At 56.5% G+C, this 57,671-nt stretch carries 48 protein-coding genes and 1 pseudogene (1 of these 49 only partly in view); 28 read left to right on the top strand and 21 right to left on the bottom strand.

What is annotated here, in order from left to right:
• Nucleotides 1-361: 361 nt before the first annotated feature.
• The 3 genes from BSG20_RS17635 to BSG20_RS17645 form a co-directional block, all read right to left on the bottom strand.
• Nucleotides 362-1,264 carry a hypothetical protein gene (locus BSG20_RS17635; protein WP_093041240.1) on the bottom strand — a complete coding sequence of 301 codons (903 nt, stop codon included), beginning with the start codon at nt 1,262-1,264 and terminating at the stop codon, nt 362-364.
• 346 nt (nt 1,265-1,610) lie between these two features.
• Nucleotides 1,611-2,699: a glycosyltransferase family 4 protein gene (locus BSG20_RS17640; protein WP_072377437.1), complete on the bottom strand. Its 1,089-nt coding sequence runs from the start codon at nt 2,697-2,699 to the stop codon at nt 1,611-1,613.
• Nucleotides 2,700-2,774: 75 nt separating this feature from the next.
• Nucleotides 2,775-4,121, bottom strand: a complete 1,347-nt coding sequence (locus BSG20_RS17645) for an NAD(P)-binding protein (RefSeq protein ID WP_072377435.1) — start codon at nt 4,119-4,121, stop codon at nt 2,775-2,777.
• 293 nt (nt 4,122-4,414) lie between these two features.
• On the opposite strand from BSG20_RS17645, the gene BSG20_RS17650 reads away from it, so the two are divergent.
• Together BSG20_RS17650 and BSG20_RS17655 are read left to right on the top strand one after the other, a co-directional pair.
• On the top strand, nt 4,415-6,382 hold the full coding sequence (locus BSG20_RS17650) for a hydrolase (RefSeq protein ID WP_072377543.1): 1,968 nt from the start codon (nt 4,415-4,417) through the stop codon (nt 6,380-6,382).
• 133 nt (nt 6,383-6,515) lie between these two features.
• Nucleotides 6,516-7,955 (top strand): lipopolysaccharide biosynthesis protein, encoded by a 1,440-nt coding sequence (locus BSG20_RS17655; RefSeq protein WP_072377433.1) that lies wholly within the window; start codon nt 6,516-6,518, stop codon nt 7,953-7,955.
• 21 nt (nt 7,956-7,976) lie between these two features.
• Here the strand turns inward: BSG20_RS17655 and BSG20_RS17660 are convergent, their stop codons facing one another.
• Genes BSG20_RS17660 through BSG20_RS17670 form a run of 3 tightly spaced genes read right to left on the bottom strand, consistent with a single transcriptional unit; the run spans nt 7,977 to nt 12,693 of the window.
• The gene (locus BSG20_RS17660; RefSeq protein WP_072377431.1) at nt 7,977-9,011 is read right to left on the bottom strand and encodes a glycosyltransferase family 2 protein; all 1,035 of its coding nucleotides are present in this window, start codon (nt 9,009-9,011) and stop codon (nt 7,977-7,979) included.
• Nucleotides 9,008-10,669: a Wzz/FepE/Etk N-terminal domain-containing protein gene (locus BSG20_RS17665; RefSeq protein ID WP_072377429.1), complete on the bottom strand. Its 1,662-nt coding sequence runs from the start codon at nt 10,667-10,669 to the stop codon at nt 9,008-9,010. The genes BSG20_RS17660 and BSG20_RS17665 overlap by 4 nt, the downstream gene beginning before the upstream one ends.
• A 5-nt stretch (nt 10,670-10,674) precedes the next feature.
• Nucleotides 10,675-12,693 (bottom strand): glycosyltransferase, encoded by a 2,019-nt coding sequence (locus BSG20_RS17670; protein WP_072377541.1) that lies wholly within the window; start codon nt 12,691-12,693, stop codon nt 10,675-10,677.
• On the opposite strand from BSG20_RS17670, the gene BSG20_RS36505 reads away from it, so the two are divergent.
• Complete coding sequence (locus tag BSG20_RS36505; RefSeq protein WP_167371577.1) at nt 12,668-12,844, top strand: hypothetical protein; 177 nt, start codon at nt 12,668-12,670, stop codon at nt 12,842-12,844. The genes BSG20_RS17670 and BSG20_RS36505 overlap by 26 nt on opposite strands.
• Nucleotides 12,845-12,882: 38 nt before the next feature.
• On the opposite strand, the gene BSG20_RS17675 is transcribed toward BSG20_RS36505, so the two are convergent.
• On the bottom strand, nt 12,883-13,596 hold the full coding sequence (locus BSG20_RS17675; RefSeq protein ID WP_072377427.1) for a sugar transferase: 714 nt from the start codon (nt 13,594-13,596) through the stop codon (nt 12,883-12,885).
• 312 nt (nt 13,597-13,908) lie between these two features.
• Here BSG20_RS17675 and BSG20_RS17680 point away from each other — a divergent pair, with 312 nt between their 5' ends.
• From BSG20_RS17680 to BSG20_RS17690, 3 genes are all read left to right on the top strand, one after another.
• Complete coding sequence (locus tag BSG20_RS17680) at nt 13,909-14,979, top strand: glycosyltransferase (protein WP_072377425.1); 1,071 nt, start codon at nt 13,909-13,911, stop codon at nt 14,977-14,979.
• Nucleotides 14,980-15,132: 153 nt separating this feature from the next.
• Nucleotides 15,133-16,383 carry a polysaccharide biosynthesis/export family protein gene (locus BSG20_RS17685; RefSeq protein ID WP_244541357.1) on the top strand — a complete coding sequence of 417 codons (1,251 nt, stop codon included), beginning with the start codon at nt 15,133-15,135 and terminating at the stop codon, nt 16,381-16,383.
• Between the two features lie 84 nt (nt 16,384-16,467).
• Nucleotides 16,468-16,755 carry a hypothetical protein gene (locus BSG20_RS17690; RefSeq protein ID WP_072377423.1) on the top strand — a complete coding sequence of 96 codons (288 nt, stop codon included), beginning with the start codon at nt 16,468-16,470 and terminating at the stop codon, nt 16,753-16,755.
• On the opposite strand, the gene BSG20_RS17695 is transcribed toward BSG20_RS17690, so the two are convergent.
• Entirely contained in the window at nt 16,752-17,765 is a 1,014-nt protein-coding gene (locus tag BSG20_RS17695) for an NAD-dependent epimerase/dehydratase family protein (RefSeq protein WP_072377421.1), read from the bottom strand. The genes BSG20_RS17690 and BSG20_RS17695 overlap by 4 nt on opposite strands.
• Entirely contained in the window at nt 17,755-19,296 is a 1,542-nt protein-coding gene (locus BSG20_RS17700; RefSeq protein ID WP_244541356.1) for a GMC oxidoreductase, read from the bottom strand. The genes BSG20_RS17695 and BSG20_RS17700 overlap by 11 nt, the downstream gene beginning before the upstream one ends.
• A gap of 286 nt (nt 19,297-19,582) precedes the next feature.
• On the opposite strand from BSG20_RS17700, the gene BSG20_RS17705 reads away from it, so the two are divergent.
• From BSG20_RS17705 to BSG20_RS17715, 3 genes are read left to right on the top strand one after another with little or no spacing between them, the layout of a single operon-like run.
• On the top strand, nt 19,583-20,728 hold the full coding sequence (locus BSG20_RS17705; RefSeq protein WP_072377417.1) for a glycosyltransferase: 1,146 nt from the start codon (nt 19,583-19,585) through the stop codon (nt 20,726-20,728).
• Between the two features lie 35 nt (nt 20,729-20,763).
• Complete coding sequence (locus BSG20_RS17710) at nt 20,764-21,693, top strand: glycoside hydrolase family 16 protein (RefSeq protein ID WP_072377415.1); 930 nt, start codon at nt 20,764-20,766, stop codon at nt 21,691-21,693.
• A gap of 46 nt (nt 21,694-21,739) precedes the next feature.
• The gene (locus BSG20_RS17715) at nt 21,740-23,128 is read left to right on the top strand and encodes a UDP-glucose dehydrogenase family protein (protein WP_244551812.1); all 1,389 of its coding nucleotides are present in this window, start codon (nt 21,740-21,742) and stop codon (nt 23,126-23,128) included.
• On the opposite strand, the gene BSG20_RS17720 is transcribed toward BSG20_RS17715, so the two are convergent.
• From BSG20_RS17720 to BSG20_RS17735, 4 genes are all read right to left on the bottom strand, one after another.
• Entirely contained in the window at nt 23,125-24,636 is a 1,512-nt protein-coding gene (locus BSG20_RS17720) for a hypothetical protein (protein ID WP_072377411.1), read from the bottom strand. The two genes, BSG20_RS17715 and BSG20_RS17720, sit on opposite strands and share 4 nt — an antisense overlap.
• 290 nt (nt 24,637-24,926) lie before the next feature.
• Nucleotides 24,927-25,382, bottom strand: coding sequence for a hypothetical protein (locus tag BSG20_RS38845; RefSeq protein ID WP_167371576.1), 456 nt, complete (start codon nt 25,380-25,382; stop codon nt 24,927-24,929).
• Between the two features lie 608 nt (nt 25,383-25,990).
• A complete protein-coding gene (locus BSG20_RS17730; RefSeq protein WP_072377409.1) occupies nt 25,991-27,976 on the bottom strand; it encodes a CHASE2 domain-containing protein in 1,986 nt (661 codons plus the stop codon).
• Complete coding sequence (locus BSG20_RS17735) at nt 27,976-31,746, bottom strand: FecR domain-containing protein (protein WP_072377407.1); 3,771 nt, start codon at nt 31,744-31,746, stop codon at nt 27,976-27,978. The genes BSG20_RS17730 and BSG20_RS17735 overlap by 1 nt, the downstream gene beginning before the upstream one ends.
• Nucleotides 31,747-31,860: 114 nt before the next feature.
• Between BSG20_RS17735 and BSG20_RS17740 the strand changes: the two genes are divergently transcribed.
• The gene (locus BSG20_RS17740; RefSeq protein ID WP_072377405.1) at nt 31,861-32,400 is read left to right on the top strand and encodes a Pycsar system effector family protein; all 540 of its coding nucleotides are present in this window, start codon (nt 31,861-31,863) and stop codon (nt 32,398-32,400) included.
• A 79-nt stretch (nt 32,401-32,479) separates the two neighbouring features.
• On the opposite strand, the pseudogene BSG20_RS37515 reads toward BSG20_RS17740, so the two are convergent.
• Nucleotides 32,480-32,947 (bottom strand): annotated as a pseudogene (locus BSG20_RS37515) (LysR family transcriptional regulator); the annotation flags it as partial.
• A gap of 352 nt (nt 32,948-33,299) precedes the next feature.
• Between BSG20_RS37515 and BSG20_RS17750 the strand changes: the two are divergent.
• The 11 genes from BSG20_RS17750 to BSG20_RS17800 all read left to right on the top strand — a co-directional run bounded on the left by BSG20_RS17750 (nt 33,300) and on the right by BSG20_RS17800 (nt 46,016).
• Complete coding sequence (locus tag BSG20_RS17750; protein ID WP_072377402.1) at nt 33,300-34,085, top strand: ABC transporter permease; 786 nt, start codon at nt 33,300-33,302, stop codon at nt 34,083-34,085.
• Between the two features lie 5 nt (nt 34,086-34,090).
• Entirely contained in the window at nt 34,091-35,365 is a 1,275-nt protein-coding gene (locus BSG20_RS17755; protein ID WP_072377535.1) for an ABC transporter ATP-binding protein, read from the top strand.
• 20 nt (nt 35,366-35,385) lie between these two features.
• Nucleotides 35,386-36,189, top strand: a complete 804-nt coding sequence (locus BSG20_RS17760; RefSeq protein ID WP_167371575.1) for an FkbM family methyltransferase — start codon at nt 35,386-35,388, stop codon at nt 36,187-36,189.
• Nucleotides 36,177-37,886, top strand: coding sequence for a glycosyltransferase family 2 protein (locus BSG20_RS37525; protein WP_072377398.1), 1,710 nt, complete (start codon nt 36,177-36,179; stop codon nt 37,884-37,886). Before BSG20_RS17760 ends, BSG20_RS37525 begins: the two co-directional genes overlap by 13 nt.
• A gap of 126 nt (nt 37,887-38,012) precedes the next feature.
• Nucleotides 38,013-38,765 carry a glycosyltransferase gene (locus BSG20_RS17770; protein ID WP_072377396.1) on the top strand — a complete coding sequence of 251 codons (753 nt, stop codon included), beginning with the start codon at nt 38,013-38,015 and terminating at the stop codon, nt 38,763-38,765.
• Entirely contained in the window at nt 38,762-39,883 is a 1,122-nt protein-coding gene (gene wecB / locus BSG20_RS17775) for a non-hydrolyzing UDP-N-acetylglucosamine 2-epimerase (RefSeq protein WP_072377394.1), read from the top strand. The genes BSG20_RS17770 and wecB overlap by 4 nt, the downstream gene beginning before the upstream one ends.
• The gene (locus BSG20_RS17780; protein ID WP_072377392.1) at nt 39,880-42,219 is read left to right on the top strand and encodes a hypothetical protein; all 2,340 of its coding nucleotides are present in this window, start codon (nt 39,880-39,882) and stop codon (nt 42,217-42,219) included. The genes wecB and BSG20_RS17780 overlap by 4 nt, the downstream gene beginning before the upstream one ends.
• Before the next feature lie 11 nt (nt 42,220-42,230).
• The gene (locus tag BSG20_RS17785) at nt 42,231-43,208 is read left to right on the top strand and encodes a lysylphosphatidylglycerol synthase transmembrane domain-containing protein (protein ID WP_072377390.1); all 978 of its coding nucleotides are present in this window, start codon (nt 42,231-42,233) and stop codon (nt 43,206-43,208) included.
• Between the two features lie 29 nt (nt 43,209-43,237).
• On the top strand, nt 43,238-44,332 hold the full coding sequence (gmd, locus tag BSG20_RS17790) for a GDP-mannose 4,6-dehydratase (protein WP_072377388.1): 1,095 nt from the start codon (nt 43,238-43,240) through the stop codon (nt 44,330-44,332).
• A 4-nt stretch (nt 44,333-44,336) separates the two neighbouring features.
• A complete protein-coding gene (fcl, locus tag BSG20_RS17795) occupies nt 44,337-45,269 on the top strand; it encodes a GDP-L-fucose synthase (protein WP_072377386.1) in 933 nt (310 codons plus the stop codon).
• Nucleotides 45,270-45,272: 3 nt separating this feature from the next.
• Complete coding sequence (locus BSG20_RS17800; RefSeq protein ID WP_072377384.1) at nt 45,273-46,016, top strand: glycosyltransferase family 2 protein; 744 nt, start codon at nt 45,273-45,275, stop codon at nt 46,014-46,016.
• Here BSG20_RS17800 and BSG20_RS17805 read toward each other — a convergent pair.
• On the bottom strand, nt 46,013-47,137 hold the full coding sequence (locus BSG20_RS17805; RefSeq protein ID WP_072377382.1) for a glycosyltransferase family 4 protein: 1,125 nt from the start codon (nt 47,135-47,137) through the stop codon (nt 46,013-46,015). The two genes, BSG20_RS17800 and BSG20_RS17805, sit on opposite strands and share 4 nt — an antisense overlap.
• A 1,289-nt stretch (nt 47,138-48,426) precedes the next feature.
• Here BSG20_RS17805 and BSG20_RS17815 point away from each other — a divergent pair.
• Complete coding sequence (locus BSG20_RS17815) at nt 48,427-49,206, top strand: DUF899 domain-containing protein (RefSeq protein WP_072377378.1); 780 nt, start codon at nt 48,427-48,429, stop codon at nt 49,204-49,206.
• Between the two features lie 144 nt (nt 49,207-49,350).
• Nucleotides 49,351-49,584 (top strand): DUF6429 family protein, encoded by a 234-nt coding sequence (locus BSG20_RS37530; protein ID WP_072377376.1) that lies wholly within the window; start codon nt 49,351-49,353, stop codon nt 49,582-49,584.
• On the opposite strand, the gene tnpC is transcribed toward BSG20_RS37530, so the two are convergent.
• Both tnpC and tnpB (BSG20_RS17830) read right to left on the bottom strand, forming a co-directional pair.
• Nucleotides 49,565-51,202 (bottom strand): IS66 family transposase, encoded by a 1,638-nt coding sequence (gene tnpC / locus BSG20_RS17825; RefSeq protein WP_072377374.1) that lies wholly within the window; start codon nt 51,200-51,202, stop codon nt 49,565-49,567. The two genes, BSG20_RS37530 and tnpC, sit on opposite strands and share 20 nt — an antisense overlap.
• Nucleotides 51,203-51,247: 45 nt before the next feature.
• Nucleotides 51,248-51,451 (bottom strand): IS66 family insertion sequence element accessory protein TnpB, encoded by a 204-nt coding sequence (gene tnpB, locus BSG20_RS17830; protein ID WP_072377372.1) that lies wholly within the window; start codon nt 51,449-51,451, stop codon nt 51,248-51,250.
• Here tnpB (BSG20_RS17830) and BSG20_RS38850 point away from each other — a divergent pair.
• The 3 genes from BSG20_RS38850 to BSG20_RS17840 all read left to right on the top strand — a co-directional run bounded on the left by BSG20_RS38850 (nt 51,439) and on the right by BSG20_RS17840 (nt 54,521).
• Entirely contained in the window at nt 51,439-51,699 is a 261-nt protein-coding gene (locus BSG20_RS38850) for a DUF5372 family protein (protein WP_177309855.1), read from the top strand. The genes tnpB (BSG20_RS17830) and BSG20_RS38850 overlap by 13 nt on opposite strands.
• A 193-nt stretch (nt 51,700-51,892) precedes the next feature.
• Nucleotides 51,893-52,354, top strand: coding sequence for a helix-turn-helix domain-containing protein (locus tag BSG20_RS17835; protein WP_062369699.1), 462 nt, complete (start codon nt 51,893-51,895; stop codon nt 52,352-52,354).
• Nucleotides 52,355-52,646: 292 nt separating this feature from the next.
• Nucleotides 52,647-54,521: a recombinase family protein gene (locus BSG20_RS17840; RefSeq protein WP_244541355.1), complete on the top strand. Its 1,875-nt coding sequence runs from the start codon at nt 52,647-52,649 to the stop codon at nt 54,519-54,521.
• Nucleotides 54,522-54,733: 212 nt separating this feature from the next.
• On the opposite strand, the gene tnpB (BSG20_RS17845) is transcribed toward BSG20_RS17840, so the two are convergent.
• From tnpB (BSG20_RS17845) to BSG20_RS17860, 4 genes are all read right to left on the bottom strand, one after another.
• The gene (gene tnpB / locus BSG20_RS17845) at nt 54,734-54,970 is read right to left on the bottom strand and encodes an IS66 family insertion sequence element accessory protein TnpB (protein ID WP_072377366.1); all 237 of its coding nucleotides are present in this window, start codon (nt 54,968-54,970) and stop codon (nt 54,734-54,736) included.
• On the bottom strand, nt 54,967-55,317 hold the full coding sequence (locus BSG20_RS17850) for a transposase (protein ID WP_072377364.1): 351 nt from the start codon (nt 55,315-55,317) through the stop codon (nt 54,967-54,969). The genes tnpB (BSG20_RS17845) and BSG20_RS17850 overlap by 4 nt, the downstream gene beginning before the upstream one ends.
• 79 nt (nt 55,318-55,396) lie before the next feature.
• The gene (locus tag BSG20_RS38855) at nt 55,397-55,642 is read right to left on the bottom strand and encodes a transposase (RefSeq protein WP_093041243.1); all 246 of its coding nucleotides are present in this window, start codon (nt 55,640-55,642) and stop codon (nt 55,397-55,399) included.
• A 190-nt stretch (nt 55,643-55,832) separates the two neighbouring features.
• Nucleotides 55,833-56,768: a HEPN domain-containing protein gene (locus BSG20_RS17860; protein ID WP_072377362.1), complete on the bottom strand. Its 936-nt coding sequence runs from the start codon at nt 56,766-56,768 to the stop codon at nt 55,833-55,835.
• Between the two features lie 244 nt (nt 56,769-57,012).
• Between BSG20_RS17860 and BSG20_RS36520 the strand changes: the two genes are divergently transcribed.
• Complete coding sequence (locus BSG20_RS36520; RefSeq protein ID WP_093041246.1) at nt 57,013-57,162, top strand: hypothetical protein; 150 nt, start codon at nt 57,013-57,015, stop codon at nt 57,160-57,162.
• A gap of 389 nt (nt 57,163-57,551) precedes the next feature.
• A protein-coding gene (locus BSG20_RS17870; protein ID WP_093041248.1) for a Thivi_2564 family membrane protein crosses the window boundary here: on the top strand, nt 57,552-57,671 show its 5' portion. It continues 48 nt past the right edge of the window; 120 of the gene's 168 nt are visible here — the first part of the coding sequence; its start codon is at nt 57,552-57,554; its stop codon lies beyond the right edge, outside the window.

Genomic DNA, 57,671 nt, shown 5'->3' on the forward strand with positions numbered 1-57,671 from the left:
TTTTCCTCCAGCTGCGTTGGAGCAGGAAGCATATTGCCGGCCCGTCAGCCCCTTGCGCACCAAGTCCTGGCGCCAACAGGTCCGAGCGAGCCGTCGAAGTGAGCGCGAACGTCAGCTTCCGTTGCATCCGTACGACACCCGCCTTATCTCGATTAGAACGCTTCTCGTGCTTGAAAGCTCCACGGATGTCGCCATCGCCGAGTTAAAAATGCTTGCTGTACGCCCACCGTCTCAATCCATGGTCATGCCTGGCTGATGTTCAATCGCGTTCCCTCTTCGCCCAAGCGCGAAGACGCTCGCAAAAACCCGACGGCCGTCCGCGACCCGACGCCAGGGACGAGACGACGGCGTACCGTCGCCATCAACTGTTCTGCGCAGGATGATAGTGATGCCAAGTCCTGCCGATGCTGGGTATCAACTGCCTCATGACCGCTTTGATGCCGAGAGCTTGTCCGGACAACCGCATACGGTAGTTTTCGGTCATGTGAATCATTACATTCTCCGGGTAGACATCTCGAAAGAATGAAAGACCTCCAGTCTCTTCGAGCTTCTCGTGGAAGAAACTGCCGGCTGGCGGCGCGATATCCTTCCAGTATCCCATCTTCGAAAGGATGTTGTTGAACAGATGGATCGTAGCGGCCCCGCGGCACTTTTCCCTGCATTCGTCAGCAGACCCCTTGAGGAGGATCTTGAACAGGTCATAGTGTTCGATCGGATAGAAGACCGAATGGCTCGTTGTCTCAATTTTCTCGCGAAGTTCGTTTACAACCTGCGTCAGCAAAATCGGCCCGGTCTGGCCCCAAACCAGGTTCCTACCAGCAACAGCCATGGCTTGTTCAATGAGCCTGTCCAAGGTCTGCTTTGATCTGATGTGAAGGACGGCGTTGTTCAGGCCGCCTTGCTCTTCTCGCACGACGATGTCACCGGGCAGTTCGTCCGGAAGCCTTTTGATCATAAGGACGTCGAGGTCGGTCCAGACCAGATCGCAGTCCCTAATCATCTTGTAGCGAAAGAGATCGGAAAATGGCGCCAGATGCGGTTTGCCGTCCAACAGAAAGCTTTTCGTCAATTCCTCTGGAAGAACGTCAGCGGCGTTGCGCAACTCCACTCCATCCGGCGCATTTTCGATCGGTTGATATGAAAAGAGTATAAGGCGGTAGCCATGCTTGATAAATGAATGAGCGCACGCCTGCTCAAGCGCATCGAGGCGCCCGCCGTACCAGAACGTTCCGAAGGCCCTTGGGTCAGATGGTTTCTCCAGCATGTGGATTCCTTCCCGAGCGAGATAAAATCGGTGTTTCAGACAGAAAGCGAAGTCGACCCGAAGGGTGCTGTAAGTTCGTTCAGGAGCGCAACGCAGCGCCGAACCACTCTGTATGAGGGGCGTATCTTATTTCGCATGCCAGTTTCATTTGGCTGACACGAGGCATGGCAGTGCTCCTGATTGCCATATCCATGTTGGCCACTCCCTGCGATTTCGCCCCAATGGCAACCAACGGAAGGAATTCATTCCTAATTTTGGACCGACCACACGAGCTCGGTGCAGCATACCAACAGGTTAACCTTACTGATATAATCGCACTGCACGCCATGCCGGCGGCAAATGAAATCTATCTTTCCTCGGCATGCGCCATCTTCACCCGCCGTGGGACCGCTGCCGCCAAGTATACTTGCAATGTCTCGCGGGCTACACGGTCGATGGTCAGGTTCTCGATGCGCAATTGGCTCTTGACCTTCCATGTTGCGATCCGTTCAGGCATCCGCAACAGGTCCAAGATCGCATTTGCAAGCGATGACGGGTCGCGCGGCGGGACAAGAATTCCCGCTTTTCCCTGCTCCAGCAGTTGCGGTATGCCATCCACTTCAGTGCCTATTATCGCGCAACCTGCCTCGCGTGCCTCCGACAGTACGAGCGGTCCGGGGTCGGCATGGGAGGGCAGGACGAAAATGTCGGCCGCCAGCATATACGGATAGGGGTCCCTCGCAGACCCGACAAAGGTGACTGAAGGTGCGCAGGCGAGAGACGAAACCATCTCCTCGTAGGATGCTCGAAACGGACCGTCGCCGACGACATAGAGATGCGCGGCAGGAAAGCTCTCGTGGACAATATCGAAGGCATGAAACAAGTCCGGCAGGCCCTTGCGAGGGTGGAGCCCGCCGACAAAAAGAATGCTTGGCGACCGCAGCGCCGCCGGCTCCTCCATTCGCGCTTCCAGCCGGCACGAACCGATTGTACCATTAAGGACAACGTGCACCTTCGAAGCGGAAACGCCTCTCCTTTGCATTGCGGACCCCACAGCGTCGCTCACAGCAATCACACGTGATCCTAGTCCCATTAACGTCGCGCTCTTCTCGAATTCGTTATGAACGGTTGTGATCAGAGGTATCCCCGCGATCTTGCAGATCGGGAAAGCCAGAACAGCGCTGGTCATCATATGCGCATGGACAATATCGGCCTTAAATTCGCGAACGTGACCGCGCAGGCAAAACACCGCCTTGGCCAGGCTCGGGATGCTTCGCTTATGATCGACGCGCACGGTCAAAACGCCCTTGCTGTGCAAGAGCTCGTCAAAGTCCCCTCCTCCGCTTGCGATACAAACATCATGGCCGAGCGCGGCCTGAGCGCAGGCGAGATCCACCGCGGCATGAACATGCCCGTTCTGACGCTGGGTATGGTTGAGGATGTGCAGGATCCGCATTGTTGACCTTTCGTCACTTCCTTCGCGCTATGGCAAGCCGGGCTAGCCTTTTTGCATTTCGGGTGTCGACAGTCCTTACCGATTGCCGAGGTGGCCACCACTCGCCCCGATTGCTGCCTCGACATCAATCGTCGATACCCTCGCCGTCGGCTGGTAGTTGAACCCACCTTGGCGCCCGATGGACTCGATCCCGAACATGCGCAGCTTGGCAATCGCGTTCGCGGCGTTCTCGGCGGCCCCTTTGCTGTAGATCGGATAGGCATTGTCGAGGACTTGACTACCCTCGAGCTTAAGGTCTCCGGCAAACATCCCGTTGCTACATGCGTGTTCCCGAAAATCGCCCTCGGCCTCGTCAACATCCCCGACGTGACCGGCAATCACCTCGACTGCAAAATACTCCCGCCCGTTCACGCGGCCGTAGAAATCCGAATAGACGGTCAGTCGCTTCCATGCCCCGGAGTGCGAAAAGTTGTAGATGATGGACTGGGTGAAACCGCGCTCGCCCGAGAAGCTAAAGTAGAGCGCAATAAGGGTGATGGTCTTGAGCACTGGCTGCGACACCATCCCGCAAAGCTTTTCGGCAATGGCAATCGGCACGGTAGAGATAATGCGCTGAGCGGACACGACGCCGTGCCCCAACGAGAGCTCAAAACCGTTCGGCGTCTTTTCGACGGCGCGCATTCCCGCCGACAGCTGGAAGACAACGCCGTCACGCTCGAGACGACGGGCAGCTGGCTCGTAAAGCGTGGCAAACCCTTCTTTTGGCCGGGCCATCTGCCGATTTTTCGCCCCTGCCACGCGCCTCCTCTTGAAGGCTCGCCTCGTCAAATTGATGACCGATGCGTATTCGCTTATCCATAGCATCCGTTTCCTGGCCAGATCGAGATCGATGTCTTCGGCGGCAAGGCCATAAAAGCGCTTCATATAGGTCTCCAGGCCCGATCGGTGAAGCAGGTAGCTGCCGATCCAGTAACGCGCAAAATCTCGCGCATTACCCATGCGTCGTTCGAATACCCGGGCAAAGAGCACCGACGCAAAGATCCGCACCAGCCCTATCGGACCGGCTGCAAGAATGTCGTCACGGATGGAGATAGGATAGGTGGTTATCCTGCCCTGGGGATTGAGACGCCCCCAGCTCGGATCAATCGGCACGTAATACGGAAGGAGTTCGGGGAAATGTCGAATCAATGGCGAGTCGTCTTGGAAAATGAGGCTTCCAACGTCGAAAGTATATCCCTCTGGGGATGTCCAATCCATGTGGTTGCCGCCGGTATGGCCATAGTCGTCGACGACGACCACCCGCTCGCCCCCGTTTGCAAGAATGGAAGCTGCAACGAGCCCCGAGATCCCCGCGCCGAGAACGATCACATCGAAATGCTGGACTCCGGATACCTGCATCGCCTGACGGCTCGCGTCATCCATCGATTTCGCTCCATATGCCCTCTTTGCTGCAATGCGATATTATTATCTATTTTCCTGCGAGTCGATGATGCAAAGCAACAAATCTGTAAATTATTCCAAATTTTCAATACTTTCAGCATCATAGACTTACCTGGGAAGAATAATTATCTTTTCTCCTTGCTATAAATCAAACGATGTTGTTACATATCTTTAGGTCCGGCTCGCAGGTGCAGCATTTTGTCTTCCCGAGTGTCACGCTGTATGCGCCTGCTCTTGAAGACGGCACCAGATTGATCGATGGCAAAGGGTATGCAGTGTTACGGCAAAACCTCGATCTTCTTTGCAATCCGTTGAACGGGATTGGCCTGATTTCCACCGACGTGTTCGACACGTTGCTGCTGCGTCATCCGAAATCACAGCGTTCGCGTGTTATGGAGGGAGAGCAACGCTTCGCACGCCTGTTGAAGCAACGAGGATTCCACGCCAGCGCCGAGGAACTTTATCGCGTGAGGTTGCTCGCCGAGAAGTTTGCATATCGAGCGTTGAACGTCGGAGGCAGTGCGGGAGAAGTTCGCTTGACGGACATTATCTCGCGGCAGCTGGCAATGCTCGGTCTGCCGCCAGAGCTATTGCACCGACGCATCGGCCTTGAGCTAGAGGTCGAGAAGACGTCACTCTCGGCCAACGGCCGGCTGGCGATGGCGTTGCGGCAACAGCGCCAGGCCGGCGTCCGGGTAATTGCCGTCTCTGACACCGGCCTTGCCACCGACCAGCTCTCAGAATTAATCGCGTACTTTCATGGTCCCGGTCTTATCGATAAAATCTATTCGAGCGCTGACGTTGGCGCAAGCAAGCGCTCCGGACGACTGTTTTCTGCCGTCCTTGCCGCCGAAAACATGTTCCCCTCGGGCATGCTGCACATCGGGGATGACTATATTGCCGATCACGCGGTGCCGCGCAGCATGGGTATCCATACCGTTCATATACCCAAGAGCCCTATCCGGCGATATGCCGCGCGCGCCGATGGTGCGCGTCGCGAGGCACTCAGAGGCTTGCGTCGTCGGCTTGCGCCTTCCGGTCCCGCATCTTGTGCCATAAGCGACAGGAATTCATTCGGTCGTGAGGTTTTCGGACCAATCGTGGCGCAGTTTTGCCTCTATATTTGGCTCTACGCAACCCAGGCTCAGGCGCAGGGGGACTGCGCGCTGGCCTTCTGCGCCCGAGGGGGCATTGGCATTCGACAAGCATTTGAAGCACTCGTTGCAAGATTGCAGCTGCCTCTCGACATCCGGCGCGAAAACATCCTCGTTTCGAGACTGATTGCGGCACGCACTGCACTGGAGAGGCGCCACGGCGCTGTTCTCGACGAGCTTGGGCGGGAATTTGCAAAAAGCAGCTTTGCGCAGGTAGCGCATGCATTGGGCGGGGCCACATACGAATTGCCGCCCAGCTGGGATGCCACGTTTGCACCGGCGCGCTTCTTCGACATGTTGAGTAGTCCGTCCGGCCAGCCAGTGCTTGAGGACGTTGTTCGACAAAACCACCTGTTCAAACGCCACCTCGATATGGTCTGCGGCCCCGCGAGGCGTATTATTCTTTGCGACACCGGACTCTATGGAAGCACACAGCGCCTGTTGGCTGCGGGGCTCCCAGAACGGCATTTCGAGACCATTCAGTTTGCCCGCTGCAACTACAAGGGGTTAAGCGAGGACCATTTTCCTGATGTGACCGGACTGATGGTTGAGGCGAAACTCTACAATCCCCTCAGGATCGAGACGGTTGTCCTGCGCTACTGGCACATCGTAGAGAGCCTCTTCGAGCCCGCGATTGCTTCGGTGCGCCACCTGACGGAGCGCGAAGATGGCACAGTGTCTGGCAATGCCGGTGCGATCGCTCACGATGTCATCGATGCCACGGCAGGCAACCCGCTGCTTAAAGGTGTCCTGGATTATATCGACCATGTCGAAAGCGGCGCGCAGGTGATGCGGCAAGCCGACGTCGCGTGGATACGACTGAAGCGAGCAATCACCAATCCCAGTGCCTTTGACATGGTGGCTCTCGGAGTTGGACCGCGCTCGATCGATTTCGGCCGAGGCGAAAGCATTCACGTGTTGGCGCACACGGATCGGACAGGCCTTGCGAAGCGGCTGAAATCGACGAAGTCGCAGCTGTGGCGAGAAGGCGCAATTGCGCGCGATTTTCCTCACATGAAGTCCGCGCTGCTTTCTGCACTCGAACTGGCGCATATCGTACGAGGAGTGTCGGCACGTCTTTATCGATGATGACCGTTGAGGAGCGGTTCTAGGTCATCGAACGCCGGTTTCAAGGCAAGATAGACGTCATTAGGGAGGTTGGTCGGGCTTTAACGCGCAGCTGCCTGCTCGCCGCGTCATAGCCGAGGTGTTGGAGTGTGTAATGCTGGCATTTAAGGCCATGCAAGGAGCCGGGTGGCTTGTCTTCTCGCGCTTCGTTGGCCGTATCATCGACTTCTTCACGCTGCTCGTGCTTGCGAGAATACTTTCTCCGGCGGATTTCGGCCTGGCGGCCCTTGCAACCTCTCTCGTCGTGATCATCAATACGGTTTTGGAAATTCCAGTAACCCAGGCGCTTCTACGCCTGCCAGCTATCGACAAGAGCCATCTGGATACTGCGTTCACGGTCGGACTTATCAGAAGCGGTCTCATGGCGGTCATCGTTCTCGCAGCCGCCTGGCCGTTTGCATTCTTTAATCACGAGCCAATGCTCATGCCACTCGTTGCGGTTCTCGGGCTTGGTCCAATCTCCAGAGGGTTTGCAAGCCCTGCCATGGTTAAATTCGCGCGCGAACTCGGCTTCCGGCAGACGTTCATCCTGGAGTTTTCCGGCAAGCTCATCGCGAGCATCATCGCCACGCTCATTGTTCTTTCGGGCGGTGCTTATTGGGCTATCGTTGCCAACTTCGTGATCGCTTCGGCCGCGTCCAGCATCGTCTCCTTCGTGCTCGCCCCCTATCGACCCGCCCTGTCTCTGTCCCGGTTGACGGACTTTGCCGGCTTCATCGGCTGGTTCAGTTCGGCGCAGTTGCTCTCGGCGCTCAACTGGCAATTTGATCGGTTTCTGATTGGATCGCTGGCCGACCGGTCGACGCTCGGACGATACGCCGTTGCCAGCGATATATCGGTTATACCGACGCAAAGCATCATAGGCCCCGCCTTGCAGCCAGTGATGGCAGCATTTTCGCAGATCAGTCATGACCGCGTCCGAACCAAGTTCGCCTTTCTCAAGGCTGCGCGGTTTGCCATGCTGATCTCTGTACCAGTCTGCATCGGCATGTCGTTGACTGCCGATCTCGCGACCGTCCTGCTGCTTGGACAAAAATGGAGCGAGGCGGCTCCTATCCTGAGCCTGCTTGCCCTTTCGGTAGCGCCGATACCCTATTTCCAGACGCTCTATTCCGTAAGTCTCGCGCTCGACCGGCCAAACATCATCTTCCGCATCAACGCCGTCGACCTTGGCATCAGGCTGGTGCTGCTTCCGCTCGGATTTTACCTCGGCTCGATAATGGGCGTGAGCGTTGCCAGGATTGTACTATCGTCTTTGATGTTCGCCTTCTATCTGGGCGAAACCCGAAGCCTTCTTGCGCTTGGCATCGCGGAACAGTTGCGCAATCTTTGGAAAGTCGCATTTGCGTCAGCCGTGATGGCGATTTCGGTCCTGTTTCTTCGCGAGGGTCTGGCCGCACAGCAGTTACATCCCCTCGTGGAACTCGCATGCGTGGGGACGATGGGCGCAGCAGCCTACACCGCGACATTGCTCCTTCTCGGCATCAGGTTGATTGCCGGACGCGGGCAACTTGAACTCGTCGACAGGCGGTGAAATCCCCGCAGCAATCGGACCTTAAAGCAGCGATCGTAGCAGACCGGCCATCGAACGCTGGTTGGTATTCAGCCGGTACGTTAGCCCCTGTTGGGCGCGTCGAACCGGCAGCATCGCCGTCAGAATCAAAAAGCCTACAAGCGCGGCCCTCATTTTGATGGATCCGTCGTTTTCCCAGACGCGTTGGAGGAGGCGAGCCAGGTTTGCGATCGGAACTCGCCGGCCCTCTGCGACAGCCAGGTAAAATGATCGCTCTAGATAAAAATGCGTATCTTCGGCCCGGGCCAGATTCTTCGCCTTTGCCATGGGCTCCAGAATTCGCCGCAGGTGATCCATTCGCGCCATAAACCGGGTCAGCTCGCGTCGCAGCAGTTTAGCGTCAAGGGGGCGGCCGAGGCCGGAATCGTTTCGGTCGTGGACCCTGTAACGGCCGAGTGGTTCTGACAGGCTGACAACGTCGCCAAGGAAAGGCACGGCAAAGAGAATGACGCCATCAACGGCGTTCTCATAATCGGCCTCCTCAAGGAAGCGACAGGCGTCGCGGCGAAAGACATTTCCCGATGTTGGCGGAGTAGTGTAGGTGCCCGTTCTCAAAACGCGTGAAGCGAGTGCGCGACGGTCGCGAAAAGCGGTCAGTTTCGGAACCGGGTGTCCAATGACCGCACCGTCGCGATCGATGCGCACCAGAGGAAATTGCAGCTTTGCGACCCTATCGTCGAGTTTTTCAAGAATGATTGCGAGGGAACCCGGCTGCAGTTCGTCGTCGGCATCAAGAAACAGGACAAACGGTGCCCGCGTCTTACCCAGCCCATAAAGACAGGCCGCCCGTTGACCACCGTTTTTGATCCTGTATGCGCGGATACCGTGTTCTTGAATCACACTCCAGGAAGCGTCGGTCGATCCGTCGTCGACAACAATCAATTCACAGTCGTTACACCGCTGATCAAGGACGCTCCTGATTGCCAGCGATACGTATTCTGCGTAGTTCCAGCAGGTGATTATGACGGCAAGCCGCGGCACCGCCCCGGCCACGTCCGCCATGTCGGGCCCAGTCATGAATGCGCCTTATTAACGACGGTTCCCACCACATTGGCGCCTGCCCGGCGCAGTTGGCGAATGCAGTCCCCTACTTCCTCGATCGTCGTCTCGCCGGCCAACGCCAAGACGATCACGGCGTCAGCAAAGCTTGCCAACGCCAGAGCATCCATTGAACCTTCAATGGGTGGTAGGTCGAGGACGACGTCGCCCTTTTGCCGCGCGGCATCGATGATTTGCTGAACTCTGGCATCACGGAAATCGGCAAAAAGGTTTGCGTTGGTGTCCTTCGAGTGGATCGGCAAGACCGAAACCCCACCGACGTGATCGAAGGAAAGCTGACTGAACAAGAGATTGGCGAATACCGCACCGGCCAACGATGTCGTTGGCGGGACCGACCCGTCCAGCGCTGCTGGAACGTCGCGCGTTGCAGCCTGGAAGAGCGTTACGCCCCGGCCACTCCGGCTCATCAACTGGGCAAGAGCTGAGGAAAGTGTGGTTACACCGGTTCCCGGGGACCAAGACACAACCGCGACCGCAATGCTTCGATCGTTGCGAAGACTTGTACAGGCAATCTCGATCGAGGTGCGAAGGTCGTGGATCGCAGCAACAAAGCGTTGTTGACGCGGGGTGTCGATGCGCCATGGTATCGCATTAGCGCCTGGAACATCGGGAACCGAACCGAGGCAAGGTATACCGGCATCACGCGAGAGATCATTGGCATTTCGCACCTTCCGGTCAAGCGCGAGATTGACCGCTATGAGACCCAGGCCGCCAAGCAGTCCCAGTACGCCGCCAAGCGCGACAATCAGGGATCTGCGCGGACCTGAAGGGCTTAACGGTGGAAGGGCTGCACCAATGACCCGGGCGCCCGCGTCTGGCGTGGGGATCGCTGGCAGGGCTCCTGCTTGCATTCCCTCGCGAGCTGCGTCGACCTGCAAGGCAAGGGCATCCAGACGCCCCTGCAGCGCGTCCGTCCCCGCCCGCTCCGTTTGCTCCTTGAAGGAGACGGCCTGAAACAAGTAGCCTGACACGACTCCATTGGCGACACGCGCCGGCAGAGCCGGGTCCGAGGCAGAGTATTCAATTTCAATGACGAAGGATTGGCCGACGCGGCGCACATCGAGGCGTTGCGCGAAATTCGAGAACGCGGCGCGTTCGGCATCGTTTGCAAGATCTGTGACTGCGGCCGACGCTCGCGGAACCTTGCCATTCTCCAGTCGATCGGTGGGGCGAAACAACGTCCGAACAAACGACAATATCGGGTCGAATAAGCCGGGCTGGCGCGGGCCAAGTTCCGGCGTGTCCCTCAAATTGAGGCTTTCGAATACCGCTGAAAGCAGCCGCTCCGATTTGATGGTCTGCAACTCACTGTCTGCACGAGAGGTATCCAAGCTCTGCTGCGGGCCCCATTCCTGGCCCGAAGCTGCCGATTGCCTCGGCTCAAGCAGAAGGGTTGCCACGGCATTGTATGTCGGCGGCAGCGAGCGCGCATAAAGACCGGCCAACAACAAGCCGGCAAGCGTACAGGCCAGGAGGGCTATCTTGTAGCGATAGCCAAGAACAATCAGATATCGAAGCAGGGCGATTGGGCCATCTTCGGTACGCTCGGGTTGAACCTCGTTAAGCCGCCAGAGCCGAGCTGCAGGATCCAGGGGCCGCGGGTTGTTGAACATCATTGGGCCTAATGCCTCCGTGCGCGCAGTCTGATTGATTTTCTTGGTAAGATAGCTGCCGCCCGTTCCGGTTCCAGTCGCCCCCGCAATATGTCTGCGATCGCCAGAAGATTGCCCCTTACGCGTCCCTTCCTGTCGATGAAGGGCTCCGGCCAGACGGCGCGGCTGAAGTTGCTTGCTGTGTTGCGCAAAATGTGGTCGGCGACATTGACAAGGGTCATCGTGCCCTTGCGCATCATGTAGAGTGGATTGACAACCTGCGAGTAACCAAGCCGCTCGCCACTGACCCTGCCATTCTTGGCGCCCATGTGCGCACCGTATGCAAGCGACCACTTGACGAGACGGCCGCCGTCCTTTGCGACAGTCGCCGCGAAATCGCGATCTTCAAGCCAGCCGTAGAGAACGAGCCGCTCATCGAACCGTATCTGTCTGATGGCCGAAACACGAAATGCCATATTGCAGCCGTAGGGGCTGTAAGGCTCTATCCATCGAGGTGTCTGCCTTCCGGCCGCCGCGACGAGACGGACCGCCTCATCAAAACCGATCCCTGGTCCTTTGATGCCATCGGCAACGACGTGGCCCGTGAACCCGACCACCTGGCTCTCGTCGCGGAAAACCCGTGCAGCCGAAGCCAACCAGTTGGCGTCGGCGACGAAATCGTCGTCAAAGAACGCCACGATCTCAATCCCCGGCTGAAGGCTCGCCAGGCCGGTATTGCGCTGGGCTGCAAGTCCGGGCGGACCGGTAACCACCGTGACACCGCAAAGCGAGCCAAGATCCCCGGCGTCAGCGAGCTCAACGCATGACACAATGACAGCCGCGGGTTTCAGGCTTTGGGTCGCCACGAAATGACGGACCGTGGCCGTGACGATGTCAGGTCGGCCGCGCGTGGCAAATATGACGGCGACCTCAGGCGCCGGTGGCCGCGCCGGCGCGTAAGTTGCCAGATCTGCGCCGGGCGATTTCAAAAGGTCGAGATATCCGCTTGCGGTTTGCCTCCAGGAAAATCCTTTAACCTGCTCAAAGCCGCGGCCCACAAGATCGTCGCGAAGGTCCTTCGATTGTGCAATCGAACCAATCTGACGGACCCACTCGTCGGGCTCAAACGGCGTTGTAAGGAGCGCGGCATCACCGCAGACCTCCGGCATGCTCGCGCAATTGGATGATACGACGGGACATCCTCGTGCCATCGCCTCGACGATCGGAAGGCCAAACCCCTCCGTTAGTGAGGGAAACGCCAGACACATGGCATTGTCGAGGAAAAACGCAAGATCGTCGTCCGATACTCTGCCGGCAAAATAGACACTGGGTCGACCCTGCAGGGCTTCCGGCGCGAAGATGCCGTCGCCACCACCGGCAATGATGATATCGATGCCGAGCTCATCCAGCCGCGGCGCGACATTGACCAGCAAGGCAAGATTTTTGTGGCGGGCCCGGGATCCAAGAGCGAGGATGAATGGCCGTTGGTCGGTGCGAGAGGCAACCAGGGCCGGTGCCGCAGTGGAAAGAGCCGGGTTCCAACGCAGCGCATGCTCGTGGCCGTTGGGCAGGACGGCAATGTCTTTGAGGGCAACCGGCAAATGGCGGGCGATCTGACGGGCCGCCGCATGCGATACTGTTGTGATGCGAGCTGAGCGGCGGGCCAGAACCGGTTGAAGATTATGATAAACGGCCCGAAATGTGGCGCTATAGCTTTCTGGCGTTGCGAAAATGTTAGCATCATGAATGCAGACAATTTGGTCGCGTATGATGGCCGGGGCCGTGTTGCAGAGGTTCAGCAGCCGTCGGCCCCTGACATAATAGGGCAGCTCAAACTGCTCCCACGCGTGCCCGGTCCCGCTGCCTGCCCTGACAACGGCCAACCGCAAAAATTCCGGATCCTTTGCCGCCCTTGGCGCCAGAACGCTCATTTCGCTGGATCCGGCAGACTGGTCGAGAGCATAAAGGACGTTGCGAGCGTAGCGCTGCACGCCGGTCATTGTCTGTGTGAGGAAACGGCCGTTGGTGACTGTGGCGGCATCGCTCATCGCAACACGCCTGGCCATGGATGACGTTGATGAGGGTATTGCACCAGCTACTCCAACATTGAACCTGCATCTGGGCACAGCGCTGCCCAAGGATGCATGGAAAAAGCGCACCATCGCGCTCGGGCAATCGAAGCACGTTGAAAGGAATTGAAAGAAACAAGGGCGCGGCCGCAGCCGCGCCTTGAGGCCTCAGTAACTGCCGCGCGAGCGCAAAATTGCCGGGATCGTCTTCATCATGATCGCCAGATCTCCCGCGATGGTTTTTTCCCGGACGTAGCGGACATCGAGTTGCACCCGTTCACGGTAACTGGTGTCGCTGCGGCCGCTGACCTGCCACAGCCCTGTAAGACCCGGTCGAACCCTCATGTAGTCGGCAAAGTGGGCGCCATAGAGCTCAGCTTCGCTTGCCACGATCGGGCGAGGACCAACGAGGCTCATTCGCCCCTGAACGACATTCAGCAGCTGGGGTATTTCGTCGATGCTACTCTTGCGTAGCAAGGCACCAAAGGGCGTGATGCGCGGATCGTTCCTGAGCTTGCGAGTGGTGTTCCACTCGTCCTCCAGATGCGGATTGGCCGCGAGATGGCGCGCGAGCACTTCATCCGCATCTCTGACCATGGTCCGGAACTTCAGGCAAGGAAACATCACACCGTTCTTGCCGATCCGCCGATGCGCGATGAAAATCGGCCGGCCCTGCAACACGAGCAAGATGGCGATGACCATCAGGATCATTGGCGATAGCACAAGCAATCCGATAGCGGCAAAGCTGGCATCGATCGCATACTTGCATGCGGCGGAAGCCCCGTTCCTCACCGCATCGCTCTTGCGCGAGCCCGTCCCGCGATGATGCTGGGGCGTCTTGCCGAACCTGTCGAAACTTCGAGTGAGATCAATTTGCCGCATCTGCGTACTCCCCATGTAAAGAACAGGTCTCGGACATGCAGAAATGCCGAATTGGCATGCACAAGGAAGTTAACAAGGATTAAACGAATTGACAATAGTCTTATTGCATTGCACTATAAAACGGCGAGAGGGGCGTAAACGATAGCATTTCAGGCAAAAAATACTGTCTTATCCCACAAAATGACCTATTTAAGTGTCCATATAAACACTTAGACGAACTGCCTCCGCCTTTGCGCCCTGCAGTAATACCGGTTGTGTCAAATCGTGGAGTATCGCGTGAGAGTTGCAATCATTCATTACTGGCTCGTCGGAATGCGTGGTGGCGAGAAGGTTCTCGAAGCGCTTTGTGACATCTTCCCAAATGCTGACATATATACGCATGTGTGTGATCTCGCGGCGATTTCGGACAAGCTGAAGAGCCACAAGATCCAGACCACCTTCATTGGCGCCCTGCCGTACGCCAGGAAAATGTACAAGAAATATTTGCCACTGATGCCAATGGCACTCGAGCAAATCGATCTTGGCGCCTACGACCTTGTCATCAGCAGCGAATCGGGACCGGCAAAAGGGATCATCCCGACCTGCCCGGCCCTGCACGTCTGCTATTGCCATTCGCCGATGCGCTACATCTGGAACATGTACAACAGATATTATGACAGTTCCGGCCTCATGACGCGCCTGATGATGCCGCCTCTGGCGCACTATCTGAGGACCTGGGATGTTGCAACGGCCAATCGCGTCGATGACTTTGTCGCGAACTCGGCAACTGTTGCCCAGCGTATCCGGCGCTATTATCGCCGTGACGCCTCGGTCATCCATCCGCCGGTCGATACGGCTGCCTTCGCCCCCGTTTCGCCCTTGGAGGTCGGCGACTATCACCTGATGGTCGGCGAACTGGTCAGCTACAAGAGACCGGATTTGACAGTGGAGGCCTTCAACCGCCTGAAAGCCAAGCTCGTCATCATCGGCGGTGGCGAAATGCTCGAGCGGATTCGGCGGATCGCAGGTCCAACGGTGACGGTTCTGGGTTCGCAGCCGTTCGACGTTCTCAAACATCACTATGCGCGCTGCAAAGCGCTGGTGTTTCCGGGTGAGGAGGATTTCGGGATTGTCCCGGTCGAAGCGATGGCCAGCGGCCGACCGGTTATTGCATTTGGGCGTGGAGGCGCGACCGAAACCGTCGTTGCCAACAAGACAGGGGTCTTCTTCGCAAATCAGACGGTGGAAGAACTGATTGATGCGGTGGAGCGGCTCGAGCGAATGGATTTCAATCCCGCAGACGCAGTGTCGCGCGCTGCAGATTTTCGCCGCGATGTGTTCGTCGGCCGCTTCCGCGCCTTCGTCGAGCGGGCCACCGGCACCGAGTTTGCGCTTCGCGCCTAACGGCCAAAACGCACGAGGATCTTGATGACTGCGTCACGGAGTAGAAGCATGCGAGACCGATGCCCGAGATCGTTCGACGAAATTCTGAGGCTGCTCAGACCATTTATTCGTTGCGTGGCAGCGGCATGCCTGATCTTTTGCACGAGCGCGGCAATGGCTGACGATTACATCCTCGGCCCTCAGGACATATTGAAGATACGCGTTTTCGAATGGCGGCCAACCACTGGAACAGCGTTCGAATGGGTACCGCTCACGGGCGATTTTTCTATCTCAGCGGCCGGAAATCTGTCGCTTCCGATCATTGGCACCATTCCGGCAGCGGGCAAGACGCTCGAACAGGTTTCTGCGACGATTGGCGAGAGGCTCCAAAACCAAGTTGGGCTACAGAAGCGTCCGAACGCCGCAGTGGAAATCGCGTCTTATCGGCCGTTTTTTGTCACAGGCATGGTCGCCACTCCCGGGAAATACAATTTCAGCCCGGGATTGACGGTCGTGCAGGCACTGAGCATGGCCGGCGGCATCGGACCGGTCGATGCGAACTTGATTGGATTACAACGCGATGCCTTGAATGGACGCGGCGACTTGCGGGCGCTGGAGGCGGAGCGTTTTGAACTCGTTGCGCGCCAGGCGCGCATCGACGCAATTCTCGCGAATGCCGCAGACGTCACCTTTCCATTGGAACTGACATCTCAGCAGGGGCAGCCGCGAATTGACAGGATGATGAAAGACGAGCAGGCACTCTTCGAGATGCGCGCCCGTTCGATGGACACCGAGATCGATGCGCTCAATCGGGCGAAATTGCTTGCGGTCAACCAGATCGATGCGTTGAAAGCAAAGGCCGCCTCGCTCGCAAAGCAGATTGAGCTCGCCAACAAGGATGTTGGATCCGTCAACAAGCTCGTATCGCAAGGGCTGACCGTATCGGCTCGCCAACTGGGGGCCAGTCAGAACCTCGCCGAACTCGAAAGCCGCGACCTCGATGTCTCGCTCGCCATTTTGAAGACCCAGCAGGACATGACGAAGGTCGACCAGGATATCGGCGATGTACGCAACCGCTATCGCATCGATGCCCTCACTGAAGCCGCCCAATTGCGCGACCGTTTTGCTTCCAATGCCGAAAAAATCGCAACCGAGCGCGAACTTTTGAGAAACCTGGAGGTGCGAGCCCCTGCCGCAATAGCTGCTCTGGAGGAAGACAAGGAAAGTTATGGCTTTGTAACGACGATCAACCGCGTCATCGACGGCAGCGCGGAAAGTCTTATTGTCAGCGACAACGATCCTGTATCGCCCGGCGACGTCATACGCGTCGAACGGCGTGAGCGAACGGTCCCTGGCGACAGTGTTAGCAGTAACGAAAAGGTTGCCCCAGGCGCTGGTCGTCGCGTTGCGCGTGCTGGCGAATAAGGCGGCCGCAATTCAGACTTGCCTCCGCCGCGCATATATCAGATGATAGATGCGCGGGTTAGGGACGGAGGTCGGAGCAACCATATGGCGTGGGCGCTTCTTGTTTCATTTGTGATCGGTGCGGTCTGCGCGCTGCGCATGCCAATTCTCGTTTTTACCCTTGTCGTTATTGCCGTGATGATTGCCTGTGGGGTCGCGAGCTATGCCACCGGCAGCAGTTTTCTGCACGCGATTGGATGGGGATTGATCTTTGCCGCTGTCCTTGAGGCCGGCTACGTCTTTACTCACGGCGTCCTTTTTTTTCTCTATGCCCGGCGCGCGAACAATGAGCGTACCTCCCGCAAAGTTCACTCCAAGTATTCTGCCGATTAAGCAGGCTCTTCGCCGAGCCCCTGCGACGGCCGATGGTGCGTTTCGAGGCGTAGCCGTCCCAGCGCAAGCTCTTCGGCTTTTGCCATTCCATACCGAAAACGATAGCCCTCTGCCTTGAGCCGTTCGTTCGAAAACCGCATTCGCCAGAGCGGGCTCCTCAATGGAAGCGTTCGAAAGCGAAGGAAGTCGTGCATCCAATCCGCGATCCAGGGAAAGGCGAGTGTGCGAAAGCGATGATCGCCGGTGACCGCGAAGGCTTTCCGCATGAAGTCAACGTGGCGGGGTGTCGGATAGTCGTCTTCCGCCAGATTGTAAACGCTGACGCTGCCTGGTCGTGACTGCCCCGCAATGCCGCGACGCATGAACCAGATGAAGGCATCGGAGACGTCGCCTACATAGATGTGATGGGCATGGCGGTGAGCAGCAAGCATGCGTTTTACCGGATTCCAGTCACGCACACTAACCATTTGGGAAATATCGACCACGACGGCTGGGCGAAGGATCACATACCGAACCTTTTTTGCCACGTCGCGCAGCGCCAATTCGCCGGCAAGCTTGGTGCGTCCATACTCGCGCACGTAGTCAAGTGCCCAATACTCGGATCGGACGTCGCGATCAGGCGTCAGAACTTCGGATTCCTCGTCCACGTTAATTGATCGGCCACTCCCGTAGACCGACACCGAACTCGCGTAGCAAAATACGGGAACATTCGCCCGCTCCGCAGCAGCGGCCAAGGCTCGTGTCGCCTCCACGTTGACCTGCTTCATACGGTCCTTCTTGCCGAGTTCAGCTGCAAGGTGAATGATGGCGTCGCAGCCAGCGACCAGGTCGTCGTAGTCGGGATTTCCGAGAAAGTCGACCTTTCGCCAGTCCACCCCTTCGCCCGCGCCAATGGCTTGTGGGCGCGATGTGGTCGCCCGTACACGATAGCCGCGCTCGAGCAAATCGGCGGCCACAATCCGTCCTATGCGACCTGTGGCACCGGTCACAAGAACTGTGTTAGCCAGCATTGGCGGTCACCTTGGCTGGGACCGATCTTGTCATCCTGGCTTTCAAATGGTCAGCCAGTCGAACCGCCATCGCGACAATCATTTGCGTGGGATTGCAATGGCCTGCTGTTGGGAAGACAGAACTGCCGGAAACGAAAAGGCCTCTTACGCCATGAACCTCACAATTGGCGTCGACGACACTTTTGGCGGGATCAGACGACATACGCGTCGTACCCGTTGGGTGGGCGACATCGACAAAACTTTGAGGGATTTCGGCCCTGTCACGCACCCAATCGGCGAGCGTTGGTTGCGGTAGCCCTATTCTGGCCAATTCGGCTGCCACGAGTTCGGCCATCCGATGCATGGTGCGAGCCTCGTCAGGATGGCTGCGCCAATCAACCCTTGGCAGCCTCATGCCAAGGCGATCGCGCCGATCAGACAGGGTGACGCGACTGTTGGCATCCGGGACTTGCTCGCACATGCAGTCCAGTGTCAGGTTCTCCAACTTGCGCGGAACACCATTTCGAGCCCCGAAGTAGTCCCTCGCTCCACGAATGATCAGCCCGCTATTGATGATCAGGCTGATGGCGTCCCGCGGCAATCGCGGTGAGCGGCCGGCAAAGCGTCTGAGCGCGTCCCACGGATCATCTGGCGCGATGTCCTCGCCAAGCCATGCGGCACAGTTAAGGAGCGCTTCCCGTCTCTGGATGTCGGGGCTCAGCCTCAGGCCGGCACGGAAGAAACGACCCTTGACATTGTAACGCCCAAAACGGCGTTGCACGGCTTCGGAGCTGGCCAGCTTGAAAAATGCCGTTGGTCCGCGCAAATGATCCATAAGATAGCGCCCGACCTGGTCGCGATCATTGCCGAGACCGGCACGATTGCCTTTCTTCGAATTCAGGAGGATGCGGGCATTCTCTATACCACCGGCACAAAGCGCGATCGCCGAAGCGGCCAGCATGTGCTTGCGGCCGTCAAGCGTCGAAAATTCGAGGCCGCGCACAGCCGACGCCGCTTCGGTCGCCACGATGCGCTGCACGGTCGCACCGGTTACGAGCGTAATGTTTTTGCCGAGACGTGCAGCTAGATGACGGCCAAAGCGCATGTACTCGAATGGATAAGATTCGGCATCGTCGCGACTGAACTGCCAGAAAAACGGCAGTAGGAGTGACGGATCAACGTTCGTTTCAGGTGGCTTTTTGTTTGCAATCGCCCAGAATCGCTGATCGCTGAAACCGCTTCCGACGACGAGGCCAAGGTAGCCCGCACTGCGATCGAGATAGGGGATCATATCCTGCATCTCGATCGGCCAACCCGAGAAGGGCACCCAGGCTCGCTCCTCGAAATCAATCGCGTCGAAGCCGGCGCATCGCCCGCCCCAAGTGTGCGAACTTCCACCGAGGATACGGTTGCGAACCGACCACTGGTCCTTTGCGCGCGGCCGCCCGACATTCTCAATATCATCAAGGGCGTCAATGTCGGACTTGCGCTCCAGTCCGCCGCTTTCCAGAAGGACGACCTTCAGGCCCGAATTGGAAAGCTCCTGTGCCAATGTACTTCCTGCCGGACCAGACCCGACAATGCACAAATCACATTTGAGAACAGGAAGTACAGTCGCCCCGCCCGCCGACTGCAAATCAATAATAGCCATCGTACTGCGCACCTTTATTGTTGCATTTCGCACTGCAATGAATAACTATTCCAGCAAGCCAACAATATTTCTTCGTTCCGACAGTCAAATGACAGCGGCTCGATTAAGGGCGTTTCCCAGCATTTTCTGACATAACTTTCCTATACCATAACTACGCAAATCGATCGGTTCAAGAGGACGTAGAAAGATGGAAGCAGTAGCTGACGCATTGAGACGGAGTGATGCCGTTCTGCCCGACGCCCGCCGCAAGATTCTCTACATCCAGCCTGGCACGCATTCCTTTGCGGGAATTGAACGCGTTGTGGATACGATCTGCAGCAATCTCACTGAAAGATATGGCAACGATTTTGAGATCGACGTGCTCTATACGACGAGCCACAACAACCGACCTGCGACGCGCATGTACAATGCCATCGATCGACGTCCGCGCAGTCGACTGGAGCTAATGCAAACATTCCGGGACGTCATTAAAAGCAAGGATTACAGCCTTGTCGTGGTGCCACAGATCGAACCTGCCGTCATTGCGATGGCCTCATGTATCGGCCTGAGGCGGAATTTTGCCGTTCACCTGCATGGCAATCCTCAACGCGAACGCAGCCACATGAAGGCGCGCATCCTGTTCTTTCTCATGAAGGTTTTTTTTCTGCGGCGCACCTCGTGCATATTCGGGACGTCGCCGCGACAGCTCGAATCCTTCAGGTCAATGTTCTCCGGCCCTACCCCGCTGTATTGGGTTCCAAATCCGGTTCGCAAATTCGAAGGAATCGACAATGGCGTCGTTCGCGGGGAAGATGGTCGTGTGACGTTTGTGAATGTCGGTCGATTTTCTCACCAAAAGGGTCAGGACATCCTGCTCCAGGCTTTTGCCGAACTTTATAAGGTTCGCAAGAACGTCAGGCTCAAAATAGTCGGACACGGCGCAAACGAACCGGAATTGCGGCACGCTATTCGGCGTCTTGGACTCGATGATGTCGCGACCATTGAGCACCATCCTGACAATCCTCAACCAGCTCTGACCACAAGCGACATATACGTGTCGACGTCGCGCTGGGAAGGCTGGTCACTTGTCATTTGCGAGGCATTGCGTTTCGGCTTACCCGTTATTGCCACAGATTGCGAGTTCGGACCCAGCGATATTCTGATCGATGAGCGTCTTGGGCGCCTGGTGGCGGCCGATGGGGGCAAGGCGCTGGTCGACGCGATGGTCTATTATTGTGATCATCTCGATGCAGAAAGGGCGAGCGCACGATTCCGGCAAGCGTTCATCGACCGCTTCAGCATCGAAAACGTCTTGGACATCCACGCCGATGCACTGCGCGCTGCAGCACGCTAGTGTGCAATGATGACTCCCAAGCGATGAGGTTTCAGATGCAGGAACAGAGCTTATCCCGACGACGCTTCGTCAAGGCGTCCACTGTTCTCTTTGGCATCAGCATGGGCCTGCATTATCGATCGGCGCGTGCGGCGACGACGGATCCGACGGTTGGAAAAAAGCTCGTCTTCGATGACAATTTCAACAGGATCAACTGGGCGATTTGGAACGCGGGGCCGAAGGCAAACACCGCCGACCCCGGCTTTTACGGACGTTCGGCATTTGCGCGAAAAGATGGCGAGGAAGGGTTCAACCCCTACGCAATCATCGACGATCCACAGGCGACGGACGGCAAGGCGCTACAAATCTCGGCCAAATACATCGGCGAGACCATGTCGGTTCCACATTATTACGGCAACACCTTAAGCGAATTCCAATGGATATCGGGCAACCTTCAGACCGCCCGCAGGGACGGCGTCGTCAGTAAGGGGTGGCGCACGGGCTACTTCGAGGCGAGGATGCTGTTTCCCAGGCATCCGCTGACCTGGCCGGCTTTCTGGCTCATGAACCGGCACAGTATTCTGGCGCCAAAGACCAGCATCGAACTGGATGTTGTGGAGCATAAGGGGTGGGAGCCCACTGTCTACGGTGCCTATTTACACGAGTGGGGTGACCCCGGACAGCATCACGAGGGTACGGGCGTGACGACAGACGTCGATATGACGCAAGGCTATTGCCGGTATGGTATACTTGTCGACGAAACAAAGTGCGTGCCGTATTTCGAGAGAAAGCCCGTCATCGACACGCGGACGGGTTTGCCCGCCAATTGGCCAATTCACCGCTCGGGTGAGCTCGACGTCGACGGCGATGTGTTCTGGCCGCTTCTTACGCTGGCTCTTCGCAGCGACGTTCCCTACCCAAAAGACTTAAGACCAGATCAATTGAGCACCGAGATGCGGGTTGATTACTTCCAGGCCTATCGATAACGGCCAACGCACGCATTGCACCATTGCTGTCCCAGGGAATGTACCCATGCGTATTGTGATGATTGGCTCGGGCTATGTCGGCCTTGTCTCCGGTGCCTGCCTCGCCGATTTCGGCCACCATGTCACCTGTGTCGACAAGTCCGCCGCGAAGATCGACGCCCTCGAAGCCGGCAAGGTTCCGATTTTCGAACCCGGCCTTGATAACATCATCGACCATAACCGCAACGCCGGTCGCTTGGATTTTTCCAAGGAGCTGGCGGCATCCGTTGCGGAGGCTGAGGTCGTCTTCATCGCTGTCGGCACGCCGTCGCGGCGCGGCGATGGCCATGCCGACCTGAGTTACGTCTATGCCGCCGCCCGCGAGATCGCCGCGGCGGTCTGCGGATTTACTGTCGTCGTCACCAAGTCAACGGTTCCTGTCGGCACCGGCGACGAGATCGAGCGCATCTTCCGCGAGGAATTCCCCGAGAAGGATATTTCCGTCGTCTCCAACCCGGAATTCCTGCGCGAAGGCGCCGCAATTACCGACTTCAAGCGCCCGGATCGCATCGTCCTTGGCACCGAGGAACCGCGCGCCGTGGAAATCATGCGCGAGGTCTATCGCCCGCTCTACCTCAACGAGGCACCGCTCTATTTCTGCGAACGCCGCACCTCCGAGCTGATCAAGTACGCGGCCAACGCCTTCCTGGCAATGAAGATCACCTTCATCAACGAGATCGCCGACCTTTGCGAGCAGATCGGCGCCGACGTGCAGAAGGTGGCCAAGGGCATCGGCATGGACAAGCGCATCGGCGACAAGTTCCTGCATGCCGGCCCCGGCTACGGCGGCTCGTGCTTCCCCAAGGATACACTGGCGCTGGTCAAGACCGCACAGGATCATGACAGCCCGGTTCGCCTCATCGAGACGACGGTCGCAATCAACGACAACCGCAAGCGCGCCATGGGCCGCAAGGTCATCGCCGCCTGCGACGGCACTGTTCGCGGCAAGAAGATTGCCATCCTCGGCCTGACCTTCAAGCCGAACACCGACGACATGCGCGACGCGCCATCGATCACCATCATCCAGGCGCTGCTGGACGGTGGCGCCAACGTCCACGCCTACGATCCGGAAGGCATGGAGATGGCGAAGGAGGTCATCGGCTCGATCACCTATGGCAACGACCCCTACGAGATCGCCGAAGACGCCGACGCCATCGTCATCGTCACCGAATGGGACGAATTCCGAGCGCTCGATCTCAAGCGGATGAAGTCGCTCGTGAAAACCCCGACGATCGTCGACCTGCGCAATATCTATCCCGTCGCCGAAGTGACCAAGCATGGCTTTGCCTATTTCGCTATCGGAAAGAAGAACGAGAAGCAGCGATACGCCGAAGGCTCCCGGAGCGCGACGATCCGGAAAATTCATCCGCGATCTGTCAGGCGCCAAGCGTGTTAGTGTCTTGTTCGATTGGTTGGGGCGGTCAAAGGGTGGTCGCTGGAGCTGCCTGACCGTGGACTGGCTGTCGGTGGCCGCGGCCCAAAAGCGTTTTCGAGATCAGCCGGCTGACCGGATCCTCCTCGAAGAGACAGGCGGGGTGCGGGCAAAGGAGCCTGCGCGGGATTGCAACTTGCCAAGCCGGCGAGAATGAAAAAGTGCAAGCCAAGATCAACCGTGGGGCCGGCCACGCATGCTCCAACGAGGAGGCATAGGCACCCGTTGCGCGAGGCCAGCCGCACGTCGGACTCAAACGTTCGCGCGGGGCCAGGCACCCGTACCAGGGCCGATAGCGTGAACAACAGGAAAAAGAGCGCGCCCGGCACGCCGACATTGGACAATACGGCTATTGGGAAGCTCGAGGTTCGCGCCGTGCCCAGTCCGACGCCAAGTCCGGAAGAATCCCAAAAATTCTGCAATCCGTAGGTGTTCCAAGATCCTCTCTCTGCTGCCGAATTCGACGTCGCCTTATTGAACACCAGCACGTCGACGTAGTCGCGAATGTCCTGGTAGAGGTCCTTATGAAGGATCACGAAGAGCGTGATCACGACCACGATCGCTGGAGCAACCAGCACGAAGGCGGTGGCATGACGGCTTCCACGCGTGACACCGCATCGGAAGAGTGCTGTCCAATAGAGGATCACCAAGCAGACCGGTGTTGCGACAAGCCCGGTGGAGGACGTCGACAGAACGATCAGAACGAGTGACGCGAAGGCAAGCGGGCCTGTCCAAGGGTTCTTTCTCGCACAAAGCCACAGTGTGCCGGTAAAGCCAAGTGCGCCCAAAGTCGTCCCCGCGAAAGCCGATGCCTCCGGGAACGAGCCAACGATGCGCTTCATGCCGTTGACGCTGTCATTTTCATGGAAAGTGTACTGCGCATTGCGCATGAATTGGAGCAGTTCCTGCGTCCCCGTCGCATTCGTTGCCAAGTCGAGCAAAGCAAACAGCACGTTGAAGGCGGCATAGGCGATAAGCCCATTGACAAGCGCATTGAAGCCCGCACGCGTTGACCCGACCGTGGCAATGAACAAGAAACATAAAAGGTCCGCGATCAGATAGATCGTCTGCGTGAAATTGCTGGATACGGGCCCGAGCGGAACGGCGCCGCCCGTTGACGGGTATTCAGATATGCCAAGCGGAATGATCCAGCTTTGTCCCGCAAGCAGTCTCGGCAAAAAATAGGCAGTCACTGCTCCGTAAACGACAAGGCACGCCAGCCAAAAGCCCGCCTTGCCGAAGCCGAGCATTTTTACCGCGATCTCGGAGCGTCTCCGATTGGTAAGAGTTGACACAGCAAGAAATAGCAGAAACAGGTGCGCAGGCGGAATACTCGCCGAGCCGGCGATGACCGCCGCGGCCGATCCGAATACGGTCAAGACCACGAAAATCATGGCGGTTGACGCGTATCCGAGTGCGAGGCCGAAAAGGCCTAACGCCAGCGTGAATAGTCCTATCGGCTCAACGCTCATCCTCTCTCACCGGATACTGACGACGTTGCCATGTTGCGACGCACACTAAGCGTTTGTTCGAATTTGGGAAGGTATAAATTGTGTTGCGACAATTTATAGACGAAAAAAGTCGAAGGCGAGCAAAAATGGGATAAATCATTCATCGTCTCGATCAATATTCAATCACCCTCAAGCAACAATGATCAGAATCTTTCCGCGTTGACATCTTATTGATTTCGCATTTATATTTATAACCACGTCATCTTGCAAGTATACAACACCGATATTCGTCGTCGGATCGCTCTGCTTTATTATTCTGACGGAAAGCGATCTGTGGCGAACGACAACCGCTTTGCTAAGGAACGGCCACCGGTCTTCAAACAGCAAAAATGATGCTCTGCACCATGGAGGACTTCCCGATGCCAAGCTCTGCGCCTCACATCCCAAAGATTTTGAATAGAGGAATAGAACGAGGCTTTAAAAGCGATACGACCAAGCTGGCTCGCTTCACGGCCATGATGCGTGCTCCAGGCGTCTATGTCAGAATGCTGTTGGTCGTGGCCGCGTTCTGCCTGTTTTGCTACTTTCACTACCACAGTGTCACCACGGCACTTTACTACGGCCTCATTTGCCTCGTCCTGATGCAGGTAGGCTATGTCGGGGGCGTGTTCTATCTCATTTGGCAAGAAAGCGCCCACCGTGGCAGGAAATAGGGCGCGGTTGGGGCGCGAGCGCTCGATGACCGTGCAATCCATCGGAAAAAACATATCCGGTTCAGGAAGAGATGCGTCGAGTGCTTACTGGCCATGAAATTTGGAGAAAGTGGGCTTCATGGTCTGTCTGTCGGGCTCAGGGGGCGAGATCGCTGGTCGCCACCTGCTTGACCATGGAGTGGCGCGCCTCGGCGAGGCATCCTGATTATCAAGGACTTCAGGGATGCCAGCCCTGAGACTGCGGCAACTGCGCGATGCGCTGGCAGGTCCCGGCTTCTACCTCCGACACTTTTCCGATGCCGGCACTCGCGCCTCCTGGAAAAAGTGTTTGTCGCTGATGAACTGCTTCGGCGCTGCAGCGCGCGACAGTGGCGGGTGCCCTTCCCGCCGGCCATGATCACGGGAACGATGTCCCGTGTCATTTGGAGTGTCCCCGAATATGTCTTTGCCTTGTCGATCAGTTTGCCTCAGCGCTCTCTGGCCGCGGCCGTAATCGCCTCCTCGTCCGTCTTGCCGATCTCGTCGTCCAGGCGAACGACAGGATCTGCCCGTTGAAAGCGATGATCTTCTGGTCGTGCAGATCGCCGATTATGATCTCCTCGTGCTCTGAGCGGATTGGCATGGGCAATCGCGAAATAGTAAAGCCCCGGGCAATCGAGACGTTACTCGTCCAACAGGCCAACCAACTCGCTCCGTATGATCGAGTAATAGAGACGGAGAGAAGGAATTGCCGCCCCCAGCCTATCAAACGAGGTATCGAGTGGCGCCAACGTCTTGTTGTATTTCGCCGCAAGGAGAGCTTTGTGACGTTCCAGGTCATCCGGATGGACAGCGTCGATTATCGTGAAAATCGGCGAAGGAACGGTTCGCCCCTTGACGATGATCCGGTCGAGCTCGACAACGGTATACATGCCGGCGACAAGGCGCGCGGTCTCCTCACCGAGCAGGAGGGCCACACCGTAATTCTTGGACGCACCTTCCAGGCGGGAAGCCAGATTGACAGAGTCGCCGAGGCAAGAGTAATCGAACCGCCGAGTCGAGCCCATGTTGCCGACCACGCAATCGCCGGTATTGATGCCGACGCCCATCTTCATCACGTGCAACGGTGCACCGCTCACCTTCGCCTCTGCTTCTAACTGCTTGTTGAGCGTTGCTATGGCGGCCTGCATCGCGAGTGATGCCTTGACCGCGTGAAGCGCGTGCTCGGGATCATCGAGGGGCGCATTCCAGAAGGCCATGATGCAGTCGCCCATGTATTTGTCGATCGTACCGCCGTGGTCCATGACGACGTCTGACAGCGGCGTGAGCAGTCGGTTGATCAGGCCGGTCAGCTTTTCCGGATCGTCCTTCATGGTCTCGGCAATCGTCGTGAAGCCACGTACGTCGGAAAACAGCACCGACAGTGTTCGCCGCTCGCCGCCGAGCTTCAGCTGAGACGGATCGTCCGACAGTCTCTTCACAAGGTCCGGGGAGATGTACTGCGAGAAAGCCCGGGTAATTCTCTGCTTGTTCCGACGTTCCTCGGCGTAGTCGAGGGCCGCCTGACCGAAGGCGACGGAGACATAGGCAACAGTCGGCCCAAGCGGCGACACGAAGATGTGGCCGAGCCGCACGCCGGCATAGCAAAGGGCGGTAAACGCGCAGATCGCGACGAAAGTCGCGACGAGCGTCAGCCAGCCGGTCGACTTCCAGACCGTTGCGGCGGCAAGCAAGGCCGCGACGAGGATGAAGCCGGCAAACGGCAAGGTGCCGGTCTGGTCGATCGCCAATTGTCGGCGGAGATTGTCGTAGATGGTTGCCTGGATCTCGACGCCGGCGGTGAGCTGGCCGGTGTGCATCGTATAGGGCGTGGCAAAGGCGTCGGCGCCCCCCTTATCGATCTCCGGAGCGTTCTGCAGGCTGAGGCCGACCAGCACCACACGATCCTTGAAAATCCCTTCGGGCAGGAAGTTTTTTGGATCGAGCGCCTGATAATATGAAACGGTCGGATAGCTTCGCGCCGGTCCGAAGGACTGGATCATTGCGTTTTGCGGGATCGTCGCCGGCGCGTCGCCGGCAGCCCTTAGCAGGGTAACGGCAAAGCCGTCGTCATAGAGCGGAAGGGCGCGGAAGACGGCATCGCCGCCAAGCTCGATCGAGGCAATGCCCGTCCGCGCTCCGGCAGCCGTCAGTTGCGGCAGCGGCGTCGCCCGCACGAGCTGATCGGCCTGCGACGTCTGGATCAGCGTTTCGTCGCCTGCAAGCACGACGTCCCGGCCAACTGTGGCGGTGATCGCCGCGTCATTTTCGGGCGTCGAAGGTTCAGCCATGATGATATCAAGGCCGATTGCCTTTGCGCCGGCTGCACGCAGTTGCCGGATCAACTCGGCATGCAGGCTGCGCGGCCAAGGCCACTGCGCATTGATGGCCGCGAGAGACGGCTCGTCGATTGCCACGATCACCGGTCCGCCCTCTGGCGGCTGCGGGTCGTCGACCGTAGACAGATAGTCGAAAGACTTGAGCTCCAATAGCGGCCAGGCCGGCAGACGCGAAATCAACGAAATCCCGATCAACGTCACCAGCACAAGTACCAGCAGCCGGAGGCTGCGGCTGCTGAACGGCCAACCACGGGCGCGTGAAGGCGGACCAAGGGTCGAGGCCGCGTTCATCAGAACCGGACTTTGAACGTGCCCTTTACGGCACGACCCCAGCCGGGAACACCCGGCGATATCTCGAAGCCCTCGTCAAGTAAGTTGAAGGCTGCCAATTCAAGAGCAAAGCGCTTGTCGAACGGCTCCCAAATCATGTTGGCATCAAGGGTCCAAAAGTCATCAAGCTCTGTCCCGATGTCGTCGCCGTCTCGTTTGCCGATATAATTGGCCGCGATCGTCGCTTTCACCTTCGCTTCATTGACCCAGGTTAGCGCCACTTGGCCTGAGTTGCGCGGGATGAATGGAAGGGCACCGCCGAAGTTAGCGCTTGTTTCATCCTTGTTTTCCGACTCTATGCGAGCGTAGGTCGCTGAAAGACCGAATCCATTCCCCAGCGCAACATTTGCCGTGATGCTTGCCCGGTCAATGCTCCCTCGTTCCAGAGGCAGGCTGTCAATCGCCGGCAGCGCCGTCAGCGGCAACCCGATCGTCATGTGATGCAATTCCTGGTGCTGGTAGCCCATGGACGTGAAGAACTGATCGGTCCATTGGGAATCCCATTGCAAAGCGACGGTATCGACATAACCATCAATCCCGACGGCAATCTGATTGGGCTGCAGCCCGACAATGCCGATCGGGGCAAGTGTCGGCACGCCTGTTTCGACGCTCTGGCGCATGAATGCAGCGCGTAACCACTGGTCCTCGACCGGTGCCCAAGCAACGCCCAATCGCGGCTCCAACCGACTGGCGTCAATACCATGTCCATCCAGCCACGTGGCATGGAGAGCATATTCCGCCTTCAGGTCTGGCGTAATCTCGTGCAGCAGGTCTACGTACGCACGCGCCAGATTTGTTCTATTGGACGCTTCGTTCGGGCCGTCGGTGATATCGGGGATAAAACCCGGGACCAGCTCATAAAGCTCGTTGAAGGTGCTGCTATGGGTGTCAATCCATCCTCCTTCGATACCGTATCGCCAGGTCAAGCCGTTGTCAGTGCCAAGGCTATGACTGACGGCTGCGACATAGCTCTTGGAGGACAGGCTTTCCTGGGTTTGCCCAAACGGCAGCAAGTCCGGCGTCGTCACCCCGAATATGGGTGATTGATCGAATTCAAAGTCGTGTGCGCTCTCCGACGTCACCTCTGAATAAAGAAGCGCGGCGTTCACGATATTTCGGTAGCCGAAGGTGTGACTCCAGCCTACACCGCTGTTGAGATTATCCAGACTGTTATGCTGGCTGCGATAGAAGGGCAGTTCCGCTGGTGCCAACGGCACCCCGAAAAGAGGAATGAAGAGCTCTGCGTTGAGCCGGATCGAAGCCGATGGATCGAGCGTCAACGAATTCAGGTCGAAATCGCTGCGGCCCTGATTGACGAACGCGACCACGCGATCCGCTGGGGTGGGAGTGGCCGTTATATAGCCGTTGGCGTTTAGCAGTTTGGTCTCGGTGGAAAAACTGCCGAAGTCTGCATAGCTTCCTTCAGCCGGTATTTCCTCCCACTCGAAATTGCCAAAGAAGCTGATGGGTATTGTCTGGTTGATAAAGCCTTGGATTTCGGCTTCACCAACGCGCCCAGTGTGACCCCCGACGCTATTTATGCCGCCGCCAACAGAGCCTTCGATGAACGGTGTGCGCAGCAATGTGGCCGATCTCGACCGGCCTGACAACATGTGCGGGTCGAGCAACAGTCCTTGAAACAGGGAAGAAAAGCTCGTTGCGTTGCTCGTGTTTTCGATCACGCTATCCCCGAAGGTGATCGCATTCTTGAACGGGTTGATGCTGCCCTTGAGCGCCTGATCCGCAAAGCCGCTGCCTTCGAACGGATCAAAAACCGCATCGCCATAATACCGCCCCCAGGCATCGAGCCCCTGCAGACGAAAGGCGTTGTTGAGCGTGGAGCCGGCATCCTGGTTTGCTCCAAGCGCGCTGAAATCTCCCCCGCGGGCGCGGGCGCGCCTCAGAAATTCTTGGGCGTTTGCGATCGCTCCATCAGCGTCGTAGTCGTCAATGGCAACCGCGGTTCGAAACGCTGAGATGACGGGATCATTCTTATCCAGTCGATCGGCATTTTCGACAGCCTGATTCGAAGGATCCCGCTCGCCTCTTTCGTAGTGGCCTGCCGCGAGCATTAGCTGCGCTTGCGAGTAGCTCGGATTGGCCGTCGACGCCGCAAGAAGGTCGTCGATCGCCTTTTCTCGTTCACCTGATTGCAGATAGTAGCGTCCGCGCGCAAGAAGTGCCACGTCGAAGGCTGGATCAGCGGCCAATGCCAGGTCGACCTCTCGCTTCGCTTCCTTCATACGCGACTGATCGAGATAAAGGACAGCGAGATTGGCGTGGCTGATCGGGTCGTCCGGATCGAGTTCAATCGCCTTCTTCAAGGCAGCTTCCGCTTCGCGGCTGGCGCCCCGGGCAGCCTGAAGCAGACCGAGATCGTTCCATGCCATCGAGGAACCCGGCGCCAATTTGATTGCGTTGTTCAGGTCTTCCAGCGCTGCCTCAAGGTTCCCCTCGAAGTCGGCTCGAAAGCGAGCACGGGCCTGGAGTCCATCGGGATCGTTCGGGTCTATGGAAAGCGACCGCTCAACCGCTTCCTTCATTTGGACGCGATCGTTGATCAGCAGCGCGAGTTGGGCACGCAAGGCCGGCAGGCTAGAATTTGTTGGAAAGCGCGCTTCCGCCTCCTTCATCGTTTTGATGGCAGCGGGAATATCTTCGAGGAAGCCGGCGGTATAGGCCTTCATCACCGCAGCGTAGGGACCGGTGACGTTGGAAGGTGGCTTCTCTACATGGTTGGGGTCACGCAACGAACGGGAATAGTAGCCTCCGTAGGCAGCGATGCTTCGACGCTGCGGATCGAGCGCCGGCTCAGCGCGCGAAAATAGTTCGGCCGCTTCGTCGTAGCGTTTCTCTGCGCCCGCGATCAGGGCTTCGATCAAATCGGCACGGGCGCGTTGGCTGGCTGAAAGTTTGAGCGCCCGAGCCTTGGCCAACGACTGAAGCGCCTGCTGACGCCCATCGAACGACATTTGTACTTCGGCAAGTGTCAGCCAGTCCTCTGACGTTCTTGCTTCCGGCGCCTTGGCCTCGATGCGGCTGCGTTCGGATCGCATTTTTTGCATCGGCAGGGGCGAAGCTGGCATGAACGTAAAGCCGCTGCGCAGTGTCAGATAGAACAGCATCTGCTCGCGATCGTCAGGGGTAACGATGACCAGCTTGCGCGGTGCCTGCCCAATCGTCGCGACCGCCGCTTCGCCTTGTGCGACCTCGACACTGCCGTGCTCGTTCTTGAGCTCGACCCGCCCCTCGAGCACGATCAGCGAAGTCTGATCGCCCTTGACCGTCAGCGTCCAGTCGGTGCCGCGGATGGCGGCGGCTGCAGCCGGGGTTTCGACCGTCAGGCCCTGCCCGCCGCGCTGGGCACGGCCCCACATGGTGCCGGACTGCAGGTTCAGGATGGTATCGCCCGCAGCCCCCATCTGCTTAACCTGCAACGCCGAATTGCGACCGAGGCGGACCTGGGTGTGATCGGCAAAGAGGATCGCGAGCTGACCGTTGGCATTGGTGCGCAACACGTCGCCGCCGAGCAGGTCTTGGTGCAGGAACACGTTCTGCCAGTTGCTGAGGTCGACGAAGCGGACTTCCTCGCCGCTCTTGCGGTCAATGACTGAGCCCGCGGCTTGCGCCGTTCGATGGATAGGCTCCGCCGCTGCTGGTTGCGTCAGACATGACGCAAACAGCGCGATCGCTGTGCCCCCGCACGCGTATCTTGCAAATATACCCCTCATGTCGCAAGGATTTGTCTGCCTATAGTTGAAAAGTCAAGCGGGGACGAAGAGGTGCGCTTGCTTTGTGCGACAAGTGTAATATCAGAGAAACACTTTGACGGGGGGGGGCGAGACGTGAGCGATTTTGAGAATGCCTCAGATTTTCTGACCAGTTCACCTTCAACCGAGGACGGTGGTTCCGAATATTTCGACCATATCAAGAAGATAAACGACGTCTTTTACGACCAAATCAAGATTTCCGACCAGAAGGCTGCCTATATCTTTACTTTCATGCTCGCCTTTCTGGTAACCTCAAGCGAAGGGCGCGAGGTCTTTACCTGGACCCGGTACGCGCAGGGAACGCCGCAGGGCATCCTCTTCTCCGGCGCGCTGGCGGCGGCTTCGATCTTCTCCGTCCTCACCGCGATTCTGGTGGTTCTGCCGCGTCACGTTCACTCCACGACCTCACTGTTTTGGGGAGCGTGGCCGAATCATCGCGAGTATTTTCGCGAAGCAGCAATGCGAAGCGATGCGGGCTATCTCTTCGAGCAGTACATGAAGAACGCGGATGTCCTATCAACCATTGCGCGGGGCAAATACCGTTTTGTTGCATATTCCTTTCGGGGCCTGATGGTAACCGTGATCGCTTATGTCCTCTTATTGGTGAGTACATAGCCTCCTCGCTCGACCAATGAGAAACCTTTCCCAGTTGTAGCACGAGAACTCTGCGGTATGATCAGGCGCGAGGACCTTGTCACCGCCCAGGTCCGGCCAGTGACCTTACGATATCGACGATGTCATCGCGCGTGGTCGGGTCCTCTCTGGTCCCAGGCAGCCCCAGCCCGATCTTGAAGTCGATCCCCTTCAGCTTCGGTTGGAATCCAGCGTCCATTCCGACGCAAAGCCGATGCCGAGGCCACCCGAGACCAACGGGTCGGTGTCATCGCAGCCATGGGCGATGTTGTTCCTCAGGTTGTATTCCTCGAACTTCAAATTCGCTCCGCAAACGGCAGTTCTGCCAGTCGAAGGCAATGATCTTCTGGTCGCGAAGATCACCCTCGCGCTCTGCAGTGGATTGGCATGGCAATCGCCAGATGGTAGCGCTCATGGGCAATCGCGCTGAAGCGCAAGGAGCCGATGTTTCCACTGGGCGGATGAAGTCGAGATTGATTTGGTTGGGTCTTGTCCGAGATCCACGAACTCGATGGTTCCGCGATCCGGCTCGTCAGAACCCACCACCACTGCGCCTCCATCATTCAGAAGCGTGCGCCAACGGTACAGAAGGTCTGGCGCGACACCGTGCCGGCAACCCGCAGAGGGCCTAGTCTCCCCAGCTGTCTGCCTTGTCGATCCTCGCTAGACGATGCCTATCCCCGGTCAAAAGTGGGCGCCCTTCGACATCATTGGAGCGTGGTGATGTCAAGCAGAGACATTCTTGGCTGTGTAGTAGTCACTGCCAGGGGTAAATGCGAGCACAAAGGACTAGGCAATTGGCTGATGGTCGGATATTGAGCCAAACTCACGTCGATGACTTCGTTTTTCACGCAACAGGCACGTGATCGGGAGCGGACAGTTTGCTTAGTGTTCTAAGGTTGAATCGCAGCCTTATATACGAACTGACAAAAAGGGAGTTCTCCGGACGCTACCGCGGTTCGTTTGGCGGCGTCATCTGGTCTTTTGCTCAGCCGCTTTTTCTTCTATGCGTCTACACGATCGCATTTGGATTGATTCTAAAGACCAGATGGGGGTATTCAGGCGGTACCGCGGATTACGCATTTATACTTTTCTCGGGCTTGATCGTTTTCAACCTCTTTTCAGACTGCCTTGCGAAATCCGTCCACCTCATCACCGCCAACCCAAACTTCGTCAAGAAGATCGTCTTTCCGTTGGAACTGCTCCCGCTGGTAAGCACGCTCGGGGCCGTTATGCATTCTGTCATCGCCATACTTATTTGGATAGCTGGTTATACAATTGTGTACGGAGTGCCCCACGCGTCGGTATTATTCGCGCCATTGGTTCTCGCCTGCTTCTTTCCCGTACTGCTTGGCATTGGATGGCTATTGTCAGCGGCGGCGGTGATCGTCCGCGACATCGGCCAGCTTACTGGAATGATAAGCCACACGCTTCTCTTCCTGACGCCTATCTTCTACAGCGTTGAAACAGCTCCACCACCGATACAAAATTTGCTGGTAGCAAATCCTCTCACCTTTGTGGTGAACCAGTTTCGCGCAGTGCTGTTCTACGGCTCACTGCCCGACTTTCTGGGTCTGGCCCTTTATTTCGTAGGCGCCAGCATCTTCGCTTGGCTTTCAAGTTTGGCCTTCGCCAAGCTGCGCCCGGTTTTTGCGGATTTAGTGTGAGCGCGATGAACGAGATAGCGATTTCAGTAAAAGACGTCGGCAAATGCTATCGCGTTTTCGATAACAATCGTTCGAGACTGCTACACCATTTCGTTCCGGCCCATACCAAGGGCATGCGTGAGGTGTGGGCGCTACGCGACGTAAGCTTCGAGATAAAGCGTGGAGAATCGGTTGCCATTATCGGGCGCAATGGGGGCGGCAAAAGCACCCTCCTCGAGATCCTGACCGGGACACTCACACCAACAACGGGGCAAGTAACCGTCAATGGCCGGGTGTCGGCGCTTCTGGAGCTGGGCAGCGGCTTCAACCCGGAGTATTCCGGCCGCGATAACGTCATTCTAAATGGTCTGCTGCTTGGTCTCACGAAGGAGCAGATTCTTTCCCGCTTCGACGAGATCGAGGCGTTTGCTGAGATCGGTCCGGCGATTGATCGCCCGGTCAAGACTTATTCTAGCGGCATGATGGTGCGGCTGGCATTTGCCGTGCAGGTGCTGTCCGACCCCGATATTCTCATCATTGATGAGGCATTGAGTGTCGGCGACTTTTTCTTTCAGCAAAAGTGTCTGAGCTATATCAAGGGCTTGCACGAGAACGGCGTCACGCTTTTGTTTGTCTCGCATGACATGGGCGCAGTCCGAGACACCTGCGAACGCGGCATACTGTTAAAGAAAGGTCAAATCGCATTTGACGGAAGCAATCTAGAAGCCATAAGGCGGTATTTCCATCAGAACGACAGCAGCGAGGAGATTGGCTCCGCCACCTCTCCAGCTCGCCTCGCGGCAACGGATCGTATCGAGAGTCCGATTTGGCGATCAACTACCCTAGAAGAGGACAAGACCCGAAAAGCGACTATTCTCGCAGTAGGTATGACCAACGATAAGGGCGAACCATCAACTCATTTTAGGATGGCTTCCATTGCAAGATTTCGTCTGCATTTCGATACATTCGTGGACGGAGGACGCCACGTACATCTGGAGATAAAAAATAAGAACAATCAGCTTGTGACTTCGATCGGAACATTCGGAATGGGCCTCACGTCGCCGACTTTTGCGGCAAATGATGAGGCTGTTTTTGAATTCGAACTACAACTGAGCCTCGAAGCTGGAGAGTACGTATGCTGTTTCTATCTCGTGTCTCCCTCTCCTGACGGGAAGTCGGGCGACGTTGTCGACCAAACGCCGTGGCTTGGACCGATTACAGTTCACTGGGACTATGAGCATGAAATCCCACCCTTCAACGGAATGTTTGGAATGAACAGCGGTGGAAGGTATATTCTATGAACAGGAGCCTGCATCTACTGTTGGACTACTTGGCCGGCGGAACCTCCGCCGGAATTGCCATCGATGTCGGCGCACATCATGGTCTGTTCTCGCGAGCACTGCTCGAAAGCGGCCACTTTGCGAAGGTAGTCGCATTCGAGGCAAACCCTCAAACTTATGAAAAGTTGAACAAAACACCGCCAACACAAGCAGGGATGGAAACGGTCAATCTAGCGTTGGGCGACACCGACGATGAGTTGGAGCTTTACAGCGATTCGGATAGTGCAACAGCCTCTCTGCTGCCGTATCTGGAGGGATCGCAAAGAGGTGCCGTTCACTCCACCAGGGTATCCGTAAAACGCCTTGATAACTTCTTGGCGACGCGACCAGATCTCAGCCAAATAAGGCTTTTGAAGATTGATACGCAGGGAAATGACTTGTCGGTACTCCGCGGAGCGACCGCCACTCTAGAGGTCCATAGGCCGATAGTTCAAACAGAGTACATCTTCTTGCCGCTCTATGTCGGCCAGTGTACTCCAAAGTCGATAGAGTCGTTTATGAAGACGATAGGTTACAGCCTTTACTCATTAGGGGATATCCACATATCAGCCCAGGGTCAGCTCGCGTTCTGCGACGCAATCTTTAAACCAGACGAAACTGTAATGACATCGACACCTCCGTATATCCGGATTGATGACAACGCGTCATATGAAGCGCAGATAAAAATCCTTACTCAAACATGCGCAGATCGTCTTTCGCTGATAAACGGTCTCACCAATGAGGTTGATGCCCTTCGTTCTGCCAGGTCGAGTTTGTTGCAAAGGATATTTTCATGGGTGCGGTGAGCTTCTCGCTTGATTCAAGACTTATCGACGCTCTGAACTCTGCCCTTGAGCTCCATATCTTTGTAGAGACTGGGACTTTCCGGGGTGATACTGTCGCTCGGGTCGCTTCGCAGTTCGATCGGATATTTTCAATCGAGCTTTCGGAGAGTCTTTGGAATGATGCGTCAACGAGGTTCCAATCGGCGCTTAATATCACAGTTCTGAATGGACGATCGTCGGATAAACTCGCTGAAATCCGCACCACATTCGAAGATCGCCCTACGCTCTTCTGGCTCGATGCACATTGGTGTATCGCTACGGGCACCGCCGGTGAACTGTCGCAATGTCCCCTTCTCGACGAACTGAAAGCGATCGAACACCTGAACGCAGAATCGGTGATCCTTATCGACGACGCGCGGTTGTTTCTCGCACCGCCGCTGGCGCCGCACGAGATTTCGCAATGGCCGAATTTCGATCAGATTGTCCGGCAACTCTTCGCTATGAGCGAACACCATGAAGTCATGGTCATCAACGACGTCATCGCGTTTTTTCCCCGGCGAGCAAGGGCCGCCGTCGAAACCTACGCCCAGGATTTCGGTACGGACTGGCTTATCGCCTCAAACAGTCTCAAACAAAATGGGACTGCGATGAACGAACTGACGGCGAAAGAGACGGTGATTCAGGGCCTAACTGGGCGCGTGCGGCAGCAAACCGAAACAATCGCGAACCTCTCCGCCGAAGTGAAGTATTTTCACGACCTGTACAATGCGCTCCCTCTGCCGCTGCGCGCCCTCGCGCGGGCCAATCTGAGAATGACACGGATCGTGCGTCCTCGGCTGGGACAGTTGAATCAGTATTCACCGCGTCCACTCTCCGCCCTGAAAAACCCCTTGCTGTCTGGGCTCCCTATCGCACAACCCAAGATTTCCATCGTTACGCCTTCGTTCGCGCAGGGGCGATTCATCGAGCGAACACTCCGCAGCGTTCTCGATCAGCAATATGCAAACCTGGAATATGTAGTTCAGGATGGCGGGTCGCACGACGAGACGATTGATGTGCTGAAACGCTATGACGATCGTCTCGCCGGGTGGGCTTCGGAGCAAGACACAGGACAGTCACAGGCTATCAACCGCGGGTTTGCAGGGACCTCCGGGGAAATCATGGCATGGCTGAATTCTGATGACCTCCTCTTGCCCGGCTCCCTAGCGATCATCGCCGATTTCTTTGACCGCAATCCGGACGTGGATGTCGTTTATGGAAATCGCCTCATGATCGACGAGGCGGACATGGAAATCGGGCGATGGATTCTGCCCGGGCATGACAGTGCCGTTCTTTCGTGGGCCGACTACATTCCCCAGGAGACACTATTCTGGCGCCGTCGCATCTGGGAAAAGGCGGGGGGAAGGATTGACGAGACGTTCCGCTTTGCGATGGACTGGGATCTGCTAGTTCGCTTTAGGGACGCAGGCGCCAAATTTGCGCATATCCCGCAGTTTCTAGGTGCATTTCGTATTCATGAACACCAGAAGACGTCGGCCGCGATTACGGAGGTCGGCTTCGAGGAGATGGATCGGATCCGCAAGCGGACACTAGGGAAAGTTTCCGATCGCGCGCAAATTCGCCGCGCAACCGCACCCTTTTTGTTGCGGCATATCGTTGCTGATCTCGGCTATCGGATAAAGACTGGGTTGAAGAGCAGAAGCACCAAGTTTGATTGATACCCTTCTGCTGCGGCGTGGCACGTTGTGCGCATTTCCGGTAAGCGTTGCAATCTGCGCCAGAGCTATTTATGAGACCCTTGGCCGCGGTTAGTGCCGGCCTAGCGATTGGAAAGATATGACGGCATGGCGAAAATCTATCTAGGTCTACCCGCGTATAATGAAGAAGCCTCTATTGAACCCTTGTTTCAACGTATTCAGAAATATCAGGATGTCACGCAAACGAGACTGACGATTGTCGTTTACGATGACGGATGTCGTGATAGAACGAAAGAAAACGTCTTAACCTGGAACGATCGACTCGAAATCATTTATCTAGATGGTATCGTGAACAAGGGTTTGGGTGAAGGAATGAACTCGCTTCTGAGCGAATTTGTTCGTCGAGGCCAATCCGAGGATCTAATGGTCGTCATGGATTGCGATGACACCCACGATCCCTCCCAGATTACCGAGATGCTGGCTACTTTGAAGCGGCATCCTAACACCGATGTCGTGATCGCCTCGCGCTATAGACGGGGAGCCACAATATCTGGCGTGCCGTTTCATCGAGTCCTCCTGAGCATTGGCGCAGCCTGCCTGTATAAAATGGTCCATCCGGCGTTTCATGTGCGCGACTATACCTGCGGCTACCGAGCATATACACACGGCATCGCGGTGAAGACTTTGAACGCATATCCTGAGCCCTTGCTAAAGGAACGAGGCTTTGCGTGCATGGTCGAACTACTACTCAAGTGTAAGCATGCTGGCGCCCGTTTCCGGGAAATCCCGTTGCGTCTCGCTTACGACAACAAACTGTCCGCATCGAAGATGGACGTCTCAGGAAATACGTTGAGACTGCTTAAGCGCCTAATCTCTTGGCGGGTTCGGGGATTGCAATGAATCGTTTAAAGATAGCTTGTGTTTTCGGCACGCGCCCGGAAGCCATAAAAATGGCTCCGGTGATACGAGCGCTAGCAAGCCGACCCGAAATTTTTGATGTTCGAACAATTTGTACTGGCCAGCATCGCGAACTGATAGCCCCTTTGACGGACTGGTTCGAGCTCGACGTTGCCGTAAATATGGATGTAATGACCCCAAATCAGGGTCTGAACAAACTTGCCGGCAAGCTGCTGATTGAGTTCGAGGCACTCTTCTCAGAAGAGCATTTTGATGGCGTCATAGGTCAAGGCGATACAACGACTGTATTTACTTCAGCCCTGGCAGCCTTTCATAAGAGAATTCCATTCTTCCACGTCGAGGCCGGTTTGCGAACCTTCGACATGAAATTCCCATTTCCCGAGGAAATGAACCGCGTACTCGTCGGCCGACTTGCGTCTCTGCACTTCGCCCCGACCGACCAAGCCGCAGGTAACTTGGCCTCTGAGGGAGTCACGTCTGATAGCATATTTATGGTCGGCAACACTGTTATCGACGCCCTTAATTTTACTGTCGATAAGCTGCCTGCGACTTCCGCCTCGGATGGGCGGGATTCCAAGCTCATTCTTGTCACGGCCCACAGACGAGAGAATTTCGGCGAGCCCCTCGAGCGTATATGCAACGCTATCCGTCGCATCGCCATCAATCATGAGAACGTTAGATTCGCGTTCCCCGTCCATCCCAATCCGAATGTCCGCAAAGTTGTCGATGATCGCCTTCGGGGTTTGCAGAATGTCGATCTAATGGATCCCCTGCCCTATCCCGTACTAGTTGATTATTTGAAACGGTGTGACCTAGTCTTGACGGATTCCGGCGGACTACAGGAAGAAGCTCCCGCTCTCTCGAAGCCCGTTCTTGTGCTTCGAGAAGAAACGGAACGACCTGAACTAGTTCAGCTTGGAGGCTCCATCCTTGTCGGAAGCTCTGAAGCGTTGATATATGATAGCGTCGCCGAACTTCTCACGAATTCGATACGCTATAAGCAAATGGTCGTCGGCTCTTCTCCTTATGGCGATGGTCACGCCAGCCAGAAAATTGCAGAACATGTCCATGCGTTCTTCGAGCGAAGCAAAACGGCATGATCTGGGTTCCGCTCCTCGTTCTTGCATTGTCGGTTCTTGGACTTCCGATACTACGTGTATTTTGCCCGTCTTCCGACGTCACGTCAGCACCCGCCTACGGACTTGCAGCTGTTGTCTTGGTTGCATATACAATTTCGGCGAATTTCGGGTTGACCGGCGCCGATAGTACCGCGCTTTCGATCATCGCCTGGACGGTCGTTGCTCTCGTTTGGCTCTTACACACCGCCCTCAAAAAGCCAGCCTCGCGATACAGTGTGAACTATCGAAAGCTAGTACCGCTCTTGGCCATAGCGCCCGCATTGCTGATCCTTATTCCGGCAGCGCGCTACGGGATGCCAAACTTCTTTGGCTCTGTAAATTTCGATTTTTTTTACAATAGCCGTGACGCCGACTATTTGACGAATCACACTGCTCTCCAATTTACAGGCAAGACAGAAGAAATACTGCCGTTCATATGGAGCTCCGACGAGCAAGGCCGATTTGGGATCAACTTTCTCTCGGCGTTTTTTGTTAAATTCGTCGGATTTAATGCAGTTCATTTCAACGCCGTTCTAATTTCAACACTGATCGTCATTAATTCCCTAGCATTTTACTCCGTCTCCAGAGAATTATTCAAGTATTCTCGGGCCGTATCTGTGGCTTCTGTCTTTTGTATTATTTTATCGGCCGGATTCGCTCAAGGATACTCTTATTATCTTTTGGGTCAAATCAGTGCGATGCCACTTCTGAGCTTGAGTCTGATTGCTGGTCGGAGGGCGATTTTGCCCGCGAGTGATGATCCTTCGCGCGTGCATTCTTTGACAGCTATTATCTTTTTATTGAATGCCCTTTATGTCTTTTACGCTATATTGGCTGTTTTTGGTGCCCTTATTATCGGCCTTGCCCTCATCCTTTCGACAATGCTGCGTCGCGTCCCACTTCGCAGATTCCTCCTGATTTCTTCACTACTTGCCTGCGGAACGCTTGGGCTTTTTATTTTGCTGCGACTTTTTTCTTTAGATGCTTTGATGCAATCAGTAATGTCGTGGATTTCGCTTTCGCTGAAGACAGCTTCGGCCGACGGATCAAGCCCAGCTATCTTCAGCGAGTATACCCTAGAGCCGTTCTTGTTGCTCTTATTTGGGGTCGTAAGCTATCCGGCAACTCAATCGCTTATGTCGCTGCTCGTCGGCTTTGGTCCGAATCGTGGCCTAATTTTGATCGTTGTCGGCCTTCTGACCTTTGTTTGCTTTGTGTTCGCGCTGCTGAGTTGTTTTAAGTACTCGCGGCTTCGTTGGCCCGAGATGGCGATCATCAGCAGTATTACGCTAATCTCCCTCGTTTCCTCATTCGTTTTTTTCATTACCGGGTCCGGCTATTCGATATTCAAGATAAGCAACTGGCTTATACCCTATCTTATGCCTGTTTTTCTTTCGGCGATCCTTGTCGCACTTGAGTTTCGTGGTAAGCGGCGTACCATTGTCGCCCTCCTGAGCGCGATTGTCCTCGCCGCAAACATCACGACAGCGGGCGCATACACTTCCCCATTTTGGCTGTTTTCGAAGAGTGAACGAGGTGTGAACGCTCGCAAGGTAAACGGGATGAAAGGCGTTAACGAACTGAAAGCAGCGTTGCTTCCCTACCCACACGCGGATTTATCATTCGATTTGAAGAACGGCATACGCAACGCATGGATTGCAAATGAGTTCGCAGCCGATAGAAACGTTGGCTCTCTCACAAATAACTTACAGCCGTTGGCCGACCGGCGACTTCCTGCAATCCCTTGTGGCGAAAGACGCTGGTTGTCAGAGGGCACAATTTTGATCGCAGACGCTGAAGCTCAAGATATTTTTGCGGCAGGCGTGAAATCCAACGCTTTCTTTGTAGGGCAATCCTATTCCGCCGCCTTTGTTTCAGATATCGATCAATATGCATATCTGGGACGTGGCGCATATTTAGTCGAAACGGTGCCTTTAGGAGTATCTATCGCCGATGGCTTCCCACGGACGTTTCGGTGGGTAGAACGCGGCGTCGAACTTTTCTACTTCACCCGCGTGTCTGGGAAAATTGATTTGAGTTTCGATGTGGCGCCGGGTTACGTAGATGGGCCCACTCCACGAAATCTCACGCTTTCTGCACCTGGAATCACCAGCCAAGCCACGTTTGATCAGCACCGTTGGCACCTGCAATTCAAGTCGTTGCGCGTTAGTCCTGGATTGAATTGCTTCTACATCGAATCGCCGGACAGGGTCGCGGCGAAACCACGCTTTGGAGCGGTCGTAAGGGCTGGGACCCAAATCGATTTTCGGCTGCTCAGCTTTGCAATCGCCAACATTGGCATATTTCAGCGAAATTGAAGGCTCGGCACATGACTCTCCTCGCTCGCGTCAAACCGATTATGTTTGTTGTAGCCAAGCTGGCCATGTCGGCGGGAGCGATCTACTTTCTGTTGCAACGCGTGAATATTCAGCAAGTTTTGAGTTTTAGAGTTGTGAACTTTCCGGCTTTAGCTCTCGCGGTGCTGGCTGCAATGGGCTTGGTCTTCCTTCAGGCAGTTCGTTGGTATTTGGTGGCCAACTCGAGCGGCATCGCCATTAACCTTCGAAAAGCAATCATAGCCGTTTGGTTTGGGCATTTTCTTAACAACCTTTTGCCGACATCTACAGCAGGCGATGTGGTTAGAAACTACACATTGAAATACGAGAGCGGCGCTCAAGGCCGCTGGGTGGGTGTACTCATCACCGAGAAATTTGCGGCAATGTTTACAGCACTGATTGTCGCGACTAGCACAGCGCTCGTGGCAGGATTGCCGGGCATGCCTCGCGAGGTAACGCTCTTGGTGATACTTGTGCTCGCGGCAATGATGGCAGGATATCTTTGCCTTTGGTTTATCAAGAAGGCATTTTCTTCGCATTTATCACACAGAATCCGAACTTACCTTGCAGAAACCATAGCTGCTATAGCTACGCTCGCTTCGACGAGCCTTGGGCGTTGGGCGCTTATTTGCTCGCTGGCCGTTAACCTCGGAATGGCGATGATATTCTACATGTCCTCCGTCATCGTTGGCGTGCATGTAGATTTAAGTTATTGTTTTTTTGTCGTTCCTGTCTTTTCTGTAATTGCCTCGCTTCCCATCTCCTATGGGGGCTGGGGCGTTAGGGAGCTGAGCGGGGTTCACTTGCTCGGACTACTCGGAATTGCGTCAGATGCTGCGTTTGCGGTAACAGTTGTATATGGTGTGATAAATCTTCTTTCGTGCATACCAGGGTTGCTCGCGGGACGAATTTTTGTAAAAAGCACGAAACTGCAGCGCTCTGCTCACAAAATTGGGACAGTTCGCCGTTAAGATCACACGAAAATCGGGACCTTACAACGATGAAAGAAAGCAACCGGGTCGCCCTCATCACCGGCGTTACGGGTCAAGACGGGTCATACCTGGCGGAATTCCTCCTTCAGAAAGGTTACGAAGTTCATGGAATCAAGAGACGCGCGTCTCTTTTCAATACCGACCGTATTGACCATCTTTATCAAGATCCGCATGAATCTGGACGTCGATTCGTGCTCCACTATGGAGATATGACAGACTCGTCGAGTCTCACACGCATTATCCAGCAGGTTCAGCCGGACGAAATCTACAATCTCGCGGCACAGTCCCATGTTGCCGTTTCCTTTGAAGAGCCGGAATATACAGCGAATTCCGATGCACTTGGGGCGTTGCGGATTCTTGAAGCCATTCGTATCCTCGGCCTGGAGAAAAAGACCCGCTTCTATCAAGCATCGACCTCAGAGTTGTACGGGCTCGTACAGGAAATTCCCCAACGCGAAACGACGCCGTTCTACCCGCGATCACCGTATGCAGTGGCTAAGCTTTATGCTTACTGGATCACCGTAAACTACCGAGAAGCTTATGGCATCTATGCGTGCAACGGCATTCTCTTCAACCATGAAAGCCCCGTACGCGGGGAGACGTTTGTCACTCGTAAGATCACGCGCGCCATCGCGCGGATCAAGCTAGGCTTGCAGGATTGCCTTTATCTCGGGAATCTGGACGCCAAACGCGACTGGGGTCACGCAAAAGACTACGTCGAAATGCAATGGCTAATGTTGCAGCAGGACCAGGCAGAGGACTTTGTCATAGCCACGGGAGTGCAATACAGCGTTCGCGAGTTCGTCGATGCAGCCGCTCAGGAAGTCGGCCTGACGATAACGTGGAAGGGTCAAGGCGCTGACGAGAAAGGCTATGATGTCGACGGCAAATGTATTGTTTCCGTTGACCCGCGTTACTTCCGACCAACCGAGGTGGAAACGCTGCTAGGCGATGCCTCAAAGGCAAAAGAGAAGCTAGGGTGGACCCCTAAAATCACCTTCAAAGAACTTGTCACGGAAATGATGCGTGAAGATCTAAAGTCTGCTGAACGCGATGAGTTGGTCAAGCGTCATGGTTTCTCAGCCTATGACTATCACGAGTAAGAGTATGGACAAGACGGCAAAGATTTTTGTCGCGGGACACCGCGGCATGGTTGGTTCCGCAATCGTGCGCCGCTTGGTGCAGGCAAGCTACACGAATGTGCTCACAAGGACGCACGCAGAGCTTGATCTGATCAATCAACGCGCCGTGCAGGATTTCCTGGTCGCAGAAAAGCCGGACTTCATATTCCTGGCAGCGGCGAAGGTCGGAGGGATTCATGCAAACAATACCTTCCGCGCCGACTTCCTCTACCAGAACTTGATGATTGAAGCGAACATCGTGCATGCAGCTTGGGTCGCTGGCGTACAGCAGATGCTTTTCCTAGGCTCAAGTTGCATCTATCCACGTGACTGTCCACAGCCCATTCGGGAAGAATATCTGCTCACGGGACCACTTGAGCAGACGAATGAACCGTACGCGATCGCAAAAATCGCCGGCATCAAGCTTTGCGAAAACTATAACAGGCAGTACGGGACGCGGTTTGCCTCCGCCATGCCGACGAATCTTTACGGGCCGAACGATAACTACGATCTGAACAACAGCCATGTCCTGCCCGCATTGATTCGCAAGGCCCACGAAGCAAAGCTTCGGCGCGATAGCGAGTTGCTCGTCTGGGGCTCGGGTCAGCCGATGCGCGAATTCCTTTACGTTGACGACATGGCTGACGCGTGTGTCTTCCTTATGGAGAACGGCGTTTCTGAAGGATTGTTCAACGTCGGAACCGGCGAAGACGTCACAATTCGCGAACTGGCAGAAACGGTGATGGACGTTGTCGGCTTTGATGGCAACATCGTGTATGACCGCAGCAAGCCCGACGGTACCCCGCGCAAACTGCTGAGCGTCGATCGCTTGAATTCTCTTGGCTGGAAAGCTGAAACCTCACTGAGGGACGGGATCGCCAGAGCTTACGCGGACTTCCGATCGCGGTTTCCCGACTAGAAGATGACCACCCCGCTCGTTACGGTCGCCGTCCCGTCATATAACCAAGCACGCTTCCTCAACGAGGCTCTTGCTTCGATATTCGAGCAAGACTTGCCGTTGGAGGTATTTGTGATGGACGGAGGGTCGTCCGATGGCTCGGTCGATGTAATCCGCAGCTGGGAACACAGACTCGCGGGGTGGCGCAGTCGACCCGATGAAGGACAGGCTGCCGCCATTAACGAAGGCATCGCGCGGGGCACCGCACCTTTCGTTTGCTGGTTGAACAGCGACGATTGGTTTCTGCCAGGAGGATTGAATTGCCTCCTCAGGGAACTTGAGAGCGAAAAAAGTGCCCCTGCAGCGTACGGCCGTTCCTGGAACTTCATCGAAAACACTGGCAAACGTTTCCCGGTTTGGGTCGAGCCTTTCAGTGAGAGAAGACTAGCGCTGCGCTGCATCGTTTCACAGCCGGCAACCCTTATCAGGCGCTCCGCGTGGGAAACGGCCGGCGGCCTAGACGCCAGCCTGCATATGGTGATGGACTATGACCTGTGGTGGAAGCTATTCAAAAGGATCGGTCCCCTACACTATGTCAATGAGTTCGTTGCGGTGAACCGTGAACACGAACTGACAAAAACCCGCACACTTCGCCGGAGGCACTACTGCGAAGCTATTGCGATCGTACGCAAATATCACGGTAGCGTGCCCCTCAAATGGTGGCTTCTACAGCCCTATGCGGTCTGGTATAAGGCGCTGCGAGGCTAAGCCGGGTGAAGCTGTAGCAGCTGGTGGTAAAGCTCAGAATAGGCGCCTGCCATTTTGTCAGCCGTGAAATTCGCGAGATAGCGATCTTTTGCGTTGCGTCCGTATTGAAGGGCGGCGGATGCATCGCTACGGCAAAGCGTTTCTAGCGCTTCTGCTAGCGCCAAAGGATCACTAGCTGGGACAACGATGCCGGTTTCTAGCGACCGGTTGACATAGCTAGTCCCTGTCCCAATTTCGCAAGAAATCATCGGTTTTCCAAACATCGCAGCCTCCACAAGCGCAAGACCGAAGGCCTCAGACCGCAAATGCGATGGAAAGACGAAGCCGGTGCTCAGCTCAAGAAGAGCGGATTTGTCCGCGTCTGGCAACGCTCCAAGGAAATGGACATTTCCAAGGCTGTGCTCCTTTGCATAGGCCTTCAACGACGCTTCCATTGGCCCCTGCCCAACTAGCAGGATATCATGGTCCGTCTGCTTTGCAGCCTCCAAGAGTATGTGGACACCCTTGTAGTAGCGAAGGACACCAACAAAGAGGAAAAATGGCTTCGGAAACCTCTCGCGCCAGCGTGCCTTCACATCGGCAGAAGCGCGCGGGTAATCCCCTTCGTCCAGCCCCAGCGGGATGAGCGTGGTTTTGCTCCTATAGCGCTGCAGTACGTCGCTGGTCGCCAGGTAGTTCGGTGACGTGGCCACAATTCTGTCAACACTTGTTAGAAAGCGATGCATGAGCGGCCGATAGAGCTGCAAGAGGATCCGCTGCTTGACGATATCGGAGTGGTAGGTAACGACAGTCGGTTTTTTCAAGCGCGAAGTGAGGTGGACAACATCCATTACCGGCCAGGGAAAGTGGTAATGCACTATGTCGGCCTTGTCGCTTAGGTCTCGAAACCGTCGAAAGACCTCCCGAGAAAAGCCCGTCGAGGCAAATTCAAAATCGAGTTTGGCTTTGTGAGCGATATGACCATCAAACTCCCGGGTGTTCTGCTCAGGCGTGCTACTCAGGGAGAGCACGTCGGATTCGATCCCGTAATTGGCGGTTCCCTTAGCAATTGCGTGGATTGTCCGCTCAACTCCCCCAAAAGTATCAGGCCAATAAGTCTTGAAGAAATGTAGAACCCGCATCTCACTCCAAACGCCGGGTCATGTAGCTCGCCGGTCTTCGATATGTTCAAATCATTCCGCCTGTACGGCAATCATCGGATAAGCGTTGCCTTCGTAGCCTCACGAACGCGGAACAGATGACGTCGCTCCTGCCGGACGCCCATATAAGCAAAGGCTCGGAAAATAGCAGCCCTTATTAGGAGCGAAGTGAAAGGTCTTGCAGAAGCAAATGAAGCAGCTTGGCGCGCGGCGACATGGGAACAATGCATGCCGTCGGGTATGGCGTTTAACCAGGGCCACGTCTCACAGTCCATTGCGCTTTCCCGCCCGGTCGGCATATTTTCTCGTTATCGAAGGAGGCGCGCAATGAAGCGACAGGGGCCCTGGCTTTGTCGGTAGAGCCACGAGAGCACGAAACAGCGTTCCTTGCTAGCTGAAATGCCAGTCCTTCATCGGTCGCGACGACGACAAGTAATCGCACGCGTCGAACTTCTCCACTATTCGCTCTAGGGATCGAATGGTTTCCTCGCACGTCTCAAGTTTGTGGCTGGTAACATCCACCTTCTGGCCGGTGACTGCGTCGACTTCGACGCAGCGTGTATTACCCTGTCGCATCTGGACTACCAACGAGACGTACTTCTCGTGCTCCCGATAGAGTAAGTTTTTCAGGTTCCCCATCACCTGCCTCCTTACGCCAAATGAAAGCCTACTTTTAGGCTGCAACCAATACGATTACATATCTGCGCTGCGAGAGCAAGCAAGGATTGAATGCGAGGTAGAAAGCGCGCCGCGGCAGCGGCCTTGCTCCGCGTCCACAAAAATTCTCGACAGGATCAGCATGCGTATTCCAGTGATGCCGGACGGCTAGTTTTGCCTGAAGCCGGACAGGTATTCCGATCTCATGCCGGCCAGCATTCCGATTTGAAGGCGGCCATTTCTCGGACTGATCCTGCGTCTGTTTGATGTTGGATCCGGTTTTGTTTCGGGTCAAGCGTGCGGCGTTATGTCGGCGCGGTAACGAAGCCGTCGATTCAATGGGTGCAGTCCTCAACCGGCTGAATGGACCTCAATGGCTCGGTGCGGCACGTGGCGAAGCGTAGCTCTTCAATCCTGGAGCGCGAAGGCGCCCACCCGTGCGACTGCAGGCGCGAGCGACGGGGTCAGAAGCCGCATAATACCCGCCACACTTGTTACTCCCACCGTTCGCTTTTCGGTGCCAAACTTCTTCTTGGTCGATCGGAAGCGATGCGCAACCAAGGGCGACGGTCCAACCGGAGGCGCAAGAATTCAACTCAGGAGGTTTTAAAGCCATGACTACATCAGTCGAGAACATGGGGAAGCGCGACCAACCCATCATCCACACGCCGCCGGTCGTATCGCCGCAGGCTTGGGAAACAGCTCGCGAACAGTTGCTCGTCAAGGAAAAAGCCCAGACGCGCGCCCGCGATGCCTTGGCTGCAGAGCGGCGGCGAATGCCATGGATGGCCGCGGAGAAGCCGTATGTCTTCGAGGGCACCGCTGGCAAGGCCAGTCTGGTCGACCTCTTCGACGGTCGACGCCAACTGATTGTCTACCGAGCTTTTTTCGAGCCCGGAGTCTTTGGTTGGCCCGACCACGCCTGCCGGGGCTGTTCCATGGTAGCCGATCAGGTCGCCCACGTCGCTCACTTAAACGCCCGCGACACCACTCTCGTCTTCGTCTCGCGTGCTCCCCAGGCGGATATCGTGCGGCTGAAGGCCCGGATGGGGTGGGAAATGCCTTGGTTCACGCTCACGGACACCTTCGATGCGGACTTCGGAGTGGACGAGTGGCACGGCACGAACGTGTTCTATCGCGACGGCAATCGCGTATTCCGCACGTACTTCATCAATAACCGCGGCGACGAGCAGATGGGCAACACCTGGAACTACCTCGACATCACGCCACTGGGCCGACAGGAGGTGTGGGAGGACTCTCCCAAAGGCTATCCCCAGACGCCAACATACAAATGGTGGAACTGGCACGACAGCTACGTCGCAAATGCAGCCCCCGACAAAAGATGGGTCGAGGTGTCAGACGCCGGAGAGTCAGCGTTCCGGAACCAGCACTGAGCGCAAAGCCCAGATCCAGTCCGTTTGCTTTGCCTTGCCGAAAATATCTCGGAAAGGCACGCGGAAACTTTAGCGGGACGCTTACAACGTAAGCATACGCTGAAGGCCGCAGGATATTAGGCGGGGGCATGTTATCATTGCGGCATGGAGATCGATGCGGACAAGATCGACGACGCTGTCTTAGCGCTACTATGGCTGACCCTGCATGATGGGCGTCGGGCGTGGAAAGGTTTTGATTGGGATACGACAGATCGATTGTTCAAGAAGGGCCTGATCGGCGACCCGGCGAACAAGACGAAGTCATTGATCTTGACGGATGAAGGCCTCCAGCGCTCGGAGGAGCTCTTTCGGGCATTGTTTACGCGGCCGCCGCGATAGCAGCCTTTTTCGCCTTCCAATTCCAAGGCAAAAGCTCGTCAATCTTGCTGACCGGATGATCGGCGATGCGGGCGAGCACATCGGCAAGCCAAGCTTGAGGATCGATGTCATTGAGCTTGGCGGTCATGATCAGCGTTGCCATGAATGTGGCCCGATCAGCACCGCGGTCGGAGCCGGCGAACAACCACGATTTTCTGCCAAGAGCGAAGCCGCGCAGCGCCCGTTCGGCGGCATTATTGGTGAGGCAAATCCGGCCATCATTGAGGAAGGTCGTGAAGCCGTCCCAGCGCTTCAGCATGTAGTCGATGGGCTCGGTGACCGGTGAGCTGCGCGACAGTTTTGTCCGTTCAGAACGCAGCCATGCCTCAAGCTCGTCGACGAGGGGACGACTGTCTTGTCGCCGTCGTGCCAGCCGCTCACCAGCCGATAACCCATTGATCTCGCACTCGATGTCGAACAGCGCGTCGATGCGTCTGACCGCCTCGAGCGCGACCGGCGAGATCGCTGCTGCAGTCGTTGCCCGTTTCGCATTAGTGGCGATGTCGGCGAGCACAAAAAATTTGCGACGCGAGTGCGCCCAACACAGCGCCTGAGTGAGCGCACCGGGATCGCGATCCACTTTGAACAGGGGATTGTAGCCGCCGTAGGCGTCCGCCTGCAGGATGCCGCTGAAGCTCTTCAGATGACGTTCTGGATGTTCCTGCCGCCGATCGCGCGAGGCGTAATAGAGAGCCGCCGGCGGCGACGTTCCGCCAAACGGCCGATCATCCCTGACATAGGTCCAGATGCGGCCGGTATCGGTCTTGCCCTTTGCGAGGATCGGCACGGTCGTATCGTCGCCGTGCAAACGATCAGCGCTAAGCACATGCGCCTCGATTAATCCATGCACCGGTTTCAAGACCGCAGCGCAAGCACCGACCTGGTCGGCCAATGTCGACAGACTGAGGTCGATGCCTTCTCGGGCATAGCGTTCACTCTGCCGGTTCAGCGGTTGATGCTGGCCGAACTTCTCGAACAGGATCATCGCCAGCAGATTCGGCCCGGCAAAACCGCGCGGCGTCACATGGAAAGGTGCCGGTGGCTGGGCGATTTTCTCGCATTCCCGGCACGAGAACTTCTCGCGCACCGTTTGAATGACCTTCCACTGGCGTGGGATCACTTCCAGCGTCTCGGTGATGTCCTCGCCCAGCTTCGAAAGCTTGGCCGAACCGCAGCAGGGGCAGCTTGACGGCGGTGCAATGACAACGCGTTCGGGCGGCAGGTGCTCGGGAAACGGTTTGCGCGATGGACGCTTGCGCTCGAAGGCCCTGACGGTCGATGATCGTGCCGCCATCTCGGCGGCCAGTTCGTCCTGGCCGGCGTCGGCTTCCAGTTCTTCTAGCTGCAATTCCATCTGTTCGAGAAGGCGCGCCTTGCGCTGGGAACGGCTGCCATGGATATCGCGCTTGAGCTTCTCGATCTCCAGTCTCAGCCGCGCGATCAGCGCATCGGAATGCGAGTTTACCGCCTGAGCTCGGGCGGCAATGGCCTCAGCTTCACGACGCGCCGCACGCTCGGCGAGGATCATCGCATGCGCACTGGCAAGGTCGTCGGGAAGCTGATCGGCCGCATCGGTCATGGCCAGATGGAATCATATTCGCTCCCCCCTTTCCAGCCATTTCCGCTATCCCGCGGAGCTTGGACGCCAGGTTTTTTGTGGCATCCGCCAGTCGATCCCTTCGAGCAAATAACCGAGCTGCGCCCCTGTGATCACCACCGTCCCGTCGGCTGCCGACGGCCATAGGAACCGTCCGCGCTCGAGCTTCTTGTACCTCACAACAGAATGCAGCCACTGCCAACGCAGATACGCAGTTAGTGCGGGTAACACATCCGTTTCATCCTCTATTCACACGGCAGTTTCCGTGTGTCGGCAAGCGCTACAACCGGCATGGTGAACGCCTTTTGCTGCAGACCGAGGACGCCACTGTTTGGTCGGTTCCCCCGCAATGGACTGACCTTGTGAGCCCAGATCCTGAAGTTGTCATGGGTAACGGACGGTCGCTCTTGCGGGTCGCCGACTTAATGGAATTGGCCGCTCTGGTGGAGCGCCTTTCAAGCCAATCGGGCACGCGCTGACGTGCAGAAGTGTAAGGATAAATATGCCGCGATTGTAAAGCGGATTATGCCGCAAGAGGTCACTTTATGAAGAGAAATGCCTGTAAATTCGAGGCACTATGTCGAATACACCGCAATTATCGCCTTGACGAGGTAGTAATGTGCGTCGTAATTAGCATTACGCTAACGCCGCTTCATGTCCTCGGAGCCATCGATGTCTGCGAAGTACGACAGCAAGCGCACAAAGACGGATGCCCTCATCGAAGAGGGTACGTTCAATCCCACCCCCGAGAAGGTGCGCGATCCAAAGTTTCGGGGCAGCGAGTTCTTCGATCCGCACGACGCCGTGCAGGTCAAATACGAGATGCTGCGTCGCGTCTCCATCGACAAGGTGTCGGTGACGGAGGCCTCCGACGAGTACGGTGTTTCCAGGCCGACCTACTACCAGGCCAAGGTGAACTTCGATATGGCCGGCATTGCCGGACTGGTGCCGACGAAGCCGGGGCCCCGCGGTCCCCACAAGATCGACGACAAGGTCGTGGCATTTCTGCAGGCGCAGCTCGCTCCAGGAGAACCCGTTCGCGCCCGGGAACTTGCCAAGCTGCTCCGCCAGGAACTCGACATCGAGCTTCATCCCAGATCGATCGAGCGGGTTCTAAAAAAAAGCGGCAGGTAAACATTGCCGCGACGGCGGAATGCCCGATCCAACCGTCAACCATCGCGTCCCAGTACGAGGTATTGCGCAAGGCTGCTCTCGGCGCAGCGTTGCCGCTTATGGCCCGTAGCGGTCTGCTGCTCTTTTTGCGCCGGGGCATGTGGGGATGGGCTCAGACGCTAACCGCAACAGCAATCACCCCGCGAGAGCAGAATTACCCATCGTCAATTGCTTGGCCGCTGCACCGCGGACACAGCGCCGTCGTTCACGTCCTTGCGACAATCGCCATGAGCATCAACGATCGGAGATCACGATGAATGTACATCTCAAAGTCCAGCCTCATCACCTCGAACGCGGCGCCTACCTGTACATCCGCCAGTCTTCCATGCGGCAAGTCGTTGAGAACGTCGAGAGCGCCAGGCGGCAATATGCGCTTCGGGGGCGCGCTGTCGCCCTGGGATGGCGCGACGAGCAGATTATCGTCATCGACAACGATAAAGGAGAGTCCGGTGCATCGGCCGCCTGGCGTGAAGGGTTCCAGCGCCTGGTCAGCGACGTTGGCATGGGGCATGCCGGGATCGTCATGGGCCTGGAAGTCTCTCGTCTCGCAGGTAACAATGCCGACTGGCAGCGTTTGCTAGAGATTTGCGCCCTTGCCGATACACTGATCCTCGACGAAGACGGCGTCTATGATCCGGCAAGTTTCAACGACCGGCTCCTGCTCGGCCTCAAGGGCACAATGAGTGAGGCCGAACTGCATGTGATCAAGGCCCGGCTACGCGGTGGCATACTCAATAGGGTGCGGCGCGGCGAGTTTCGTTGCCCGCTGCCGACTGGGTTGGTCTATGACCATTTCGGCAATGTGACGCTTGATCCAGACATGCAAGTCAGAGAAACGATCATTCATTTCTTTGAGATGTTCTCTCGCCTCGGGTCCGCCTCCCAGACCGTCAAGGTCTTTCGCAATGAAGGCCTATTGTTTCCGTCGCGCCTACACAACGGCGACACGCTGTTTCGGCCGCTGACCGCATCGACGGCGATGCGTGTCCTGAACAATCCGCGCTACGCTGGCGCCTATACCTATGGCCGACGACAGTTTCGACGCAACATCGATGGCAAGAGGACTCTGCGTGCGCGCGACATTGATGACTGGCCGGCCTGCATTCCCGATGCTCATCCCGGCTATATCAGCTGGGAGCGACATCAGGAGAATCTGAAGATCCTCAAGGCGAATGGCCGTGGATTTGAAGCGGCACGAGCTTCAATCCCAAGGGAGGGACCGGCACTGCTGCAAGGCCGGGCCGTGTGTGGGCAATGCGGCAGCCACCTTAGGGTTCGCTATGCGGCCCGGCGTGGCCGGCAGGAAGCCTGGTACATCTGTAATCGTGCCCGCATTTATCGTGGGGAGCCTATGTGTCGGTCGATCGCCGGGCCTCCCGTCGATGAAGCCATCGGCATGCTGATTGCTGAGCAGATGACGCCGGCGGCCGTCGAACTCGCTCTCGAAGTCCGCAAGGAGATCCAAGCCCGGCATGAAGAAGCAGACCGCTTGCGCTGTCGCGCGATCGAACGCGCCCAAACGGAAGTCGATCTCGCTCAGCGCCGCTTCATGCTGGTCGATCCTGGTAACCGCCTCGTCGCCGACACGCTCGAAGGTGAATGGAACGAGAAGCTTCGCACACTGGCCAGTGCCCGCGAAGAGCGCGAACGTGGCCGAGAGCACGATCAATTCATCCTCGATAAAGCTGTCCACGAGCGGTTGGTCGCGATGACGGCCGACTTTAGCGAACTCTGGAAAGATCCGGATACCCCAAGCCGCGAACGCAAGCGACTGCTGGCCCACATCATCGAGGACGTCACGCTCTTAAAGCTGCCGGCGGAAGGGACCACCAAGCTTCACGTTCGCTTCAAGGGTGGCAAAATCCAGACGCTCACCACCATGAACCCAAAGTCCTCCGCTCAGCAGATCAAGACAAAGCCCAATATCGTTGAACGGATCGATAAGCTTCTCGATGATTACATTTATCCGGAGATCGCCGGGATCCTGAACGAGCAGGGTCATCGCCCAGGTGGAACAGCACGTCGCGGCTGCCATAATGCCCGCTTTACACCTCTCAAAGTCGCCTATCTCATCCACGAATATAAGCTGCAATCACGATATGATCGACTGCGACAGCGGGAATGCTGACAAGACAGGAAGCGGCAGTGCACCTCAGCATCAGCGAGCAAACCGTCGCCAGATGGGCCAAGTATGGCCTCATCGCCAGACATGCCTACAATGGGCACTACAGCCTGTACGAAATCCCCGATGGAGACTTGCCGCAAAAGCAATGCAGCCGTTGGAACCAACTCCAAGATCGGGCGGCTGCGCGCCAACAAACGCAAACTGAGCCAAGGCCATCAACTGGCGAGGAAAGAGGTGTAGTATGAACGCTGATCGTTCGCATAGAGGCAAACGCCGGAGCCATCCCACCACACGATTTTGACCCGGTCCGCTCTCTTGGCCCGAAAGACATAGAGTGCACCGTTGAACGGATCACTGCCAGCATCCCGTACCAGCGAGAGCAAGCTGTCCGGTCCTTTGCGGAAGTCGATGGGATGGCTCGCGAGAAAGACCTTCACGCCTGACGGGATCATGCCGACCGCACCGCGCGAATAATCCGCTGCAGATTGGCCCCATCGAAGTCACCACCAGCACGGATAACGACGTCGCCGATGACAAGCTCGATCATCGCACGTGTGCCAATCGACCTGGTTTCTGTCTGAACAGCCCGATCTTGCGAGGAGGATCGTTGTCCGTCACGAGCATCACGACGCCAGCCAAATAGTTGCGAGGGATGTATGCCGATGCGATGCGCAATCGCCGACACGCTTGCGCCGGGCTCCATCGCCTCAGCCACGGCTCGCGCTTTAAATTCATCCGACCAGCGCCGCCGAAACTGCCGCGGGGCACCCTCAAGCCGTTCCGGAACAGCCTCGATCATATGAATGTTTCTAGTTCCAGAGCTAGGCGCAGACATAGAAGCTCACAGTTCGTGAATTCGTCTCTCCGCAATACAGCCCTCATCGCCACGCACGCCAGATGGGGTCAGCTTGGCGCTTACATTGCGCCGCTGATGGCGCCAATATCTGGCAGAGCTCTTTGCGCCACCGGAATAACTGACCCGCATGGATGCCTGCCGAGCGGGCGACATCTGATACGCTGGCTCCTGGCTCAAACGTTGCCGCAACCAGCCGCTCTTTATCCTCCCGAGACCAGCGCCGACGTCGCTCGACCGATGTGATAACCTCAACAAGCTGCTTTGTCATAAGACTATCCCTAGTGCTTGCACTAGGACTTGCAGTCTTCAGCCTTCTTCAGCAAGGCGGCCGTCACCGTGGGGATACCTTACAACTAGCACGGCTCCATCCTGATCGCCCGCCTATCTCAAGGTCCATACCAGGGGAAATGAATGAGCAATCTGAACGGCATTTACCTCGCGACCGGCGCTTTGAGCATCTAAATGGAAAGCCGTTCCCCGCAGACCGCCTCGACAACAGCCTGCAGCGCCTTCACGCGCTCAACCAGCCATGCGAGCTCCTCGTCGGCAATTTTGTATTTCGACGAATATCGGGCCTCCACATAGGCGCGCGACAGCAACTCGAAGCAGCGACGTGAGAACCGGCTGTCGCGCGGCCAAGCGGCGATCAGTCGGCTGTCTGCTCCCTCGGCCTGAGAACGCAACACCTTTATTCGATGTGATTTGGGGCTGTAGAGGGTCAGTGTAAGTAGAGCGCAGTGGTAAGCACATTCGGTGGCTTGATGCAGCATGAAGACACCGTGGCGCCAGATGTTTCTTTCGAGCATCAGTTCGGCGCCAGTGAGTGCCTCTTGAGACAGCTGATACCATTGTTCGAAGTAAATCTTCGCTTCGTGCTGCTTCTCCTCCGCCGTCAGCGGCTTCGGCTCTGCCAGGGGATGGCCAGGCTGTTCGTAGAGGACGATGCCGTCTCGGGCGATGTCGACGAAGAAGGGCCGCCCGCGCGCGAGTTGATCGTTGACGTCCTGGAGCGTGTGGACGATCGGGACGACCGGCGTTTCGATGCGATGGCCGATCTGCTCTTTCAACAGCTGCTCTTCGATGCCTTCCCAGAGCTCATGCTCGTCGGCAAAGGCCTTGGTGTTGACGACGATCAACAGGTCGTAGTCGGAGCGGTAGCCGCTGAGGCGATCCTCGACCCAGTCACCCCGGCCATAGGATCCAAACAGGATAACCTTCAGGATCCGGCCGGCGCTTCTCTTCTCCGACAGCTTGCTTGCCTGAAACCCCTCGACCTCGGCAAACAGGATCTCGATGATGCGCGCCAGCTCGCGCCGCTTCCTATCCGGCAGGTGCTCAATGTGATCGGTCAGGGTCAAAGCAGCGTCGAAGCCTTCAGTGTGAATCGCATCCATCGTAGCGGTTCCATCGTGATTGCACACCTCAACCTTTTACGCGAAATTCATCATCACCACAATTACAGGATGGAGGATTCTCGGACATAATCCTGTGCGTGATCACGTCTTCGCCGGTGTTGGCGCTTGTCGGCGAGTCGGTTTCGCAACGTTCACTTTGACTTTTCCTTGTCCTGTCTCTGCGACACACCGTTGCCATCCTGATCGCCCAGCCTATTTCAGAGAATCTAGCCAGGGGAAATGAATGAACAATCGGAACGGGTTTTACTTCGTGATCGGCGCTTTGGTCGTGTTAGTCCTCGGCATGGGCATTTACATTCTCCGCGAGGGGAGCAAACCCAAAGGCGTCGATATCTCGATCGGCGAAAAGGGCATTTCCGTCGAACAGAAGTAGCCTAAGCAGCCACTTTTTTCTGCCCGATGAAACGTGGTTCGTAGTGCCGTCGTAGTTGCTCGGATCGGTGGCGATGGCGTCTCAGCGTCGCCGGCGATGTCACCGACTTACGGCGCGATAGCGAGTGACCGACGAGATGTATCTGCCGATCTGTAGCCCGTGTCGTCATGCCGTCGACGTAGCGCTGCTCCTGGGTCATCGGGGTCACTGTGGCCAGGTAGCTCTGTTGGTGCCAGCTTTGCCGTACTTTTCGATCAGTCGTTATGCTGTCGCCCTGGGGACTGGAGTAGAGTATTCGCGACCGTTTCAATCCTCCCCCTTTCCTTTAGCCGACTGTCCCATAGTTAACTTCCTGTATCGAAACTGCTTTCCGCCATAGGAGGGGGAATATGGGTGCGTCCATATTGATCGGAATTCTGATCACGTTTCTCGTAATCGTGCTTGTTCTTTACCTCGTGCAGCGACTTCCTATCGACGGCCGGACGCGCCAGATTGTTCAGATCATCGTC

The organism is Rhizobium tibeticum, from assembly GCF_900110205.1.
Lineage (GTDB): Bacteria > Pseudomonadota > Alphaproteobacteria > Rhizobiales > Rhizobiaceae > Rhizobium > Rhizobium tibeticum.

Excerpts from the sequence above, each read along its gene's own strand:
- BSG20_RS17860 (WP_072377362.1), bottom strand. The coding sequence starts at position 56,768 with ATGGATGCGATTCACACTGAAGGCTTCGACGCTGCTTTGACCCTGACC.
- BSG20_RS17655 (WP_072377433.1), top strand. The coding sequence starts at position 6,516 with ATGCTGGCATTTAAGGCCATGCAAGGAGCCGGGTGGCTTGTCTTCTCG.
- tnpC (WP_072377374.1), bottom strand. The coding sequence starts at position 51,202 with ATGACCGATGCGGCCGATCAGCTTCCCGACGACCTTGCCAGTGCGCAT.
- BSG20_RS17685 (WP_244541357.1), top strand. The coding sequence starts at position 15,133 with ATGGCTGACGATTACATCCTCGGCCCTCAGGACATATTGAAGATACGC.
- BSG20_RS17665 (WP_072377429.1), bottom strand. The coding sequence starts at position 10,669 with ATGATGTTCAACAACCCGCGGCCCCTGGATCCTGCAGCTCGGCTCTGG.
- BSG20_RS37525 (WP_072377398.1), top strand. The coding sequence starts at position 36,177 with ATGGGTGCGGTGAGCTTCTCGCTTGATTCAAGACTTATCGACGCTCTG.
- BSG20_RS17720 (WP_072377411.1), bottom strand. The coding sequence starts at position 24,636 with ATGAGCGTTGAGCCGATAGGACTATTCACGCTGGCGTTAGGCCTTTTC.
- BSG20_RS17780 (WP_072377392.1), top strand. The coding sequence starts at position 39,880 with ATGATCTGGGTTCCGCTCCTCGTTCTTGCATTGTCGGTTCTTGGACTT.
- BSG20_RS17690 (WP_072377423.1), top strand. The coding sequence starts at position 16,468 with ATGGCGTGGGCGCTTCTTGTTTCATTTGTGATCGGTGCGGTCTGCGCG.
- BSG20_RS17805 (WP_072377382.1), bottom strand. The coding sequence starts at position 47,137 with ATGCGGGTTCTACATTTCTTCAAGACTTATTGGCCTGATACTTTTGGG.
- gmd (WP_072377388.1), top strand. The coding sequence starts at position 43,238 with ATGAAAGAAAGCAACCGGGTCGCCCTCATCACCGGCGTTACGGGTCAA.
- BSG20_RS17755 (WP_072377535.1), top strand. The coding sequence starts at position 34,091 with ATGAACGAGATAGCGATTTCAGTAAAAGACGTCGGCAAATGCTATCGC.
- BSG20_RS17730 (WP_072377409.1), bottom strand. The coding sequence starts at position 27,976 with ATGAACGCGGCCTCGACCCTTGGTCCGCCTTCACGCGCCCGTGGTTGG.
- BSG20_RS17710 (WP_072377415.1), top strand. The coding sequence starts at position 20,764 with ATGCAGGAACAGAGCTTATCCCGACGACGCTTCGTCAAGGCGTCCACT.
- BSG20_RS17785 (WP_072377390.1), top strand. The coding sequence starts at position 42,231 with ATGACTCTCCTCGCTCGCGTCAAACCGATTATGTTTGTTGTAGCCAAG.
- fcl (WP_072377386.1), top strand. The coding sequence starts at position 44,337 with ATGGACAAGACGGCAAAGATTTTTGTCGCGGGACACCGCGGCATGGTT.
- BSG20_RS17840 (WP_244541355.1), top strand. The coding sequence starts at position 52,647 with ATGAATGTACATCTCAAAGTCCAGCCTCATCACCTCGAACGCGGCGCC.
- BSG20_RS37530 (WP_072377376.1), top strand. The coding sequence starts at position 49,351 with ATGGAGATCGATGCGGACAAGATCGACGACGCTGTCTTAGCGCTACTA.
- BSG20_RS17815 (WP_072377378.1), top strand. The coding sequence starts at position 48,427 with ATGACTACATCAGTCGAGAACATGGGGAAGCGCGACCAACCCATCATC.
- BSG20_RS17835 (WP_062369699.1), top strand. The coding sequence starts at position 51,893 with ATGTCTGCGAAGTACGACAGCAAGCGCACAAAGACGGATGCCCTCATC.
- BSG20_RS17660 (WP_072377431.1), bottom strand. The coding sequence starts at position 9,011 with ATGACTGGGCCCGACATGGCGGACGTGGCCGGGGCGGTGCCGCGGCTT.
- BSG20_RS17695 (WP_072377421.1), bottom strand. The coding sequence starts at position 17,765 with ATGCTGGCTAACACAGTTCTTGTGACCGGTGCCACAGGTCGCATAGGA.
- wecB (WP_072377394.1), top strand. The coding sequence starts at position 38,762 with ATGAATCGTTTAAAGATAGCTTGTGTTTTCGGCACGCGCCCGGAAGCC.
- tnpB (WP_072377366.1), bottom strand. The coding sequence starts at position 54,970 with ATGATCCCGTCAGGCGTGAAGGTCTTTCTCGCGAGCCATCCCATCGAC.
- BSG20_RS17680 (WP_072377425.1), top strand. The coding sequence starts at position 13,909 with ATGCGTGGTGGCGAGAAGGTTCTCGAAGCGCTTTGTGACATCTTCCCA.
- BSG20_RS17850 (WP_072377364.1), bottom strand. The coding sequence starts at position 55,317 with ATGATCGAGGCTGTTCCGGAACGGCTTGAGGGTGCCCCGCGGCAGTTT.
- BSG20_RS17640 (WP_072377437.1), bottom strand. The coding sequence starts at position 2,699 with ATGCGGATCCTGCACATCCTCAACCATACCCAGCGTCAGAACGGGCAT.
- BSG20_RS17705 (WP_072377417.1), top strand. The coding sequence starts at position 19,583 with ATGGAAGCAGTAGCTGACGCATTGAGACGGAGTGATGCCGTTCTGCCC.
- BSG20_RS17800 (WP_072377384.1), top strand. The coding sequence starts at position 45,273 with ATGACCACCCCGCTCGTTACGGTCGCCGTCCCGTCATATAACCAAGCA.
- BSG20_RS38855 (WP_093041243.1), bottom strand. The coding sequence starts at position 55,642 with ATGACAAAGCAGCTTGTTGAGGTTATCACATCGGTCGAGCGACGTCGG.
- BSG20_RS17670 (WP_072377541.1), bottom strand. The coding sequence starts at position 12,693 with ATGAGCGATGCCGCCACAGTCACCAACGGCCGTTTCCTCACACAGACA.
- BSG20_RS38845 (WP_167371576.1), bottom strand. The coding sequence starts at position 25,382 with ATGTTTTTTCCGATGGATTGCACGGTCATCGAGCGCTCGCGCCCCAAC.
- BSG20_RS17635 (WP_093041240.1), bottom strand. The coding sequence starts at position 1,264 with ATGCTGGAGAAACCATCTGACCCAAGGGCCTTCGGAACGTTCTGGTAC.
- BSG20_RS17645 (WP_072377435.1), bottom strand. The coding sequence starts at position 4,121 with ATGGATGACGCGAGCCGTCAGGCGATGCAGGTATCCGGAGTCCAGCAT.
- BSG20_RS17715 (WP_244551812.1), top strand. The coding sequence starts at position 21,740 with ATGCGTATTGTGATGATTGGCTCGGGCTATGTCGGCCTTGTCTCCGGT.
- BSG20_RS36520 (WP_093041246.1), top strand. The coding sequence starts at position 57,013 with ATGAACAATCGGAACGGGTTTTACTTCGTGATCGGCGCTTTGGTCGTG.
- BSG20_RS17735 (WP_072377407.1), bottom strand. The coding sequence starts at position 31,746 with ATGAGGGGTATATTTGCAAGATACGCGTGCGGGGGCACAGCGATCGCG.
- BSG20_RS17675 (WP_072377427.1), bottom strand. The coding sequence starts at position 13,596 with ATGCGGCAAATTGATCTCACTCGAAGTTTCGACAGGTTCGGCAAGACG.
- BSG20_RS17770 (WP_072377396.1), top strand. The coding sequence starts at position 38,013 with ATGGCGAAAATCTATCTAGGTCTACCCGCGTATAATGAAGAAGCCTCT.